Origin of the sequence: Pseudolysinimonas kribbensis (genome assembly GCF_030161895.1) — a bacterium.
In the GTDB taxonomy this organism is placed as follows: Bacteria; Actinomycetota; Actinomycetes; order Actinomycetales; family Microbacteriaceae; genus Pseudolysinimonas; species Pseudolysinimonas kribbensis.
Genome location: NZ_BSVB01000001.1, coordinates 670,298 through 725,648, shown reverse-complemented (window position 1 = coordinate 725,648; position 55,351 = coordinate 670,298). Strand labels below are relative to the sequence as shown.

At 72.8% G+C, this 55,351-nt stretch carries 53 protein-coding genes and 12 pseudogenes (2 of these 65 cut by a window edge); 41 read left to right on the top strand and 24 right to left on the bottom strand.

The annotated features are described in order from the left end of the window. The 6 genes and pseudogenes from murA to QQK35_RS04045 form a co-directional block, all read left to right on the top strand. Positions 1-155 (top strand): annotated as a pseudogene (gene murA, locus QQK35_RS04060) (UDP-N-acetylglucosamine 1-carboxyvinyltransferase); it begins 1,170 nt to the left of the window's first position. After that, a pseudogene (locus tag QQK35_RS19615) lies at positions 156-344 on the top strand (1-acyl-sn-glycerol-3-phosphate acyltransferase); the annotation flags it as partial. Then, complete coding sequence (locus QQK35_RS19610) at positions 310-723, top strand: lysophospholipid acyltransferase family protein (protein WP_348534992.1); 414 nt, start codon at positions 310-312, stop codon at positions 721-723. The pseudogene QQK35_RS19615 and the gene QQK35_RS19610, both read left to right, overlap by 35 nt. Next, positions 618-914, top strand: a complete 297-nt coding sequence (locus QQK35_RS19605) for a hypothetical protein (protein WP_348535026.1) — start codon at positions 618-620, stop codon at positions 912-914. The genes QQK35_RS19610 and QQK35_RS19605 overlap by 106 nt, the downstream gene beginning before the upstream one ends. 42 nt (positions 915-956) lie before the next feature. Beyond that, positions 957-1,988: an NAD(P)H-dependent glycerol-3-phosphate dehydrogenase gene (locus QQK35_RS04050; RefSeq protein ID WP_284255597.1), complete on the top strand. Its 1,032-nt coding sequence runs from the start codon at positions 957-959 to the stop codon at positions 1,986-1,988. 8 nt (positions 1,989-1,996) lie between these two features. After that, positions 1,997-3,090, top strand: a pseudogene (locus QQK35_RS04045) (D-alanine--D-alanine ligase family protein). A gap of 6 nt (positions 3,091-3,096) precedes the next feature. On the opposite strand, the gene QQK35_RS04040 reads toward QQK35_RS04045, so the two are convergent. Next, positions 3,097-3,639 carry a DUF3515 family protein gene (locus QQK35_RS04040; protein ID WP_284253043.1) on the bottom strand — a complete coding sequence of 181 codons (543 nt, stop codon included), beginning with the start codon at positions 3,637-3,639 and terminating at the stop codon, positions 3,097-3,099. Between the two features lie 25 nt (positions 3,640-3,664). Between QQK35_RS04040 and QQK35_RS04035 the strand changes: the two genes are divergently transcribed. Together QQK35_RS04035 and QQK35_RS04030 are read left to right on the top strand one after the other, a co-directional pair. Then, a complete protein-coding gene (locus tag QQK35_RS04035; RefSeq protein ID WP_284253042.1) occupies positions 3,665-3,907 on the top strand; it encodes a hypothetical protein in 243 nt (80 codons plus the stop codon). After that, a complete protein-coding gene (locus QQK35_RS04030; RefSeq protein WP_284255596.1) occupies positions 3,907-4,923 on the top strand; it encodes a thiamine-phosphate kinase in 1,017 nt (338 codons plus the stop codon). The genes QQK35_RS04035 and QQK35_RS04030 overlap by 1 nt, the downstream gene beginning before the upstream one ends. Here QQK35_RS04030 and rsmD read toward each other — a convergent pair. Beyond that, positions 4,893-5,494, bottom strand: a pseudogene (rsmD, locus tag QQK35_RS04025) (16S rRNA (guanine(966)-N(2))-methyltransferase RsmD). The gene QQK35_RS04030 and the pseudogene rsmD overlap by 31 nt on opposite strands. Before the next feature lie 113 nt (positions 5,495-5,607). Between rsmD and QQK35_RS04020 the strand changes: the two are divergent. The 8 genes and pseudogenes from QQK35_RS04020 (at position 5,608) to coaD (ending at position 12,498) form a co-directional block, all read left to right on the top strand. Next, positions 5,608-6,666, top strand: a complete 1,059-nt coding sequence (locus QQK35_RS04020; RefSeq protein WP_284255595.1) for a magnesium and cobalt transport protein CorA — start codon at positions 5,608-5,610, stop codon at positions 6,664-6,666. Then, entirely contained in the window at positions 6,657-8,849 is a 2,193-nt protein-coding gene (locus QQK35_RS04015) for an ATP-dependent DNA helicase RecG (protein ID WP_425564980.1), read from the top strand. Before QQK35_RS04020 ends, QQK35_RS04015 begins: the two co-directional genes overlap by 10 nt. A gap of 64 nt (positions 8,850-8,913) precedes the next feature. After that, complete coding sequence (gene hisD, locus QQK35_RS04010; protein ID WP_284253041.1) at positions 8,914-10,242, top strand: histidinol dehydrogenase; 1,329 nt, start codon at positions 8,914-8,916, stop codon at positions 10,240-10,242. Next, a pseudogene (locus QQK35_RS20230) lies at positions 10,239-10,667 on the top strand (LacI family DNA-binding transcriptional regulator); the annotation flags it as partial. The gene hisD and the pseudogene QQK35_RS20230, both read left to right, overlap by 4 nt. A 113-nt stretch (positions 10,668-10,780) precedes the next feature. Next, positions 10,781-11,239: a substrate-binding domain-containing protein gene (locus QQK35_RS04000; RefSeq protein ID WP_284253039.1), complete on the top strand. Its 459-nt coding sequence runs from the start codon at positions 10,781-10,783 to the stop codon at positions 11,237-11,239. After that, entirely contained in the window at positions 11,236-11,514 is a 279-nt protein-coding gene (locus QQK35_RS03995; protein WP_284253038.1) for an SDR family NAD(P)-dependent oxidoreductase, read from the top strand. The genes QQK35_RS04000 and QQK35_RS03995 overlap by 4 nt, the downstream gene beginning before the upstream one ends. Beyond that, on the top strand, positions 11,511-11,987 hold the full coding sequence (locus QQK35_RS03990; RefSeq protein WP_284253037.1) for an SDR family NAD(P)-dependent oxidoreductase: 477 nt from the start codon (positions 11,511-11,513) through the stop codon (positions 11,985-11,987). Before QQK35_RS03995 ends, QQK35_RS03990 begins: the two co-directional genes overlap by 4 nt. Positions 11,988-12,009: 22 nt before the next feature. Then, the gene (coaD, locus tag QQK35_RS03985; protein WP_284253036.1) at positions 12,010-12,498 is read left to right on the top strand and encodes a pantetheine-phosphate adenylyltransferase; all 489 of its coding nucleotides are present in this window, start codon (positions 12,010-12,012) and stop codon (positions 12,496-12,498) included. Here the strand turns inward: coaD and QQK35_RS03980 are convergent. Continuing rightward, positions 12,474-13,232 carry an HpcH/HpaI aldolase family protein gene (locus QQK35_RS03980; protein WP_284253035.1) on the bottom strand — a complete coding sequence of 253 codons (759 nt, stop codon included), beginning with the start codon at positions 13,230-13,232 and terminating at the stop codon, positions 12,474-12,476. The genes coaD and QQK35_RS03980 overlap by 25 nt on opposite strands. 41 nt (positions 13,233-13,273) lie before the next feature. On the opposite strand from QQK35_RS03980, the gene QQK35_RS03975 reads away from it, so the two are divergent. Both QQK35_RS03975 and QQK35_RS03970 read left to right on the top strand, forming a co-directional pair. Beyond that, positions 13,274-13,477, top strand: coding sequence for a hypothetical protein (locus QQK35_RS03975; RefSeq protein ID WP_284253034.1), 204 nt, complete (start codon positions 13,274-13,276; stop codon positions 13,475-13,477). Positions 13,478-13,520: 43 nt separating this feature from the next. Then, entirely contained in the window at positions 13,521-14,525 is a 1,005-nt protein-coding gene (locus tag QQK35_RS03970) for a TIGR03557 family F420-dependent LLM class oxidoreductase (protein ID WP_284253032.1), read from the top strand. A gap of 51 nt (positions 14,526-14,576) precedes the next feature. On the opposite strand, the gene QQK35_RS03965 is transcribed toward QQK35_RS03970, so the two are convergent. Then, entirely contained in the window at positions 14,577-16,181 is a 1,605-nt protein-coding gene (locus QQK35_RS03965; RefSeq protein WP_284253031.1) for an ABC-F family ATP-binding cassette domain-containing protein, read from the bottom strand. Positions 16,182-16,314: 133 nt separating this feature from the next. Here QQK35_RS03965 and cofE point away from each other — a divergent pair, with 133 nt between their 5' ends. The 5 genes from cofE to QQK35_RS03940 all read left to right on the top strand — a co-directional run bounded on the left by cofE (position 16,315) and on the right by QQK35_RS03940 (position 21,922). Further along, positions 16,315-17,088: a coenzyme F420-0:L-glutamate ligase gene (cofE, locus tag QQK35_RS03960; protein WP_284253030.1), complete on the top strand. Its 774-nt coding sequence runs from the start codon at positions 16,315-16,317 to the stop codon at positions 17,086-17,088. Positions 17,089-17,237: 149 nt separating this feature from the next. After that, positions 17,238-18,272: an AAA family ATPase gene (locus QQK35_RS03955; RefSeq protein ID WP_425564983.1), complete on the top strand. Its 1,035-nt coding sequence runs from the start codon at positions 17,238-17,240 to the stop codon at positions 18,270-18,272. A 321-nt stretch (positions 18,273-18,593) separates the two neighbouring features. Next, positions 18,594-19,676 (top strand): DUF58 domain-containing protein, encoded by a 1,083-nt coding sequence (locus QQK35_RS03950; RefSeq protein WP_284253029.1) that lies wholly within the window; start codon positions 18,594-18,596, stop codon positions 19,674-19,676. 87 nt (positions 19,677-19,763) lie between these two features. Continuing rightward, a complete protein-coding gene (locus QQK35_RS03945; protein ID WP_284253028.1) occupies positions 19,764-20,258 on the top strand; it encodes a hypothetical protein in 495 nt (164 codons plus the stop codon). Next, positions 20,207-21,922, top strand: coding sequence for a transglutaminase TgpA family protein (locus tag QQK35_RS03940; protein WP_284253027.1), 1,716 nt, complete (start codon positions 20,207-20,209; stop codon positions 21,920-21,922). Before QQK35_RS03945 ends, QQK35_RS03940 begins: the two co-directional genes overlap by 52 nt. Before the next feature lie 13 nt (positions 21,923-21,935). Here QQK35_RS03940 and QQK35_RS03935 read toward each other — a convergent pair whose 3' ends face one another. From QQK35_RS03935 to QQK35_RS03925, 3 genes are read right to left on the bottom strand one after another with little or no spacing between them, the layout of a single operon-like run. Continuing rightward, the gene (locus tag QQK35_RS03935) at positions 21,936-22,751 is read right to left on the bottom strand and encodes an ABC transporter ATP-binding protein (protein WP_284253026.1); all 816 of its coding nucleotides are present in this window, start codon (positions 22,749-22,751) and stop codon (positions 21,936-21,938) included. Continuing rightward, positions 22,748-23,755, bottom strand: a complete 1,008-nt coding sequence (locus QQK35_RS03930; RefSeq protein ID WP_284253025.1) for a putative F420-0 ABC transporter permease subunit — start codon at positions 23,753-23,755, stop codon at positions 22,748-22,750. Before QQK35_RS03930 ends, QQK35_RS03935 begins: the two co-directional genes overlap by 4 nt. Next, entirely contained in the window at positions 23,752-24,732 is a 981-nt protein-coding gene (locus tag QQK35_RS03925; protein ID WP_284253024.1) for a putative F420-0 ABC transporter substrate-binding protein, read from the bottom strand. The genes QQK35_RS03930 and QQK35_RS03925 overlap by 4 nt, the downstream gene beginning before the upstream one ends. 131 nt (positions 24,733-24,863) lie before the next feature. Here QQK35_RS03925 and QQK35_RS03920 point away from each other — a divergent pair, with 131 nt between their 5' ends. Further along, positions 24,864-25,490 (top strand): NTP transferase domain-containing protein, encoded by a 627-nt coding sequence (locus QQK35_RS03920; protein WP_284253023.1) that lies wholly within the window; start codon positions 24,864-24,866, stop codon positions 25,488-25,490. A gap of 29 nt (positions 25,491-25,519) precedes the next feature. Here the strand turns inward: QQK35_RS03920 and QQK35_RS03915 are convergent, their stop codons facing one another. Both QQK35_RS03915 and QQK35_RS19600 read right to left on the bottom strand, forming a co-directional pair. After that, entirely contained in the window at positions 25,520-26,242 is a 723-nt protein-coding gene (locus tag QQK35_RS03915; protein WP_348534881.1) for a 2-phospho-L-lactate transferase CofD family protein, read from the bottom strand. Continuing rightward, a pseudogene (locus QQK35_RS19600) lies at positions 26,194-26,457 on the bottom strand (2-phospho-L-lactate transferase CofD family protein); the annotation flags it as partial. The pseudogene QQK35_RS19600 and the gene QQK35_RS03915, both read right to left, overlap by 49 nt. Before the next feature lie 186 nt (positions 26,458-26,643). On the opposite strand from QQK35_RS19600, the gene QQK35_RS03910 reads away from it, so the two are divergent. From QQK35_RS03910 to mutM, 4 genes and pseudogenes are all read left to right on the top strand, one after another. Beyond that, positions 26,644-27,105 (top strand): YceD family protein, encoded by a 462-nt coding sequence (locus QQK35_RS03910; RefSeq protein ID WP_284253022.1) that lies wholly within the window; start codon positions 26,644-26,646, stop codon positions 27,103-27,105. Positions 27,106-27,136: 31 nt separating this feature from the next. Next, the gene (gene rpmF, locus QQK35_RS03905) at positions 27,137-27,340 is read left to right on the top strand and encodes a 50S ribosomal protein L32 (protein ID WP_284253021.1); all 204 of its coding nucleotides are present in this window, start codon (positions 27,137-27,139) and stop codon (positions 27,338-27,340) included. Positions 27,341-27,362: 22 nt separating this feature from the next. Next, the gene (gene rnc, locus QQK35_RS03900) at positions 27,363-28,052 is read left to right on the top strand and encodes a ribonuclease III (RefSeq protein ID WP_284255591.1); all 690 of its coding nucleotides are present in this window, start codon (positions 27,363-27,365) and stop codon (positions 28,050-28,052) included. A gap of 12 nt (positions 28,053-28,064) precedes the next feature. Continuing rightward, positions 28,065-28,959: pseudogene (gene mutM, locus QQK35_RS03895) on the top strand (bifunctional DNA-formamidopyrimidine glycosylase/DNA-(apurinic or apyrimidinic site) lyase). A 70-nt stretch (positions 28,960-29,029) separates the two neighbouring features. Here the strand turns inward: mutM and QQK35_RS03890 are convergent. The 8 genes and pseudogenes from QQK35_RS03890 to QQK35_RS03855 form a co-directional block, all read right to left on the bottom strand. Then, a complete protein-coding gene (locus QQK35_RS03890) occupies positions 29,030-29,803 on the bottom strand; it encodes a class I SAM-dependent methyltransferase (protein ID WP_284253020.1) in 774 nt (257 codons plus the stop codon). Continuing rightward, a complete protein-coding gene (locus tag QQK35_RS03885; protein WP_284253019.1) occupies positions 29,800-30,858 on the bottom strand; it encodes a GNAT family N-acetyltransferase in 1,059 nt (352 codons plus the stop codon). The genes QQK35_RS03890 and QQK35_RS03885 overlap by 4 nt, the downstream gene beginning before the upstream one ends. 51 nt (positions 30,859-30,909) lie before the next feature. Next, a pseudogene (locus tag QQK35_RS03880) lies at positions 30,910-31,523 on the bottom strand (response regulator). 222 nt (positions 31,524-31,745) lie between these two features. Continuing rightward, on the bottom strand, positions 31,746-32,174 hold the full coding sequence (locus QQK35_RS03875; protein ID WP_284253017.1) for a sensor histidine kinase: 429 nt from the start codon (positions 32,172-32,174) through the stop codon (positions 31,746-31,748). Further along, positions 32,162-32,653, bottom strand: coding sequence for a hypothetical protein (locus QQK35_RS03870; RefSeq protein ID WP_284253015.1), 492 nt, complete (start codon positions 32,651-32,653; stop codon positions 32,162-32,164). The genes QQK35_RS03875 and QQK35_RS03870 overlap by 13 nt, the downstream gene beginning before the upstream one ends. 22 nt (positions 32,654-32,675) lie before the next feature. After that, positions 32,676-33,419 (bottom strand): ABC transporter permease, encoded by a 744-nt coding sequence (locus QQK35_RS03865; RefSeq protein ID WP_284253013.1) that lies wholly within the window; start codon positions 33,417-33,419, stop codon positions 32,676-32,678. Beyond that, a complete protein-coding gene (locus QQK35_RS03860; RefSeq protein WP_284253011.1) occupies positions 33,416-34,345 on the bottom strand; it encodes an ABC transporter ATP-binding protein in 930 nt (309 codons plus the stop codon). The genes QQK35_RS03865 and QQK35_RS03860 overlap by 4 nt, the downstream gene beginning before the upstream one ends. A 77-nt stretch (positions 34,346-34,422) precedes the next feature. Further along, positions 34,423-34,923 (bottom strand): hypothetical protein, encoded by a 501-nt coding sequence (locus QQK35_RS03855; protein ID WP_284253009.1) that lies wholly within the window; start codon positions 34,921-34,923, stop codon positions 34,423-34,425. Between the two features lie 115 nt (positions 34,924-35,038). On the opposite strand from QQK35_RS03855, the gene QQK35_RS03850 reads away from it, so the two are divergent. Both QQK35_RS03850 and QQK35_RS20225 read left to right on the top strand, forming a co-directional pair. Next, positions 35,039-35,551 (top strand): hypothetical protein, encoded by a 513-nt coding sequence (locus QQK35_RS03850; protein WP_284253007.1) that lies wholly within the window; start codon positions 35,039-35,041, stop codon positions 35,549-35,551. Positions 35,552-35,628: 77 nt separating this feature from the next. Next, positions 35,629-39,336 (top strand): annotated as a pseudogene (locus QQK35_RS20225) (chromosome segregation SMC family protein). A 1-nt stretch (position 39,337) separates the two neighbouring features. Here QQK35_RS20225 and QQK35_RS03840 read toward each other — a convergent pair. Continuing rightward, positions 39,338-39,955: a histidine phosphatase family protein gene (locus QQK35_RS03840; protein WP_284253005.1), complete on the bottom strand. Its 618-nt coding sequence runs from the start codon at positions 39,953-39,955 to the stop codon at positions 39,338-39,340. A 53-nt stretch (positions 39,956-40,008) separates the two neighbouring features. After that, positions 40,009-41,684 (bottom strand): annotated as a pseudogene (locus QQK35_RS03835) (alpha-amylase family protein). A 54-nt stretch (positions 41,685-41,738) separates the two neighbouring features. Here QQK35_RS03835 and ftsY point away from each other — a divergent pair. From ftsY to QQK35_RS03810, 5 genes and pseudogenes are all read left to right on the top strand, one after another. Next, positions 41,739-42,605 carry a signal recognition particle-docking protein FtsY gene (gene ftsY / locus QQK35_RS03830; protein WP_284253004.1) on the top strand — a complete coding sequence of 289 codons (867 nt, stop codon included), beginning with the start codon at positions 41,739-41,741 and terminating at the stop codon, positions 42,603-42,605. A 166-nt stretch (positions 42,606-42,771) separates the two neighbouring features. After that, positions 42,772-42,948, top strand: coding sequence for a hypothetical protein (locus tag QQK35_RS03825; RefSeq protein ID WP_284253002.1), 177 nt, complete (start codon positions 42,772-42,774; stop codon positions 42,946-42,948). Further along, positions 42,945-45,077, top strand: a complete 2,133-nt coding sequence (locus QQK35_RS03820; protein WP_284253000.1) for a cell wall-binding repeat-containing protein — start codon at positions 42,945-42,947, stop codon at positions 45,075-45,077. The genes QQK35_RS03825 and QQK35_RS03820 overlap by 4 nt, the downstream gene beginning before the upstream one ends. 177 nt (positions 45,078-45,254) lie before the next feature. Then, a pseudogene (locus QQK35_RS03815) lies at positions 45,255-46,247 on the top strand (TIGR03617 family F420-dependent LLM class oxidoreductase); the annotation flags it as partial. After that, entirely contained in the window at positions 46,244-47,131 is an 888-nt protein-coding gene (locus QQK35_RS03810; RefSeq protein WP_348534991.1) for a VOC family protein, read from the top strand. The pseudogene QQK35_RS03815 and the gene QQK35_RS03810, both read left to right, overlap by 4 nt. An 18-nt stretch (positions 47,132-47,149) precedes the next feature. Here QQK35_RS03810 and QQK35_RS03805 read toward each other — a convergent pair whose 3' ends face one another. Together QQK35_RS03805 and QQK35_RS03800 are read right to left on the bottom strand one after the other, a co-directional pair. Next, positions 47,150-47,806, bottom strand: a complete 657-nt coding sequence (locus tag QQK35_RS03805; RefSeq protein ID WP_284252998.1) for a hypothetical protein — start codon at positions 47,804-47,806, stop codon at positions 47,150-47,152. Further along, positions 47,803-48,324 (bottom strand): gamma carbonic anhydrase family protein, encoded by a 522-nt coding sequence (locus QQK35_RS03800; protein ID WP_284252997.1) that lies wholly within the window; start codon positions 48,322-48,324, stop codon positions 47,803-47,805. The genes QQK35_RS03805 and QQK35_RS03800 overlap by 4 nt, the downstream gene beginning before the upstream one ends. A 47-nt stretch (positions 48,325-48,371) precedes the next feature. Between QQK35_RS03800 and ffh the strand changes: the two genes are divergently transcribed. Continuing rightward, on the top strand, positions 48,372-49,943 hold the full coding sequence (gene ffh, locus QQK35_RS03795) for a signal recognition particle protein (protein WP_284252995.1): 1,572 nt from the start codon (positions 48,372-48,374) through the stop codon (positions 49,941-49,943). A 2-nt stretch (positions 49,944-49,945) separates the two neighbouring features. Here the strand turns inward: ffh and QQK35_RS03790 are convergent, their stop codons facing one another. From QQK35_RS03790 to QQK35_RS03780, 3 genes are read right to left on the bottom strand one after another with little or no spacing between them, the layout of a single operon-like run. Further along, positions 49,946-50,599 (bottom strand): response regulator, encoded by a 654-nt coding sequence (locus QQK35_RS03790; RefSeq protein WP_284252993.1) that lies wholly within the window; start codon positions 50,597-50,599, stop codon positions 49,946-49,948. Then, positions 50,596-51,567 carry a sensor histidine kinase gene (locus QQK35_RS03785; protein ID WP_284252991.1) on the bottom strand — a complete coding sequence of 324 codons (972 nt, stop codon included), beginning with the start codon at positions 51,565-51,567 and terminating at the stop codon, positions 50,596-50,598. The genes QQK35_RS03790 and QQK35_RS03785 overlap by 4 nt, the downstream gene beginning before the upstream one ends. 14 nt (positions 51,568-51,581) lie before the next feature. Further along, a complete protein-coding gene (locus tag QQK35_RS03780) occupies positions 51,582-51,722 on the bottom strand; it encodes a hypothetical protein (RefSeq protein ID WP_284252989.1) in 141 nt (46 codons plus the stop codon). Positions 51,723-51,875: 153 nt separating this feature from the next. On the opposite strand from QQK35_RS03780, the gene QQK35_RS03775 reads away from it, so the two are divergent. From QQK35_RS03775 to rimM, 5 genes and pseudogenes are all read left to right on the top strand, one after another. After that, positions 51,876-52,526, top strand: a complete 651-nt coding sequence (locus tag QQK35_RS03775) for a hypothetical protein (protein ID WP_284252988.1) — start codon at positions 51,876-51,878, stop codon at positions 52,524-52,526. A 26-nt stretch (positions 52,527-52,552) separates the two neighbouring features. Beyond that, entirely contained in the window at positions 52,553-54,319 is a 1,767-nt protein-coding gene (locus tag QQK35_RS19580; protein ID WP_348534878.1) for an LLM class F420-dependent oxidoreductase, read from the top strand. 124 nt (positions 54,320-54,443) lie between these two features. Next, a pseudogene (rpsP, locus tag QQK35_RS03760) lies at positions 54,444-54,845 on the top strand (30S ribosomal protein S16); the annotation flags it as partial. A 129-nt stretch (positions 54,846-54,974) separates the two neighbouring features. Beyond that, positions 54,975-55,298 carry an RNA-binding protein gene (locus tag QQK35_RS03755; RefSeq protein WP_284255588.1) on the top strand — a complete coding sequence of 108 codons (324 nt, stop codon included), beginning with the start codon at positions 54,975-54,977 and terminating at the stop codon, positions 55,296-55,298. Next, positions 55,295-55,351, top strand: the start of a protein-coding gene (gene rimM, locus QQK35_RS03750) for a ribosome maturation factor RimM (protein WP_284252986.1). It continues 597 nt past the right edge of the window; only the first 57 of its 654 coding nucleotides appear in the window; the start codon lies at positions 55,295-55,297; its stop codon lies beyond the right edge, outside the window. The genes QQK35_RS03755 and rimM overlap by 4 nt, the downstream gene beginning before the upstream one ends.

The window sequence follows — 55,351 nt, the reverse complement described above, 5'->3', positions numbered from 1 at the left end:
TGCCGGACCTCCGCGGCGGCTTCAGCTACCTCATCGCCGCCCTCGCAGCGCAGGGGCGTTCGCGCGTGAGCAACATCGGCATCATCAGTCGCGGCTACGAGCACTTCGTCGAGAAGCTCGAGGCGCTCGGCGCGGACTTCACCCTGGAGGCGTGAGTGGCGTCGACCTCTGACCGCTGGAACATCGGATGGAGGGTGGCTCAGCTGGTCGCCGTCCCGCTCGCCCGGCTGCTGATCGGCACGCGGGTCACCGGCGCGGAGAAGATCCCATCGACCGGGCCGTTCATCGTCGTTCCGAACCACTTCTCCGATGTCGACCCGATCGTCGTCGGCGTCGCGGTCTGGAGGGGCGGCGCTTCCCGCACTTCCTCGCGAAGGAGAGCATCTTCCGGGTGCCGGTGGTGGGCTGGTTCATGCGGGCGACCCACATGGTGCCCGTGCTGCGCGGCAAGCGCGGCGGCGCCGACCCGCTCGCCGCGCGCGCGCGCTGCTCGCCGAGGACGGCGGCATCGTGCTGTACCCGGAGGGCACCCTCACCCGCGACCCCGAGCTCTGGCCGATGCGCGGCAAGACCGGCGCCGCCCGGCTGGCGCTGCAGACCGGCGCCCCCGTCATCCCGTGCTCGCACTGGGGGATCAGAAGATCGCGCCGCGCTGGCAGCACAAGCTCAGATTCTTCCCGCGCACGACCGTCGACGTGGTGTTCGGCGACCCCGTCGACCTGAGCGCGTGGCTCGGCGGCCCGCTCGTCGGCTCGGCGATCAATGCGACCACGGATGCGATCATGGCCGCGATCACGGAGCTGGCCGAGCAGCAGCGCGGCGAGACCGCACCGGCCGAGCGCTGGGATCCGGCCGCGCACGGGCAGTCGGAGTTCGGCCGCGAGAACACGACGGGCACGATCAGCCCGAGCTGAGCCTGCTCCTCGACTCGCGCGGGGCAGAATGTCCAGGTGACGATGACGCAGCCGCTGCAGCTGCCGCCGCCCGGGATGCGCCGCGTCGCCGTTCTGGGCGCCGGATCGTGGGGCACGACGTTCGCGAAGGTGCTCGCCGACGGGGGCTCGAGCGTCGCGCTCTGGGCACGTCGTCCCGAGCTCGCGCGGGAGATCCGGGAGTCGCGCCGCAACTCCGACTACCTGCCCGGGATCAACCTGCCCCGCGGCATCGTCGCGAGCCCGCGCCTCGAGGAGGTCATGTTCGGGGCCGAGCAGGTCTACCTGAGCGTGCCGAGCCAGACCCTGCGCGAGAACCTGCGTGCGGTGCGCGAGCTGATCCCCGACGGGGCGATCGTCGTCTCGCTCATGAAGGGGCTCGAGATGCAGACCCGGCACCGGATGAGCGAGGTGATCCTGCAGGAGCTGGGCGGCGATCCGGACCGCATCGCCGTCGTCTCGGGTCCGAACCTCGCCCTCGAGATCGCCAAGGAGCAGCCGACCGCCGCCGTCGTCGCGTCGCGCAGCCTCGAGACGGCCGAGGAGATCGCGCGCGCCGCCACTAACCCGTACTTCCGCAGCTTCGTCAACACCGACGTCACCGGCACCGAGTTCGGCGGCGTGCTCAAGAATCTGATCGCGGTCGCGATCGGCATCGTCGACGGCGTCGGCTACGGCGAGAACACCAAGGCCTCGATCATCACGCGGGGTCTCGTCGAGATGACGGACTTCGCGGTCGCCCACGGCGCCCTGCCGGAGACGATGACGGGTCTCGCCGGCCTCGGCGACCTCATCGCGACGTGCGAGTCGCCGCTGTCGCGCAACAACACCGCGGGCCGGCTGCTCGGCCAGGGCTACGCCTTCCGCGAGGTCATCCAGCAGATGAACCAGACCGCGGAGGGGCTCTCGTCGGTCGCACCGGTGCTCGAGCTGGCCGAGGCGCGGGGCATCGGGATGCCGATCGTCAGCCAGGTCGCGCAGGTGCTCGCCGGTACGCTGAATCCGCGCGACATCGCTCCGCACCTCACCACCGACGACACGCCGCAGGGCGAGTAGGGAGCCCCGTGCCGACCCCGCCCCGGACCCGCGTCGCGCTCTTCTTCGGGGGTCGCTCCAGCGAGCACGCCATCAGCTGCGCGACGGCCGGCGGGGTGCTCGGAGCGATGGATCCCGAGCGGTACGAGGTCGTGCCGGTCGGGATCACGCCCGACGGGGCCATGACGCTGCGCGCCGCCGACGAGGTCGCGGCGTTCTCGCTCGACGAGCTGCCGCGGCTCGCCGACAACGGCACGCGGGTGCGACTGCCCGAGTCGGCGGCCTCGCGGGAGCTGACCGTCCAGGAGGGCGGTGCGGTCCGCTCACTCGGTGAGATCGACGTCGCCTTCCCGATCCTGCACGGGCCGTTCGGCGAGGACGGCACCATCCAGGGCGCGTTCGAGCTGGTCGGGATGCCGTACGTCGGCAACGGCGTGCTCGCGTCAGCGCTGGGCATGGACAAGCACTTCACCAAGACGGTGCTCGAGGGCGCGGGGATCGAGGTCGCGCCCTGGGCCACGGTGACGCGCGCGGAGCTGGCGCGGCATCCGGAGCTGTGGCGCCGTCGCATGGAGGGGCTGGGGCTTCCGGTGTTCGTCAAGCCGGCGCGCGCCGGGTCGAGCGTCGGGGTGACCCGCGTGACCGACTGGCCGCAGCTCGACGCCGCGCTCGAGGTCGCCTTCGCCGAGGACAGCCGCGTGCTCGTCGAGCAGGCCGTCGTCGGGCGCGAGCTCGAGTGCGGGGTGCTGGAGGGGCGCGACGGATCGCCGCCGCGGGTGAGCGTCGCCGGCGAGATCGCGATCACCGGGCGGGATTTCTACGACTTCGACGCCAAGTACCGGGGCGCCGACGGCATCCGGCTCATCTGCCCCGCCGACCTGCGCGAGCAGGAGCTGGAGCGGATGCAACAGATCGCGGCGCGCGCGTTCGAGGCGATCGGGGTGCCGGGCTCGCCCGGGTGGACTTCTTCTTCACGGGCACCGGGTTCGTCGTGAACGAGATCAACACGATGCCGGGCTTCACGCCGATCTCGATGTTCCCGAGCTGCTGGCTCGCGTCGGGGCTCAGCTATCCCGAGCTCATCGACGAGCTCATCGCGCTCGGCATCGGCGCGCTCCGCTGAGGCCGGTCACCCCGTCGGGGTCGGCGAGGGCGTCGGGGTGTCGCTCGAGGTGCCGCCGCCGGTCACGGTGTCCTCGGTCGAGGAGCACACGTGGCCGGTCTTCGGCAGCGCGGCGGCGATCTGGTTGCCGAGCTGATCGAGCACGACGCCGGGCGAGAGCCTCGTCGAGATCGTGAGCTGCGCCGCGGGGTCGCGGCCGAACGTCGTGAAGGTCCAGATCTTGGTCTTCGCGTTCTTCTGCCGCAGCCAGTACACCCCGCCCGTGTCCTGCACGCAGGGCAGCGCCGACGGACCCGGTACACGAACGCCGCAGCTCAGGATCACCGACGTCGGGTCGCCCCACGCCGCCGTCGACTGCGCGTCCGTCTCGCGATGCACGAGCACGCCGTTCTGACTGTCGAGCGTGTCGGGCAGGTGCACCATGACATCGGCGCAGTGCCGATCGTTCGCGTGCGGTGGCGCCGGATGCAGCGTCACGGTCGGTGCGCACCCCGCGAGCAGCGCGGCTGCCGCGATTCCGATCGCCGCCGCGAGAGCCCGTGCCTTCATCGCCGATCAGGCTAGCGTGGGCGCCATGGAGCACCCTGAGGCGGCACTCGCGGAATCCGACCTCGCCGAGGACGGCCTCGCCGCGCTGCTGGACGGGTCGGCCCGCGACGAGACGCCCCCGCGGACCGGACAACAGGTGCTGCTCATCGTCGTCGGCTGGCTGATCGTGCTCGCGATCGCGTGCGTCGTGGTCGTGCTCACGGCGCCCGCGATCGAGACGGTGATCGTCGCCCTGGTGCGGGCGTTCGTCCACGCCGGTCAGGCGTGATGCCGCCCGCGCTCGGAGACCACGGGCAGACCCTCGGCGAGGCAGGGGAGGCCGCGACCCTCGCGCGCATCTTCCCCCGGCTGCCGGAGGCCGATGCCGCCCTCCTCGGGCCGGGCGACGACGCGGCGGTGCTGCGGGCTCCCGACGGCCGCTACGTGGTCACGACCGACACGATGGTGCACGGCCCCGACTTCCGGCGTGCGTGGTCGTCGCCGCACGACCTCGGCTGGAAGGCCGCCGCGACGAACCTCGCCGATGTCGCCGCCATGGGTGCGGTTCCGACCGCGCTCGTCGTCGCGCTGGTCGCACCGCCCGAGACGCCGGTGTCCGACCTGGAGGCGTTCGCCGACGGGCTCCGCGATGCGTGCGCCGCACTCGCGCCGGGGTGCGGCGTGGTCGGCGGCGACCTCTCCGCGTCCGGGACGCTGACGATCGCGGTGACCGCGTTCGGCGACCTGCAGAGCCGGGAGCCGGTGCTGCGCTCCGGCGCGCGCCCCGGCGACGTCGTCGCGCTCGCGGGACGCCTCGGCCTCGCGGCCACCGGTCTGCTCCTGCTGTTCGAGCGCGGCGTGGACGCCGACGGCATCCCGGATGCCGCTGCCGCGGCCCGGCTGCGCGCCGCAGCGCCGGGGCCGGTCGACGCGCAGCTCGCCCCGTCGCCTCCGATCGCAGCCGGTCCCGCGGCGGCCCGCGCCCGAGCGACCGCCATGCTCGACGTGAGCGACGGGCTGGCGATCGACGCCCGTCGCATCGCCGCGGCGTCGGGCGTCGCCCTCGACCTCGATCCGGCCGCGATCGCCGCGATCGCCGGCACCGGGATCGATCCGCGGGTCGCCCTCTCGGGCGGCGAGGACCATGCGCTGCTCGCCACGTTCCCGCCCGATGCGGTGCTGCCGCCGGGCTTCGCGCCGATCGGACGGGTCGTCGAGGGCGCCGGCCTGCTCGTCGACGGCCGCCCTTTCGACGGGCGCGGGGGATGGGACCCCTACGCCGACTGGGACGGCGCCGCCGGCTGATCCCCGGGCCCGGGAACGAGCCAGAACAGCGCGGTCTCGCCGTAGTCGCGGCGTCGTTCGAGCTCGAGGCCGCCCGGCCATTCCGGCGGCCGGTCCCGGCCGGAGCGCTCGACCACGACCACGGCATCCGGCGCCAGCTGCGCGACGAGCGCCTCGAGGTCGTGCCGCAGCTCCGCTGCGCCGAGGTCGTACGGCGGATCGAGGAAGACGACGTCCCAGGTGCCACCACCGGCACCGAGGAACGACAGCACGGGCCGGCTCGACACGACGACCTCCGGCTGCGCGTCACGCGGTGCCGCCCGGCGCACGCGGGCGGCGTTGTCGTGCAGCACGCGGCTGGCGGCGGCCGCCCGATCGACGAGCGTCACGTGCGCCGCCCCGCGCGATGCCGCCTCGAGCCCGAGGGCTCCGGAGCCCGCGTAGAGATCGAGCACGCGCGCCCCTCGAGCACGTCGCGGGCCTGGAGCGCAGAGAAGATCGCCTCCCGCACCCGATCGCTCGTCGGCCGGGTGCCGAATCGCGGCACGCTCAACCGCAGCGACCCCGCATACCCAGCGATGATCCGCGTCACCCCCACACTCTGCCCGCGAATGACCGGATTTCGCGACGCGCGCGGCGGAGGAGCTGCACAAAGTGGTCATTCGCGGGCGGGGCCCGGGGGCCGACTAGCATCGGGGCGTGACGATGGCCGACACCTCCTCGGAGCGCGCCGGAGCGCGGCGCTCGGGGGTCGTCACCAACGCGGTGTACGAGAACGGCGCGCGCATCGCGTCGCCCTCGTCGCTGCACGAGACCTTCGACATGCTCGGCGCCCATCCCACGGCGCTGGCCTGGATCGGCCTGTACCGCCCGGATGCCGCGGAGCTCGCCGAGCTGAAGTCCGCGTTCGGCCTGCACGAGCTCGCGATCGAGGACGCGGCCCAGGGTCATCAGCGCCCCAAGCTCGAGCGCTACGGCGACACGCTGTTCATGGTGCTGAAGGCCGCGCACTACGACGACGCGGCCGAGGAGGTCGTCTTCGGCGAGCTGCACGTCTTCGCGGGCACGAACTTCCTGATCACCGTGCGGCACAGCGAGAGCCCCGACCTCGCGGGGGTCCGCCGCCGGATGGAGACCTCGCCCGACACGCTCAAGGAGGGCACCGAGGCGGTGCTCTACGGCATCCTCGACGCCGTCGTGGACGGCTACGGCCCGGTCGTCGCAGGGCTCGCCAACGACATCGACGAGATCGAGACGCAGGTGTTCGACGGCGACCCCCGGGTGTCCCGTCGCATCTACGAGCTCAATCGCGAGGTGATCGAGTTCGAGCGAGCCGTCTCACCGCTCAGCGCGATCATCCAGACCCTCTCCACGGGCTTCGCGGACGGCTACGTGGGCGAGGTGCTCGAGCAGTACCTGCGCGACGTCGCCGACCACGTGACCCAGGCCAAGGAGCGCATCGAGGAGTTCCGCGTGCTGCTGCGCGACATCCTCGCGGTGAACACCTCGCTCGTCGGTCAGCGCCAGACGGAGGAGGCGCGCGCGCTCAGCGAGGCGAGCAACCAGCAGGCGATCGAGTCGCGGCGCATCGCGGGATGGGCCGCCATCCTGTTCGCCCCCTCGCTCATCGCCGGCATCTACGGCATGAACTTCCGCAACATGCCCGAACTCGGCTGGGTGTTCGGCTACCCGATGGCGCTCGGGATCATGGCACTGTTCATGCTCATCCTGTACATCGTGTTCAAACGGCGCGGATGGCTCTGAGCTCGACGCCCGGCATGCCCGCCGCGCTGGACGCGAGGCTCACCACCGTGCTGGGCGGCCGCACCGCGCAGGCGGTGCAGAAGGCGTTCGGCTACGCGACGGTGGGCGAGCTGCTGGCCCACTACCCGCGGCGCTACGCCCGGCGCGGAGAGCTGACAGCGCTGGACGAACTGACGATCGACGAGGCGGTCACGATCGTCGCCGAGGTGCGGTCGGTCTCGGAGCGGCCGATGCGCAACCGGCGCGGGTCGCTCCTGGAGGTGTCGATCAGCGACGGGCGCGGCATCCTGACTCTCACGTTCTTCAACCAGGCGTGGCGCAAGAACGATCTGCGACCGGGGGTGCGCGGCATCTTCGCGGGCAAGGTGGGCGCGTACCGCGGCGCGCGCCAGCTCGCGCATCCCGACTACGAGCTCTTCGGAGACGGGGACGGCGGCGATGCCGGCGCGGCGATCGACCGCGCCGCGGGCTGGGCGGAGACCCCCATCCCCATCTACCCCGCGATCTCGACGCTCGCGAGCTGGCAGCTCGCCAAGGCGATCGGCGTCGCCCTCGACACCCTGCCGGCGGTGCTGGACGACCCGGTGCCGCCGGATGCCTCCGAGGCGCGGGGACTCATCCCGTTCCGGCGCGCGCTCGAGCTCGTGCACCGGCCGGCGACCGACGCCGACTGGCATGCCGCCCAGGAGGCGCTGCGCTTCCAGGAGGCGTTCGTGCTGCAGGCGGCTCTGCTGCGCGATCGCGCGGAGCGGCACGCCGAGTCGACGGCCGAGCGGCGGCCCGGATCGCGCTCCGCGGAGTTCGAGGAACGCCTGCCGTTCGCGCTCACGGGCGACCAGCTCGCGGTGGGTGCCGAGATCGAGCGCGACCTCGCGTCCGGCACCCCGATGAACCGGCTCGTGCAGGGCGAGGTCGGCTCGGGCAAGACGCTCGTCGCGCTGCGCGCGATGCTCGCCGTCGCCGATTCGGGAGGTCAGTCCGCGTTCCTCGCTCCGACGGAGGTGCTCGCCGGCCAGCATCTGCGCTCGCTCGTGGGCGCCCTCGGCCCGGATCTCGCGGCGCGCCTTCGGCCGATCCTGCTCACCGGCTCGATGCCCGCGGCGGACCGCCGCCGCGCGCTGCTCGCCGCCGCGAGCGGGGGCGCCGCGATCGTCGTCGGCACGCACGCGCTGCTCGGCGACCGGGTGCAGTTCGCCGATCTCGGCCTCGTCGTCGTCGACGAGCAGCACCGGTTCGGCGTCGACCAGCGCGAGGCGCTGCGGCTCAAGGGGCAGTCGCCGCACGTGCTCGTGCTGACCGCGACGCCGATCCCGCGCACCGTGGCGATGACGGTGTTCGGCGATCTCGACGTCTCCACGATCCGCGAGCTGCCCGCGGGCCGCGCACCCATCGAGTCGTTCGTGGTGCCGTTGGCCGACCACCCGGGCTGGGAGGGGCGGATCTGGCAGCGGCTCTCGGAGGAGCTCGGCCAGGGGCGGCAGGGTTTCGTCGTCGTGCCGGCGATCGACGCGAAGGCCGTCGAGGAGGGTGACGAGGTCGCACCCGAGCCGGAGGGCGAGGCGCCTCGCCCTCCGGCGAACGTGACGTCCACGCTCGCGATGCTGCGCCGGCATCCGGAGCTCGAGGGTCGCCGCATCGAGCCGCTGCACGGCCGCATGAGCTCCGACGAGAAGGACGCCACCATGCGCGCCTTCGCCGCCGGCGACATCGACGTGCTGGTCGCGACCACGGTCATCGAGGTGGGCGTCGACGTCCCGAACGCCTCGACGATGGTCGTGCTGGATGCCGATCGTTTCGGCGTCGCGCAGCTGCACCAGCTGCGCGGGCGGGTCGGCCGCGGCGGGGTTCCCGGCCTCGCCCTGTTCGTCACCGACGCCGAGCCCGGCACCCCGGCCCGCGAGCGGGTCGACGCGGTCGCCGCCACCCTCGACGGGTTCGAGCTCGCGCAGACCGACCTCGAGCTGCGCCGCGAGGGCGACGTGCTGGGTCGCGCTCAATCGGGCGGGCGCTCGTCCCTGCAGCTGCTGCGGGTGGCGCGCGACGGCGACCTCATCGCCGATGCCCGGGATGCCGTCCAGGCGGTGCTCGAACGGGACCCCGACCTCACCGGGCACGTCGCACTGCGTGCGGCCCTCGCCCGTCGCCTCGACGAGGCCGAGCGGGCGTTCCTCGCGAAGGGGTGAGGCGCGGGCGCGAGTCGTCGCGTGTGCTGTATACGTATCCATTGGATACGTATACAGTGACGGCATGACCGTCGAGTACACGACCCTGAAGGACGCGAGCGGCAAGCTCGCCCCGAGCGACGACGAGGGGGTGCGCGACACCGTCCGCGGGATCATCGCCGACGTGCGCGAGCGCGGCGACGCGGCCGTGCGCGAGTACTCCGAGCGCTTCGACGGGTGGACGCCGGAGTCGTTCCGCCTGAGCGATGCGCGGATCGCCGAGATCGTGGCGAGCGTCCCGCAGCAGGTCGTCGACGACATCCGGTTCGTGCAGGCGCAGGTGCGCCGCTTCGCCGAGGCCCAGCGCGCGTCGCTCACCGACTTCGAGCTCGAGACGCTTCCGGGGGTGCGACTCGGGCAGAAGAGCATCCCGGTGCAGGCCGCCGGCGCCTACATCCCCGGGGGCCGGTATCCGCTCACGGCCTCGGCGCACATGACGATCGTGACCGCGAAGGTCGCCGGCGTGCCGCGCGTCGTCGCCTGCACGCCGCCGATCCGGGGCGAGATCCCCGCCGCGACGATCGCCGCGATGTCGCTCGCGGGCGCCGACGAGATCCACCTGGTCGGCGGGGTGCAGGCGGTGGCGTCGATGGCGCTCGGCACCGAGAGCATGGCGGCCGTCGACCTCATCGCGGGGCCCGGCAACGCCTACGTCGCCGAGGCGAAGAAGCAGCTCTACGGCACGGTCGGGATCGACCTGTTCGCCGGCCCGACCGAGATCCTGGTGCTCGCGGACCAGACGACGGACCCCTTCATCGCCGCCGTGGACCTGCTCTCGCAGGCCGAGCACGGTCCCGAGTCGCCGGCCGTGCTCATCTCGACCGACGAGGAGGTCGCGCGGCGAACGCTCCAGCTCGTCGAGGAGCTGCTGCCCGGGATGCCGACGCGCGACATGGCCGAACCCGCCTGGCGCGACTTCGGCCGGGTCCTCGTGGTGACGAGCCGCGACGACGCCTGGGTGCTCGCCGACGACCTCGCGTTCGAGCACGTCGAGGTGCTGATGAGCGACCCGCGTGAGGCGCTGCAGCGCATGCACCAGTACGGCGCGCTGTTCCTGGGGGAGGGCACGACCGTCTCGTACGGTGACAAGGTGATCGGCACCAATCACGTGCTCCCGACGCGCGGAGCCGCGCGCTACACGGGCGGGCTCTGGGTGGGCAAGTACCTGAAGACCGTGACCTACCAGGAGGTCACCGACCCGGAGTCGAGCGCCCTGCTCGGCGAGATCTGCGGCCGGGCGGCCCGCGTCGAGCTCTTCGAGGGACACGCCCGAGCGGGCGATGTGCGCACCGCCCGCGTGCGCGGCACGTCGCTGCGCTGGACCGACCACCAACCCGCACCGGTGCGCGCGTGAGCCCGCACCCCGTCACGAGCGTCGACGTCGCGCGCGCCACGGGGCTGTCGCAGGCCACCGTCTCGCGGGCGCTCAACGGGGGCGTCGTCTCGGCGGCCGCACGCGAGCGGGTGCTCGCGGCCTCCCGTGACCTCGGCTACCGGCCAAACGACGTCGCGCGAGGTCTCGTGACGCGCCGCACCGGGACGGTCGGAGTGGTGGTCTCCGACATCCTGAACCCCTTCTATCCCGAGTTCCTCGAGGCGCTCGGCGCCGCGCTCGGCGCGCGGGGCGGGCGGATGCTGCTGCAGAACGCGGCGAGCGGGGGCGCCGAGGGCGAGGCGACGGCGATCGAGTCGCTGCTGCGGCAGCGCGTCGACGGCATCATCGTCACCGCTGCGACGGACGACTCGTCGGCCGTGCGCGAGCTCGTGGCATCCGGGTTCCCGGTCGTGCTCGCCCATCGCACCCTGCCGATCGCGGTCGATACCGTGGAGAGCGACAACGCGGGGGAGCCGCCCTCATGGCCGAGCTGCTGCATCGCCGCGGCCATCGCACCGTGGGTGTGCTCGAGGGGGATCCCGGCACGTCGACGGCGCGGCAGCGGGGCGAGGGGTTCGCGGCGCGGGCCCGGGAGCTCGGGCTCACCGTGCAGACCACCCCGGCCGGCTTCGCCGCGTCGACCGCGCGCGTCGCCGCGGACGCGATGCTGTCGCGCGGCGAGCGACCGACGGCGATCGTCGGGCACAACGACACGATCGCGCTCGCCGCGCTCAACGCCGCACGCGAGCTCGGCCTGCGGGTGCCCCGGGATGTCGCGGTCGCGGGATTCGACGACATCGCCGCCGCCGGGTGGGCCATCGTCGGGCTGACCACCGTGCGACAGCCCACCGCGCGGATGGCCCAGCGCGCGGTGGACCTGCTGGCGGGGCGCATCGAGGACCCGTCGCTGCCGCCGCGCCGCGAGGTCCTGCCGGTCGAACTGATCGAACGGACGAGCACCGGAGGCGCGGCATGAGCGGGGAACTCGACGGACGTCATGTGCTCGTGACCGGCGGGGGTCGCGGCATCGGGGCCGGCGTCGCCGAGGAGGCGGCCGCGCGGGGCGCGCTCGTCACACTGGTCGCACGCACCCGCGGCGAGCTCGACGGCGTCGCGGCGCGCATCGTCGACGCCGGAGGTCGTGCCCGGACCCATGCCGCGGATGCGACCGACGACGCGGCCATGGAGGAGGCGATCGCCCAGGCCGACGCGGCCGAGCCGCTGTGGGGGCGGTGCTGTCGGCCGGGATGAACCGCCCGGCGCCGGCCGCCGGGTACCCGATGGACGACTTCGACGCCATCTTCGCGGTGAACGTGCGCGCCGCGTTCGTGGCATGCCGCGCACTGCATCCGGTGCTGACCGCGCACGGCGGCGGTCGCATCGTCGCGATGTCCTCGCAGCTCGGCTCGGTCGGCTTCCCGGATCGGGTGCCGTACGCCGCGAGCAAGCACGCGGTCAACGGGATGGTCCGCGGGCTCGCCGTCGAATGGGCGCCGGCGGGCATCACGGTCAACGCGGTCGCGCCCACCTTCGTCGAGACCGAATTCACCCGCGCGAACCTCGCGCGGCCGGAGTTCCGCGCCGAGGTGCTCTCGCGCATCCCCGGCGGGCGTCTGGCCACCGTCGAGGAGGTCGCGGCGGCCACCTGCTTCCTGCTCGCCCCGCGGAGCGGCTCGATCACCGGCCACGTGCTCGCGGTCGACGGAGGCTGGACGGCCTGGTGATCGCGCCGGATAGGCTCGGACCATGACGCGCATCGCGGTCGTGCCCGGCTCGTTCGACCCGGTCACGCTCGGCCACCTCGACGTCATCGCGCGTGCCGCACGGCTGTGGGACGAGATCCACGTGCTCGTCGTGCACAACCCGGGCAAGACGGCGCTGCTGCCGATCGCCAAGCGCGTGTCGCTCATCCAGGACGCGCTCGCGGAGGCGGAGGTGGCGGGTCAGATCATCGTCACCAGCTGGAGCGTCGGCCTGCTCGTGGACTACGCGACGGATGTCGGCGCGACCGCGCTCGTGAAGGGCATCCGGTCGCAGGTCGACGTCGCCTACGAGACGCCCATGGCGATCGTCAACCGCAACCTCGCGGGGGTCGAGACCGTCTTCATGCTGCCGGATCCCGCCCACGCCCACGTCTCGAGCTCGCTCGTGCGGCAGGTGGCCTCGCTCGGCGGCGACGTGGCGCCCTACGTGCCGCGTGCCGTCGCCGACTACCTCGCCTCGGCGCGCGACTGAGCCAGCAGCCCCCGCACCCCCGTGGCGAGAGCGGCGGCATCCGTGCCGACGATGACGTACCCGTAGCCCTGCGCGAGCAGGCGCGCACCGCGCTCGGGGGTGCCGCCGAACGCGGCGGCGACGATCCCGGCGCGCGTCGCGGCCGCGAGGATGCGCTGCACGGGAGCCTCCGGACGCGTGTCGGCGAGCATGGCATCCTGATCGAGGCCGAGCGACAGCGCGAGGTCGTTGGGGCCCACGAGCACCCCGCTCACGCCCGGCACCGCGAACAGCTCGTCGAGAGCGTCGAGGCCCTCGGCGGTCTCGATCATGATCCACAGCCGGCCCGCCGCGTTCGCGGCCGCCGGGTCGGGCGCCGGTCGGTCCCACACCGGTGTGAGCGGACCCCAGCTGCGCCGGCCGAGCGGCGGGTAGTAGGCGGCGGCCACGGCTCGGCGCACCTGCTCCACCGTCTCGACGAGGGGCACGATCACCCAGTCCGCGCCGGCGTCGAGCGCATACCCGATCTCCGCCGCATCGACGGCGGTCGTGCGGATCGCGACGGGCGCCCAGTCGTCGTCGCGCGCCGCGAGCGTCGCGGCGATCGCGGCGCGATCGAACAGCCCGTGCTGGGCGTCGAGGCAGACCCACGCGGCGCCCGAACGGGCGGCGATGCGCGTCGCGACGGCATCCCCGAGCTGGCACCAGATCCCGGGGCGGACATCGCGGGAGGGCAGGGGCGCGGCGGTGGTCATCGCCCCACGGTAGCGAGCGCAGAATGGGTGCGGAGGTGCGGATGGCCGCGAACCACGACGATGATCCGGATGCGCTCATCGAGCAGTCGACCCGGCGGGCGCCCGACGTCGAGCCGCCCCCCATGGCGCGACCCATCGTGTCGCCGCCCTACGGCGTGCCGATCCCCTTCGGCGCACCGCCGGCCGAGCCGATCCAGCTCGCGCCGGACGAGATCCCGTGGGAGCTGCGCGAGGACGAGGCGTGACCCCACGGGGCGGATGGCGCCTCGTGCGCGGCAGGATGGCGGGATGACCGCCTCCCGCGCCGCGTCGATCGGGTACGCCGCGATGCTGGAGCAGTTCCATCCGACCGAGGCGATCGAGCTCGCCCAGCACGCCGAGGCGCACGGATTCTCCGGCGTCATGGCGGCCGACCACTTCCAGCCCTGGACACCGCAGCAGGGGCAGGCGTCGTTCGTGTGGAACGTGCTCTCGGCGCTAGGGCAGGTGACCGCGGGAGACCTCGGGACCGGGGTCACCGCGCCCACGTTCCGATGGCATCCGGCCGTCGTCGCGCAGGCGTCGGCGACGCTCGCGGCCATGTACCCGGGCCGGCACTGGCTGGGCATCGGCAGCGGTGAGGCGCTCAACGAGCACGTGGTCGGGCAGTACTGGCCCGAGGCGCCCGAGCGGATCAACCGCATGTTCGAAGCCGTCGACGTCATCAAGAAGCTGTTCGCCGGCTCGCTCGCGGGCAAGGACGTCAAGCACGAGGGCGCGTTCTTCCGGCTCGAGGCGACCCGGCTCTGGACGATGCCCGAGCGTGCACCGGAGATCCTGATCGGCACGGCGGGGCCGGTTACCGCACGCCGGGCCGGGCGCACCGTCGACGGGATCGTGACGGAGGAGGCGCCGCGCGAACGGCTCGCGACCCTCCTGCAGCGCTTCGACGACGGGCGCCGGGATGCCGGCCGCAGCGGCGGCACGAAGGTGCTGCGGCTGCACCTGAGCTGGGCGGCGACTGACGAGGAGGCCGCCCGCAACGCGATGACGGAGTGGCCGCTCGCCGCGATGCCGTTCGGCAAGTCCGACGTGCGGTCGCCGTTCGAGTTCGAGCAGCTCGCGCGCATGGTGCGCCCGGAGGACTTCGCGGGCAAGCTCCTGATCTCGGCGGATCCCGACGCGCACCGCGCCCACATCCAGTCCTTCCTCGATCTCGGCTTCGATCGCGTCTACCTCCACAACGTCGGCCGGAATCAGCGCGAGTTCCTCGAGACCTTCGGCCGCGAGGTCGTCCCCGCGCTCACGGCCTAGCCCCGTAGCCAAAAACGCCCAGTGCGTGACCGCGCGCACTGGGCTTTTTGGCTAATCGACGAGGGTGAGGCGGCCGGCGGCGTCGAGCGCGAGGGTCGCGTCGAGTCCGAGCCGGGACAGGAACGCGTCGTCGTGCGAGACGACGAGCACGGCGCCGCGGTAGCCGCGCAGGGCCGACACGAGCTGGTCGACGCTCGGCAGGTCGAGGTTGTTCGTCGGCTCGTCGAGCACGAGCAGCTGCGGCGGCGGATCGGCCAGCAGCAGCCGCGCGAGCGCGACCCGGAACCGCTCGCCGCCGGACAGTGTCGCGATCCGGCGCCCGACGGCATCCCCGCGCAGCAGGAAGCGCGCGAGCCGGTTGCGGATCTCGCCCGGCGGCACGCTCGGCGCGGCCGCCCGCACCGACTCGAGCACGGTCGCGCTCTCGTCGAGGCCGTCCAGCCGCTGCGCGAGGTAGGCGACGCGATCCGTGTGCAGGATGCCGCGGGCGCCCCCGACCGTGCGCTCGGCCCCGGCGATGCCCAGCATCCCCTCGAGCAGCGTGGTCTTGCCGATCCCGTTCGGCCCGATCAGCGCGACCCGCTCGGGACCCTGGATCACGTACGAGCGATCCGTGCCGACGAGCTCCGCGATCCGCCGTCCGCGCGCCACGCCGGGGTCGCGCAGGTCGACCCGGATGCCGTCGTCGTCGCGCACCCGCTCCTCGGCCGCGTCGAGCGCGAGCCGGGCGGCGTGCTCGATCGACTCCATCTCCCCGCGCAGGCGGCCGGCCGAGACCTGCGCCTGCATCCGCCGGCCGTGCGCGACGATCTTCGGCACCCGCTTCTCGCGCTCCGCCTTGTTCGCGGTCCGCTCGCGCTGGGCGAGCTTGAGCTGCGACTCGATCCGCTGGCGGCGCTCCACGCGGAAGGTCTGCTCCGCCGCGCGCACGGCCTGCGCCGCGGCCGCCTGCTCCTGGTCGAGCGCCGCGCGCCAGGCGCTGTACGGGCCGCCGAACGTCGTCAGCGCGTTGCGGTACAGCTCGGCGGTGTCGTCCATGAGCTCGAGCAGCGCGACGTCGTGACTCACGACGACGAGCGCACCCGACCAGCCGCGCACGAGGTCCGCGACCCGCGAGCGGGCGTCGCGGTCGAGGTTGTTGGTCGGCTCGTCGAGCAGGGTGATCGGCGCGCGACGCAGGCGCAGCCCTGCGATCGCCACGAGCATCGCCTCGCCGCCGGAGATCTCGGCGACGCGGCGCTCGAGTGCGGACGCGGGGAGGCCGACCTCGGTCAGCACGGCGCTCGCCCGTGCCTCGGCATCCCAGTCGTCGCCGATCGCCTCGAAGTGCCGCACGTCGACGTCGCCGGACTCGATGGCGCGCACGGCCGCGAGCTGCCGCGCGATGCCGAGCAGCTCGGCGACAGTCGTGCCGGTGCGCAGGGTGAGGGTCTGCGGCAGCGCCGCGACATCGCCGACGGTCGTGACGGCGCCGGAGGTCGGGGTCAGCTCGCCCGCGATGAGGCGCAGCAGGGTCGACTTGCCGGCCCCGTTCGCGCCGACCAGTCCGGTGCGGCCGGCGCCGAACGCCCCGGAGACGTCGTCGAGGGCGACCGTGCCGTCGGGCCAGGTGAGGCCGACGTGCGACAGGGTGATGACGGGCTGGATGGACGGCATGCGGTTCTCCCGGGTCTCGAAGCGGAACGCTGAGACGGGATGCCGCCTCCCGGAGGAGTGGCCAGGGTGAATCGGCTCAGCGCGAGGGCGAACCGGAGAACTTCACCTGTGCAGGCTACGCCAGACTGGACCCGTGCTCAACGTCATCGGCGTCGAAGGCCTGCCCGAGGTCGTGCCGGGCGACGATCTCGCGGCCCTCATCGCGGATGCCGTGGACGGCGCGCTCGAGGACGGCGACATCCTCGCCGTCACCAGCAAGGTCGTCAGCAAGGCCGAGGGCCGGCTCGTCGCGGCGCGGGATCGTGAGGACGCGATCACGAGCCAGACGGTGCGGGTCGTCGCCTCGCGCACGACGCCGGACGGCCGCATCACCCGCATCGTGGAGAACCCGCTCGGTCTCGTCATGGCGGCCGCCGGGGTCGACGGCAGCAACGTGCCCGACGGATACGTGCTGCTGCTGCCCGAGGACCCCGACGCCTCCGCGCAGGCGATCGCCGTGAGGGTCCGTGAGCGGACCGGGCTGCGGATCGGGGTGGTGATCAGCGACACGTTCGGCAGGCCCTGGCGCGACGGGCAGACCGACCTCGCGATCGGGGCGGCGGGCATCCACGTGCTCGACGACCTGCGCGGCGGTGTCGACGACAACGGCCGGGCTCTGCAGGTGACCGCGGCCGCGATCGCCGACGAGATCGCCTCGGCCGCCGACCTGGTCAAGGGCAAGACGAGCCGGATGCCGCTGGCGATCGTCCGCGGCCTCGCCCACCTGGTCGGCGGTCTCGACCTGCCCGGCGCCCGCGCGATCGTCCGGCTCGGCGCCGCGGACATGTTCCGCGTCGGCTCGGAGGAGGCGTGGCGCGAGGGCTACGAGGCCGGCGTCCGCGCCGCTCGTGACGAGCGCGGCGACTAGCGCCGGAGCGCCTTCGCGAGACCCCGGGCACGACGGACGCGAGGTCTGGAACACCCCCGTGGTGCCGTCATCCACCTGAACCGTCCGGTCCGCCGTTCCGTGTTCCTCTCATGATCCCAGCCGACCGGCGCGCGCCCGTGGCAGACTCCATGGGGATGGACGCTACGGAAGCCCCGGACCGCTCGGCGACGAAGCCGGAGGTCGAATCCCTGCCCGCCGCGGAGTTCCTCATGGACGCCCGCGCCGTCATGGCCGCGATCGAGACGGTGATCGACGGCAAGCGCGAGGCGATCGAGATCGCGACGACCGTGCTGCTCGCCGAGGGGCACCTGCTCGTCGAGGACGTGCCCGGCGTCGGCAAGACGATGCTGGCCAGGGCTCTGGCCCGCAGCGTCGACTGCACGGTCTCCCGCATCCAGTTCACCCCGGATCTGCTCCCGGCCGACATCACGGGCGTCAGCGTGTACAACCAGGCCGAGCGCGCCTTCGAGTTCAAGCCGGGCCCGGTGTTCGCCAACATCGTCATCGGCGACGAGATCAACCGCGCCTCGCCCAAGACCCAGTCCGCCCTCCTCGAGTCGATGGAGGAGCGCCAGGTCTCGGTCGACGGACGCAGTTACGACCTGCCCGACCCCTTCACGGTCATCGCGACGCAGAACCCGGTCGAGATGGAGGGCACGTACGCGCTCCCGGAGGCGCAGCGCGACCGCTTCATGGCCCGGATCTCGATGGGCTACCCGGATCCGGCGAACGAGGTCGCGATGCTGCGCACCCGCGAGAGCGGAAGCCCGATCGACCGCCTGCGCCCGGTCGTGACCAATGAGCGGCTGCGGCAGATGATGCAGACCGTGCGGCAGGTCTTCGTGAGCCCGGCGGTCGAGCAGTACGCCGTCGCCATCGCCGCGGCGACCCGGGCCGACCGCGAGCTGCGGCTCGGCGCCAGTCCGCGCGCGACCCTGCAGCTCGTGCGCGCCGCCAAGGCGCGCGCAGCCCTCGACGGCCGAGACTTCGTGCTGCCGGACGACATCGACGCCCTCGCGGTGGCGGTGCTCGCCCACCGGCTCATGCCGGCTCGCGCCACGGTCGGCGGGGGCGGATCCTTCGGTGCCGGAGCCACGCCCGACATCACCGCGCGCATCGTGGCCGCGACCCCGGTGCCGCTCGGAGCCGCCGGAACGGCCTAGTGCGGTGACCGACCTCGAGGACCGCGCTGCGGCCACCGTCTCGACCGAGGAGTGGCTGGCCCGTCGCCGTGCGGCGGAGAGCAGTGGCCCGGAGACCGAGCGGACGGCGCGCAACCTGCGTCGGAAGGCGCAGCTGCGCCCGACCGTACGCGGGGCGGTCACGCTCCTGATCGGGGTCGTCGCGCTCCTGCTGGCCTACTGGGGCGGCCGGCGGGAGCTGCTGGTCCTCGCCGGAGCGGCGTTCCTGCTGCCCGCGATCGGGCTCGTCGTCGTGCGCCTGCGCCGGCCCCGGCTCGACGTGCTCCGCACCTTCGCACCCCCGTGGTCGCCGCCGGCGATCCGGTCGACGTGCGGATGCGGATCCGCAACACCGGGAGCGCACCGAGCCCGTCGGTGGTGTGGAACGACGCGATCCCGTGGCAGGAGGACGATCCGGCGCCCCGGCAGCTCGCCCCGATCCCGGCCGGAACCACGGAGCAGCGGGTGCGCATCGCGGACTACCGGCTGCACCCGGCGCGACGCGGGGTCTACGCGATCGGGCCGCTGGTCGTCGAGCAGCGCGACGCCTTCGGGATGGTGGCACGGGTCGCCGCGGTCGGCGAGCAGGACCGGCTGGTCGTGATCCCGACCGTGGACCGGCTGCCGGACGGCGGGCCGGCCCCCGCCGACGGGGAGGGCACCGCACGCCTGATCCAGCGCCGGGTGGCGGGCAACGACGACGACCTCACGACGCGCGAGTACCGTGCGGGCGACGCGCTGCGCCGGGTGCACTGGCGCGCGTCCGCCCGGCACGGCGAGCTCATGGTGCGTCAGGAGGAGCACCGCAGCCGCCCGGACGCGCACATCGTCGTCGACACCCGCATCGGCGGCTATCCGGACGGGCATCCGGATGCCGGTCGCGCCTGGACCGAGACCCTCGAGTCCGACGCCTTCGAGTGGGTCGTGCGCATGACGGCGTCGCTCGGCATCCACCTCGAGGAGGCCGGATTCCGCGTCGAGATCGAGGAGACGGCCAGGGCACAGCTCGAGCAGATCGGCGAGCGCTGGGAGGGCGGCCGGCGGATCGACGGCTTCCTGACGAGCCTCGCGGGCGTCCGGCTGCTCGCCCCGCCCCCGGGCGAGCTCTCCGCCCCGGGCGGACCGTCCGGCCCGTTGTTCGCGGTCATCGCGGACGCCGAGGACGTCACCGCCGACTGGCTCGTGCGACGTCGGCGCGGCGCCGACGTCGCGATCGCCTTCGCGGTCGGTCCCCGGCCGGAGCTCGCCGAGCGCCTGACGGAGGCCGGCTGGACCTGCGTGCCGGTCGCCGCGCACGACCGGCCGGCCGACATCTGGCGCGACCTCGCGGTGCAGGGGTTGTTCGCCTCAGCCGCCTTCCGGGGAGCGGTCGATGGCGCTCACTGACCTGCGCCGCCCGGCACCACCGGGGCCGCCGCCTCGCCGGGCCGCCGACGGCCATCCGGCGGGCCGCGGCGTCCACGCGGCGAGGGTGTGTCGGCCGGGCTGACCGGTCTCGCGCTGCTGCTCGCGTACGCGGGGCTCCGCCCGACGTTGCAGGGACTCTCGTGGTACCTCGTCGGAGCACTGTTCATCGTGCTCGTGCTCGTCGCGGCGAACGTCACGCGGCGGCTCTCGCGCCGGCCGTGGCTGCCCACCGTCGTCGCGGCGCTCGCGAGTCTGCTCGCCCTCACCCTCGGGTACGCGGCCGACAAGGCGCTGCTCGGCGTCATCCCGACCCCCGATGTCCTCACGCGATTCAGCCGTCTCGGCGAGCAGGCCTGGCTCTCGATCGCGGAGCAGGCGCTGCCCGCCACCCCCGAGCTCGGGATCGTCTTCCTCCTCGCGCTGCTGACCTCCGGCTGCGCCCTGTTCGCCGACATCGTCGTGCGCCGGGCGCCCGCGCTGACGGCGGCGCCCTGCTCGCGCTGCTCGGCGTGCCCGTCGCGATCCGCTCCGGCGTCGCGGAGCCGGTCTGGTTCGTGCTGACGGCGATCGTGTTCCTCGTGCTGCTGCGCCGCGGCCAGCGTCGTGCGACCCCCGCCGCGGTGCTCGTGACGGGCGCGATCGTCGTCGCGGGCTCGCTCCTGCTGCCCTTCGTGCTGCCGCCCGTCGCCGACGATCCGGGCACCGGCGGTCCCGGCATCGATGGAGCGGTCAATCCGCTCATCAACCTGGGCGACGACCTGCGCCAGGGCGGTGACGTGCCGGCCCTGACGTATACGACGAGCAGCACGCAGGGGGTCTACCTGCGCCTGGCGACGCTCGACAAGTTCGACGGCCGGCAGTGGGAGCCCGCCGACATCGATCCCGCACGCACGCACGACGTCGCCAAGTTCCCCGCGCCGACCGGGCTGACCTCCGCGGTCAAGCGCCGCACGCTGAAGGCGTCGGTGCAGGTGGACGACATCAGCGGACGCTGGCTGCCGGTGCCGTATCCGGCCTCCAGGATCACCGGGGTCGACGACGACTGGAAGTGGGTCGCGGGCGGGCTCACCGTGCGCAGCAGGTCGACGAGCGCGAGCGGGCAGCACTACACCGCCAGCTTCCTCGACCTGAAGCCGGACCTCGCGCAGCTGCGCGCCGCGACGCCCAGCCCCGTCGGCATGCCGCTCGACGTCTCGGTGCCGACCGGGATGCCGGCGATCATCGCGCAGACCGCGCTACGAGTGACCGCGAACGCGACCACCGAGTACGACAAGGCGGTGGCGCTGCAGGACTACTTCCAGAGCGACGGCGGGTTCACCTACTCGGAGACCGCGCCGGTCGACCAGCACTACGACGGCTCCGGTGCCGACATCATCGCCCAGTTCCTGCAGAAGAAGGCGGGGTACTGCGTGCACTTCTCGTCGGCGATGGCGATCATGGCGCGCACGCTCGGCATCCCCGCCAGGGTCGTCGTGGGATTCCAGCCCGGCACGCCGGCGTCGGTGAACGACAAGCGGGTGTTCCAGGTGAGCTCGCACGACCTGCACGCCTGGCCGGAGCTGTACTTCGCCGGCATCGGCTGGCTGCGGTTCGAGCCGACGCCGGGCCGGGGCGTGCTGCCCACCTACTCCGACCCGCAGGCCGTCGACGACGCCATCAATCAGGGCGGCGGCACCGCGTCACCGGGAGCGACGGCGAGCGCCGGCCCGTCGAGCTCGGCGTCGGACCCCGGCGGGGCGTCCGCGGCCCCGTCGGCCTCGGCCGGCGCCGCGACCGCGACCGACCGGGCCGACGCCACCCCGTGGATCGTGCTGATCGTGCTCCTCGTGGCCATCGCGCTGCTGTTCACCCCGGCCGCGATCCGGGCGGCGCAACGGGCGCGGCGGATGCGGGCGGTGGCGCGCGGACGGGATCCCGCCGGCAACGCGTGGGCCGAACTGCGCGACACGGCGCGCGACAACGGGTGGGCGGCGCCGGACACCCAGACGCCCCGGGAGTTCGCGGAGCGGCTCACGGTCACGCTCGCCTCGAGCGCCGCCCGGATCGACGGTCTCCGGCGCGGTGTGGAGACGACGGCGTACGCGCGCGCCCCGGGGCCCATCCGAGTCGAGGATCTGCGCAGCGTCGTCAAGGCCATCGGCGCGAGCACGAGCGGGCGCGACCGCGTCCGCGCGGTGCTGCTGCCGCCGTCGCTCGTCGCGCGCGTCCGCGGCGACGAGGAGTGACCCGAGGCGCGTCTCAGGCCGCGGGATGCCCCAGGGCGAGCATCGGTCGTCCCGTGACCGGGTTCTCGGTCCAGCTCGCGGTCACGCCGTAGACGTCGCGGATGAGCTCCGGGGTGAGGGTCGTGCGAGCCGGGCCGCTCGCGACGACGCGTCCATCGGCGATGACGACCACGGCATCCGCCTGATCGGCCGCGAGCGACAGGTCGTGCAGCGCCGTCACGATGGTCATGCCGCGCGAGGTATGTTCGCGCAGCAGCACGAGCAGCTCGAGCTGCGCCGCGACGTCGAGGTGGTTCGTCGGCTCGTCCAGCAGCAGCAGACGCGGCTCCTGCGCCAGCGCCCGCGCGAGCATCACGCGCTGCCGCTCGCCGCCGGAGAGCGAGGCGAACCGGCGCTCGGCGAACCCTTCCGCGCGGGCGGCGACCAGGGCGGCGTCGATCGCGGTGGGCGCGCCGAGGTCGCGCCCACCCCAACGCGGCTCGTACGGGGTGCGGCCGAGCGCGACGACGTCGCGCACATCGATGGGCAGGTCGGTCGCGACGTCCTGCTCGACGAACGCCACGCGCCGAGCGCGCTCCCGTCTCCGCAGGCCGAGCAGGTCCTCGCCGCCGAAGGCGAGCGCGCCGGCGGCGGGACTCTCGACCCCCGCGATGGCGCGCAGGATCGTCGACTTGCCGGCTCCGTTGGGTCCGAGAAGCGCCGTGATGGCGCCCGGGGGCGCGGTGAACGCGGCGCCGTGGACGAGCTCCTTGCGTCCGACGCGCACGATCAGGCCGCGGACGTCGAGTCCGGCGCCCCCGGACGCGTCGGCATCGCGCATCCAGCTCATGCGCCACCCCGGCGCCGGGCCAGCAGGAGGGCGAACACCGGAGCCCCGACGAGCGCCGTGACGATGCCGACCGGCAGTTCGCGCGGCGCGAGCAGCGTGCGCGCGGCGGTGTCGGCCCAGACGAGATAGATCGCGCCGACGAGCGCCACGAGCGGCAGCAGCCGGCCGTGCCGCGGCCCGGCGATGAGGCGCACCGCGTGCGGGAGCACGAGGCCGACGAAGCCGATCGACCCGCTCACGCTCACCAGAATCCCGGTGAGCACCGCCGATGCGCCGAGCAGCGTCCAGCGCACGGCCGTGACGTTCACCCCCAGGGAGGCCGCCATCCGGTCGCCGAACGCGAACGCGTCGAGCACCCGGCCGTTCGCGATGAGCGGGATGCCGAGCACGACGAAGCCGCCGACGGCGACCGCGACCTGCGGCCAGCGCGCCCCCGCGACCGAGCCGAGCAGCCAGTTGAGCACGTCCTGGTACGCGTCGCCGCGCGCGGTCCAGAAGATGACGAAACTCGTGAGCGCCGTGCCGAGCGCCGACACCGCGACGCCGGCGAGCACCGTGCGGCTCGGCGTGATGCGTCCGAGCGCGCCCGCGAGCGCGAGCGTGATGGCCAGCGCCGCGATCGCGCCGAGGAACGCGGCGAGCGGCAGCAGCAGCGAGACCCCGAGCAGCAGCACGCTCACCGCCCCGAGCGAGGCTCCGGAGGACAGGCCGAGCAGGTACGGATCGGCGAGCTGGTTGGCTGTGAGGGCCTGCATGATGGCGCCGACCAGGGCCAGGCCCGCTCCCACGGCCGCCGCGGTCAGCACGCGCGGCAGGCGCAGCTCCCACACGATGCCGTCGTCGATCGGGCCGAGCGGGTTCGTGCCGATGCCGAGGTGGGCGAGCACCGCGCGCGCGACGTCGCCGACCGCGAGCCCCGACGATCCGATCGCGGTGGCCGCGGCCAGCGACGCGAGCAGCAGGGCGCTCAGCACCACCGCCGCGACGACCGCCCGCGCGCTCACCCGACGTGCAGGTGCGCCAGCTGCGCCGCGACCGAGCGCGCCGCGTCGATGCTGCGCACGCCGGCCTCGCTCTCGGCGAAGGGGATGGTGATGAAGCGGTGGTTCTGCACCGCGCTCAGCCGTGCGGTCGCGGGGTCGCTCTCGAGCCGGTGGATCTTCGCGGCGGCGGTGTTCCAGTCGGCATCGATCAGGATGATCACGTCGGGGTCGTCCGCGACGATCGACTCCCAGCCGAGCGTCGTCCACGTCTGCGGCACGTCTCCCGCGATGTTCCTCAGCCCCGCGGTCTTCATCACGAGCTCGGGGGCGCCGGTGCCGGCGCCGACGTACGGCGAGGCGTCGCCGGAGGAGTACCAGAGCGCGGTGAGACCGCGGGGGTCGCGGTGGATGCCGGCGAGCTGCTCCTGCTGCGTCGCCACCACCTGCTTCGCGCGGGCTTCGACCCCGAAGATGCGCCCGGCCTGATCGATCTCGCGGAACACCTCGGCGAAGGTCAGCTTCGCGACCGGCGTCGAGCGGCATGCGGCCGGCTGCACGTAGCTCGCGACGCCGAGCGACGCGAGCTCGCCCCGGGTGCCGGCCTGGTCGGCCGAGAACGCCGACTCCCAGCCCGAATAGACCAGGTCGGGCTTCTTCGCGAGCACGGCCTCCTCGCTGGGCATGAAGTCCGACAGCGACGGCACGCCGCGCATGGTGGCCGCCCATCTCGCGGGCACCGGGCCGTCCTGGTAGGCGGTGCCGACGATCCGGTCGCCGACGCCGAGGGCGAGCATCATCTCGGTCGACGTCGACTTGATCGAGATCACCCGCTTCGGCGGGTGATCGAAGGTGACGCTCGTGTCGCAGTTCTGCACCGTGACGGCGGCGGCGGCCGACGAGGCGGTCGGCACCGGTGCGGCGGCGGCGCCCTGGGCGCAGCCGGAGAGGAGGGCGCCGCCGGCGAGGACGGCGACGAGGGCGAGGGGGCGCACGTGCATGGGGTCTCCGAAGGGATGCGGGCGAACGCGCAGAGGACCTGCGAGGAGCCGGGCCGGCCGAGATGCGGCCGGCGCATCCGGCGAGACCCGCCGGAGGACCATCGCCAGCTTAGCGAGTAGCGTCCCCCTTCATGTGGACCGTCATCGTGCCGGTGAAGCCCGCGTCCGTCGGCAAGTCGCGGCTCGGCGCCGATCCCGGCCTGGTGCGCGCGATCGCGCTCGACACGATCGACGCGGCGCTTGCCGCCCGCCGCGTGGACCGGGTGCTCGTCGTCACCTCCGATCTCTCGCTCGAGACGGCGGCGGATCTCGTGGCCGAGCCGGCGCCCGCGGGTCTCGCCGCCGCGATCGCGACCGGCCTGCGGGCCGCCGATCCGGACGCACCGCGCGCGGTGCTGCTCGGCGACCTGCCGTCGCTGCGCTCCGGGGACCTCGACGACGCCCTGCACCGCGCGGAGGCCGTGCCGACCGGCTTCGTCGCGGATCGCGAGCGCACCGGCACGACCCTCGTCACGGCGCGCGCCGGGGTCGAGCTGCGGCACGCCTTCGGGGCCGACTCCGCGCGACGCCATCGCGAGCTCGGGGTCGCCGAGATCGTCCCGGCCGCCGGCAGCACCCTGCCGCTCGACATCGACACCGCCGAGCACCTGGCCGCGACTCCCGGTCTGGGCCGCCGCACGTCCGCCGCCCTGGCGGGCCCGGGCGACCTCGTCGACGATGACGCCGGGATCGGTCGCTCACGCCGCTCCGGGCGCTGAGACACCGATCGCGAGGTCGTTCTCGACGCTTAGCGGCCGCCGAGCGCCAGCTCCATCGCGGCGTGGGCGATCGCCGCGGACGTCGCCTCGTCGCGCATCCGCAGCGGCAGCGCCCGGGTCGGGATGCCGTCGGCCGTGAGCGGTCCGACCGAGGCGGCGTCGGCGTCGTCCACGAGCCAGCCGTCCAGCAGCCCGCCCGCCCCCGCACCGTCCACGCGTCGCGCGCCGTAGTGCCGGGCGACGGCCGCGGCATCCGTCTCGACCCCGATCGCGGTCAGGCACGCGTCGGCCATGCCGCGCACGACGGCACCGCCGATGATCGGCGAGACGCCCACGACGGGCGCCCGGGTCGCGGCCACCGCGTCGCGGATGCCCGGGATGCCGAGGATCGTGCCGATCGACACGACCGGGTTCGAGGGCGCGAGCAGCACCACGTCCGCGGTGCCGATCGCCTCGAGCACGCCGGGCGCCGGGGACGCCGCCCCGACCCCCGTCTGCACGAACGCGCGCGCCGGCACGGCGGCCCGCAGCCGCGTCCACCACTCCTCGAAGTGCAGCTCGCCGTCGTCGGTGATGACGTGCGTCTCGACCTCCTCGTCGGTGGCCGGCAGCAGCTCGACCTCGACCGGGCCGGCGCCGAGCCCCAGCGCGCCGTGATCCGCCGCGTCGCCTCGCTCAGCGGCAGGCCCTCGCGCAGGAACGCGGTGCGCGCGATGTGGGTGCCGAGGTCGAGGTCGCCGAGCGTGAACCACGGCCAGCCGACGCCGAACGCCGCCAGCTCGTCGGCGACCCGCGAGCTCTCGCCGACCCGGCCCCAGCCGCGCTCCTCGTCGTTCACGCCGGCCAGGGCGTAGGTGATCGTGTCGAGGTCCGGGGCGATGCGCAGGCCGGCCAGCCACATGTCGTCGCCGGTGTTCACGACGGCGGTGATGCGGGCATCCGGCACCCCGCGCAGCGCCCCGCGCACGCCGCGCAGGAAGCGCGATCCGCCGACTCCGCCCGCGAGCACCGTGATATTGGTCACTCGGGGCACCCTACTGGTCGTTCGATTCCGGCAATCGAGCGCGTGGGAAGGGACGCGGGTACCCTCGTCTGGTGCCCGCCCCGACCCCTTCGACCTCGCCGTCCACGACCTCGTGCACCGGCCGGGGAGATGCGCGAGCGCACTCTCGCCTTCCCCGCGCCCGAGCAGCTGGGCGAGGGCATCGCCCACGTGAGCGCCGGCACATCGGTCGAGATCGACGTGCGGCTCGAGGGTCTGCACGAGGGGATCCTCGTCACGGGCGAGGTCACCACGACCGCGAGCGGCGAGTGCGTGCGGTGCCTCGACGCCCTCACCCTGCCCGTCCAGGTCGAATTCCAGGAGCTTTTCGCGTATTCTCCAGACGAAGCCTTCGACTTCGCGGTTCGAGACGACCACGTGGATCTCGAACCCGTCGTGCGGGATGCGGTGGTGCTGTCGCTGCCGTTCCAGCCGGTCTGCCGGCCGGACTGCCCGGGTCTCGACCCCGTCACAGGGGAGAAGCGCTCGGGCCTGCCGGACGAGCAGCAGGGTGCGACGGACCCGCGCTGGGCCGCGCTCGAGGGCTTCCGCACGGACCGGTCCGGCGAGTAAACCGGACTTCAGAAGCAGAGAAGAGAGATCCATGGCCGTTCCCAAGCGCAAGCAGTCGCGCTCCAACACGCGCTCGCGCCGGTCGCAGTGGAAGGCCGAGGCGCCGAAGCTGGTCAAGACCGTCGAGAACGGCAAGACCGTCTACAGCCTCCCGCACCGCGCGAAGGTCGTGGAGGACTCGGCAGGCACCCCGCTGTACCTCGAGTACAAGGGCCGCAAGGTCGCCGACGTCTGAGCCGGGGTTCCCGGAGGCCAGCATCGACGACCTCCGACGAGAGCTGCAGATCGAGATCTCTCCCGACCTGCTCGAGCTGGCGCTCACGCACCGCTCGTTCGCGTACGAGCACGGGCGGGTCGCCCACAACGAGCGCCTCGAGTTCCTGGGCGACGCGATCCTCGGCCAGGCGGTGACGGTCAAGCTCTACCTCGACAATCCGGAGCTCGACGAGGGCGACCTCGCCAAGCGTCGCGCCTCGCTCGTCTCGAGCGTCGCGCTCGCCGACATCGCACGGCGGATCGGCCTCGGCGCCCACATCCGCCTCGGCCGCGGCGAGGAGATGACGGGCGGACGGCAGAAGGCGTCGATCCTCGCCGACGCGCTCGAAGCCGTCATCGGCGCCGCCTACCTCTCCGTCGGGGACGCCGCTGCGACCGACTTCGTGCTCCGGCTGGTCGAACCCCTGCTCCACGAGCCGGAGCGCTTCGGCGCCGCCATGGACCCCAAGACGAGCCTGCAGGAACTCGCCGCCCGGCTCGGCCGCGGACTCCCCGTGTACACCGTGACCGACTCCGGCCCGGACCACTCCAAGCGCTTCCGCGCCGAGGTCGCCCTCGGCACCGGCCCGGCCATCGCGTCCGGCGAGGGGACGAGCAAGAAGACCGCCGAGGTGCAGGCGGCGTTCGCGGCGTTCGAGTCGCTGCAGGCGCCCGCGCCCGAGCAGTCCTAGGGGCGACGCCGAGTGCCGGAGCTCCCCGAGGTCGAGGTCGTGCGCGCGGGCCTCGAGCCGGCGGTCACGGGCGCGACGGTGCGCCGTGTCGAGGTTCTCGACGAGCGGTCGCTGCGCCGGCATCCGGGGCCCGTCGAGGACTTCGTCGAACGCGCGACGGGCGCGCGACTGCGGGCGCCGCAGCGTCGCGGAAAGTTCCTCTGGGTCCCGCTGGAGGGCGCCCCGGAGGCTCTGACCATCCATCTCGGGATGTCGGGCCAGGTCCTCCTGCGCTCGCCCGACCACGAACGCGACCGTCTCACCCGCGTCGTGCTCGACCTGGACTCCCCGCTCGGGGAGGGCGCCGGGCATCCCGGAGCGCTCCGCGTGGACTTCGTCGACCAGCGGATCTTCGGGTCGATGGCGCTCGACGAGCTCGTGCCGGCCCGCGATCATCCGGAGCAGCTGGTGCCGTCGCACGTGCGGCACATCGCGCGCGACCCCTCGACCCGCTGTTCGACGACCGGGCGTTCCTCGCGGCGCTCCGGCGCAAGCAGACGACGATCAAGCGCGCGCTGCTCGACCAGACGCTGATCAGCGGCATCGGCAATATCTACGCCGACGAGGCGCTCTGGGCGGCGCGTGTGCACTACGAGCAGCCGACGGCGACCCTCTCCCGGCCGCGCGCGACGACGCTGCTCGCCGAGGTGCGTCTCGTGCTCGGAAAGGCGCTCGCCGAGGGGGCACGAGCTTCGACGCGCAATACGTCAACGTCAACGGCGCCTCGGGCTACTTCTCGCACTCGCTCAACGCGTACGGACGGCAGGGGCTGCCGTGCCCGCGCTGCGGCACGCCGATCGTGCGGGAGAGCTTCATGAACCGCGGATCGCACTTCTGCCCGCGGTGCCAGCGCGTTCGCGGACGTTAGCGCTTGCGAGCGGCGATCGTGAACGTGAGCGGCAACCGCTCCGGATGCTCGCGCAGCCGCCACTCGCCGCTCACCTCGTCCGGCTCCATGAGCTCGGACAGAGCGGGCCACGGCACGGTGCGGTGCTCCACGAGTGCCGTGAGCTCCATGCCGTGCTGGAGCAGCGCCGTGACCAGCTCGCCGATCCCGTGGTTCCACTGGTACGACACCGTCGCCTCCAGCGGGCGCTCGGTCGGAACGTAGCTGAGTTGCTCGTCCCACACGTCGGGTTGGGGGTCTCGAAGTACGGCAGGCCGATCTCGAGGCGCTCGGGGTGCTCCTCGCCGATCGACAGGAGCACCGGATGCGCGTCCCGGAGCAGCAGCCGGCCTCCGGCGCGCAGCAGGCCCGCCACGGTCGCCGCCCAGCGATCGATCGACGGCAGCCAGCAGAGCGCGCCGATGCCGGTGTAGACGAGGTCGAACGAGCCGGTGCCGAGCACGTCGAGCGCGTCGTACACGTTCGACTCCAGGTACCGGATGTCGGCTCCCGCGTCCGCTGCGAGCCGCCGCGCGATCCCGAGAGAGGCCGGAGAGAGGTCGAGCCCCGTCATCCGGGCGCCGAGCCGTGCCAGCGAGAGCGTGTCGGTGCCGATGTGGCACTGCAGGTGCACGGCCTCGATCCCGGCGATCTCGCCGAGGAGGGGCCGGTCGAATTCCACGACCCCGGAGAGCAGCGTCGGGTCGTCGACGAAGCGCTGGAGGTCGTACCCGCCCGCCCAGTCATGCGCGCGGGCGCGGTCGTCCCAGTTGGCGCGGTTGACCTCGACGTAGTCGGCGCCGTCACGGCCGTCGTCGATCCTCACGGCAGGTCCTTCCGCCAGGCGCCGTCGTAGCCCATCGGCACGAAGCCGATGGCCTCGTTGACGCGCAGCATGTGGTGGTTCTCCTCCGCGTTCCACGTCACGACCGACGGGCGACCCGGAAACCGCTCGTCGAGCGCCTCCAGGTTGGCGACCTTCAGCAGCAACCCGAGGCGATGACCCCGGTCCTCTCCGCGGACGACGGTGGTGCCCTGCTGGCCGGCGCCCGCGCCGTGCGGCAGCCAGATCCGGGTCACGCCCGCCAGCCGTCCGGTCGCGATGTGCTCCGCCGCACTGACGAGGAGGGCGTGCTCCGCCGTCTGCCGCGTCTCGTACTCGAGCACGCGCTCCGCATCCCAGGTCTCCGGCGGCTCCTCGAGCCCCGCCGTCGGGATGTCGGTCGACATCCGCTCGTTGAGCTCGGCCATCGCCGCGCGAAGCGCCGCGGGGGTGACGCCCACCCAGGTCAGCACGCGGTAGCCGACGGCGTGCCGCTCGGCGTCCGCACGCAGCGCGCTCAGGCGATCACCGTCCGCGGGCAGCGGGAGCCGGCTGCCGCGCTCGACCTGCTCGAGCCGCCAGCCCCGCGCGAGCAGGAAGCGCGTGCCGCGGTCCTGCCGCGACACCGAACCCGCGCCCGTGGGCGCGACGAGTCGCCCGGCGTCCGGGCCCGGGGCGCTCGGGACATACGTGATGAGCTTGGCGAGCCCGAGCTCGGCGGCGAGCCCGTCGAGCCGGTCCGCGAGGGCGGTGCCGACGCCCCGGTGCTGTTTCCCGGGACGCACCTGGAGCTCCACGAAGCCGGCCTCGGGCGCCTCGTGGGTGCGGGTCACGGCGATCCGGCCGACGACCTCGTCGCCGTCCCGTGCCGCGATGAACAGCACCTCCTGCTCCGGGTCGCGGAACTGCGGCAGCCAGCGTTCGGCCGTGATCGCGACGTCGGCCGTGCCGTAGACCGCGACCTGGGTCGCGTTCTCGATCTCGGTGAACGCGACGAACTCGTCCCATCCCGGGGCGCCGGGGCCCTCGGGCACCGGCACGTCGACCAGTTCGACCATGGCGCGCATCCTCACGCCGCCCGGCGGGCAGCCCGCCAGACTACACAGGCGTCAGCCCAGCAGCCAGCCGTTCTCGGCCGCGATCCGCACGGCTTCCCCGCGTTGCGCGCACCGGTCTTGCCGATCGCCGATGAGAGGTGGTTGCGCACGGTCCCCTCCGACAGGTGCAGGCGCCGGGCCACCGCTCCCGCGGTGCCGTCGTCGCGCAGCGCCAGCAGCACGTCGGTCTCGCGGCGGCTGAGCGGCGACGGCCCGGAGGCCAGCGACTCGGCGGCGAGCGCCGGGTCGACCACGCGGAACCCGGCCGCGACCCGGCGCACCGCGGCGGCGAGTGCGTCGGACGGGGTGTCCTTCACGACGAATCCGTACGCCCCCGCCTCGAGCGCGAGCCGCAGGTACCCGGGCCGGCCGAAGGTCGTCACGATGAGCGCGCGGCACGCCGGATAGGCCGCGACGAGAGCGCGCGCGGCGGCGATGCCGTCGAGGCCGGGCATCTCCACGTCGAGGAGGGCGACCTCGGCGCGATGGGCCCGCGCGGCATCCACCACCTCGTCGCCACGGCCCACTTCGGCGACCACCTCGATGTCGTCCTCGAGTGCGAGCAGCGAGGCGAGGGCCCCGCGCACCAGCGCCTGGTCGTCGGCGACCAGCACCCGGATGCTCACGCCGCCACCTCGAGCGCGTAACCCCCGTCGGGCGCCGGCCCGCTCATGAGCCTCGCCCCGGCAGCCTCGGCGCGTTCGCGCAGATTGCGCAGGCCGTTGCCCGGACCGGATGGCGGGACCGCGATGTCGCGGGGGCGCCCGCGCCGTCGTCGCGCACCACGACCCTCCGTGCCGCGAGCTCGATCCAGCACGCCGTCGCCGCCGAGTGCCGGATGACGTTGGTCACCCCTCGCGCACGACCCACCCGAAGAGCGCGCGCAGTTCGGGGCGCACGACGGCGGCGTCGTCGGGGAGGTGGGCCGTGATCCCCGCGGCGGCCAGCGCCGTGCGTGCCGAGGCCAGCTCGGCCTCGAGGTCGACGTCGCGGTAGCCGGCGACCGCGGCGCGCAGATCGGCGAGCCCCTCCCGGGCGAGCCGCTCGATGTCGGCGATCTCGGCCTCGGCACGGACCGGGTCGCGGCTCACCAGCTTGCGCGCGAGCTCCGACTTGACGGCGACAACGGTCAGCGAATGCCCCAGCGAGTCGTGCAGATCGCGCGCGAGCCGGGCCCGTTCCTCGCTCACGGCGAGGCGGGCGACCTCGTGCTGCGCCTGGCGCAGGAGGGCGTTGCGCTGGATCAGCTGCCCGAAGAAGATCATCACCACGCCCACCGAGAGCGTGATGTAGGGGTGTAGAGCAGGCCGTTGATCCAGTCGACCGACCACCCCACGAGCAGCTGCGCGCCGACCACGGCCAGCAGCATCAGGAGTGAGCCGATCCGCGGGATCCACGTGAATCCGACCACGACGACGATGAGGGTCCAGGTCCAGATCGTGTACGGGCCGATGACCGGGAACAGCACGCACGTGAGCGCCCAGTACCCGACGACCGCCGCGATGCGCACCCTCGTCCGCTCCGGCCAGAGCAGCGGCGGCAGCACGAGATAGAGCGCGTAGACCACGAAGAGCAGGACGGTGGCGAGCGCGCGCATGCCGACGGAGCCGGACCCCGCGGTCCACACGGTCGTGACCTCGATGGCCTGGTAGAGCAGGCCGAAGCTCGCCCCGAAGTACCAGCGCCGGGCGCCAGGGGCCCGCAGACGCGCGACCGCCCCTGGCCGCGCGGCGGGCGCGGCGGGGGTGGTCGTCATGGTGCCCAAGGGTAGAGCGCTCCTACGCGCGGGCGGCGTCGCGGCGGTAGCGCCACACGATGAGGGCGCCGAGCGCGATCGTCCAGACCATCAGCACGACGGCCGGGGCGAGGGCGTCGCCGGAGCCGAGGGCGCCCATCTGGCCCAGGCGGTTGAGCCAGTAGGAGGGCACGATCTGGGCGACGTTCGACACCCAGTCCGGCATGATCGACAGCGGCACCCACAGGCCGCCGAAGATCGCGAGCCCGAAGAACGTGACCATGAACAGCGGCTGCGCGAACTCCGGCTTGGCGAACTGCCCGATCAGGATCGCGATGAGCGCGAACGGCACCACGCCCAGCCAGAGGCCGAGGCCCGCCATCAGCCAGCCGCCCACCCCCAGCGGCGTGTGGAACACGATGAGCGAGACGCCGAAGGTCAGCACGATCGACATCGCGGCGACCGCGAGCGAGGCGGCGACCTTGGTGGTGAGGTAGCCGGCGCCGCTCAGCGGCGTGATGCGCAGCTGACGGTTCCAGCCGAGCGAGCGCTCGTTCACGATGGTGAACGCCTGCGCGAGCGCCGACATCATGGCGCCGTAGCCGCCCATCTGGATCGTCGTGACGGCGAGCCACGGCAGGTGCGTGCTGTCGTCGACCTGACCGCCCGAGCCGTACACGCTGCCGAAGATCAGCAGCATCACGACGGGCAGGGCGAACGTGAAGACGAGGTTGCGGGTGTTCTTGAGCTGGCGCAGCACCTCGAGCGCCAGGTAGCGGATTCTCATCGGAGGGCCTCCTGCAGCGCCGGCTCGGCGGCATCGTGGGTCAGGGCGAGGAACGCGTCGTCCATCGTGCGCGAGATGACCTCGACGTCGTGGGCGGCGGGATAGTCGGCGAGCACGGCGCGCAGCGTCGCGTCGGAGTCGGCGGTCTGGATGCTGATCCGTTCGCCGCGGCGCTCGACGTCGCGCACGCCGGGGAGCGTCGCGAGCCGATCGTGCAGGCCGGCGGGGGCGGCATCCAGCGCGAAGCTGACGACGCGGCCGCTCACGACCGCCTTGACTTCGGCGGGGGTGCCGTCGGCGACCAGGCGACCGCGGTTCAGGATGACGATGCGGTCGGCGAAGGAGTCCGCCTCGTCGAGGTAATGGGTCGCGAACACGACCGTGCGACCCTCCTCGGTGAACGCGCGCATCGACTCCCAGAACACGTGCCGGGCCTCGACGTCCATCGCGGCGGTCGGCTCGTCGAGGATCAGCAGGTCGGGGTTCGACACGACGGCGACCGCGAACCGCGCCCGCTGCATCTGCCCACCCGAGAGCTTGGCGACCCGCTGCCGGGCGATGTCGGTGACCTTCGCCCGCTCCATCGCCTCGTCGACCGGCAGCGGGTGCCGGTGCGCGGCGGCGACGAGCTCGATGCTCTGCCGCACGGTGAGGGTCGGCAGCAGCGCCCCGCCCTGCAGCATGGCGCCCACGCGGCCGGCGACGATCGCCTGCCGCGGGGTGCCGCCGAAGAGCCGGGCGTCGCCCTCGTCGGGGTTCGACAGGCCGAGGGCGAGGTCGATCGTGGTGGACTTGCCGGCGCCGTTCGGCCCGAGAAGCGCCACGACCTCGCCGCGGCCGATCTCGAGCGTCACGCCGTCGACGGCGGTGAGCTGGCCGAAGCGCTTGCGCAACCCGTGCAGCGCGATGGCGGGGGAGTCGTTCATGACCTCAACGATCCCCGTCGCGGGCCTCCGGCCGGTAGGGCCGCCGTCACGATCCGGGCATGACGAATGTCACGGCGTCACTCGTTCCCGCGCACCACCTCGATGAGCAGCAGCCAGGCGTTGAGCATCGACACGGCGACCAGCAGGATGACGCCCCCGGCGACCGCGAACAGCCCGGTCGGGAGGTCGGCGAACAGCATCCCGCAGGCGATGAGGAACGGCGCGTACTGCACGACGCTGAGCGCGATGACCATCGCGAGGATCGGGCCCGTCATGCCGTCGCGACGGCGGTAGGCGCCCACGTCGATGGCGATGGCGCGCACGTAGAACGCGGCGGCGATCAGCGTCGAGACGAGCAGCTCGGTCGCGAGCGCGGCACGGCTCTGCTCCGGGATCAGCACGAGCAGCGACGCGACGACACCCTGCACGAGCGAGGCGATCGTGCCCGCGGCGCCGGCGACGAGCGGCTTGGAGGCCGCGATCCGCGTCACGTTGACCGAGATCGCGACGATCACGAGCCCCGCGAGCGCACCGGTCGCGCCGGCCGCGGCGACGGCGAACTCTCCCCACCCCTCCATGGCATCCACCGTATCCGGCTCGCCTCCACCGCCCGCGATTCGCGATGCCGGGCGGTTTACGCGGCCCGAACACGGGCCCGACGCGGTCGATACGCCGGTCGCGCAGCATGGCGGCATGAGAAAAGCACTCGTCCTCGCCGCCGCCTCGATCTCCACGGCCGCCGCGCTCGTGCTCGGCGGAGCCGCCGCTGCGAACGCCGCGACGCCCCCGCCCGCGCCGACGCCGACCTCGTCCGGGTCGTGCTCGTTCGCTCAGCACCTCGTGCACGACTGGTTGACGCTGCCGAAGGCGCTGCGCACCGACCTGAAGGCGGCCAAGGCGGCCGATTCGAAGGCCGAGAGGCTCAAGGACCTGAAGGCCATCCGCAGCCGCGCGCTCGCCGGCGACTACGGCAAGGCCGTCGAGTCCCGCGCCGAGCACCTGCGGGGCCTGCGCCCGCTCCCGGATGCCCTGAAGGCCGATCTGACGACGCTCCGGGGCGAATCGACCCGCGCCCAGAAGGTGCAGGAGGCGGGTGAGATCGCGTCGAAGGCGCTCGCCGGCGACTACGGCGACGCGATCCAGAGCCTCGCGAAGCACGTGCAGTCCTCTCCGCGCTGGCAGTCCTGCACTCCGAAGGGCTCCTAGAGCGGGTCCGGAGCCGCGGGGCGCGCCTGCTCGACCCGTGCGCGCGGGTACCCTGAGTCACCGACGACGGGAGCCGCGTGTACCTGAAGAGCCTGACCCTGAAGGGGTTCAAGTCCTTCGCGCAGCCCACCACGTTCGCGTTCGAGCCGGGCGTGACCTGCGTCGTCGGGCCGAACGGCTCCGGCAAGTCGAACGTCGTCGACGCCCTCGCCTGGGTCATGGGCGAGCAGGGGGCCAAGACCCTGCGCGGCGGCAAGATGGAGGACGTCATCTTCGCCGGCACCGCGACGCGCGGTCCGCTCGGCCGTGCCGAGGTGATCCTCACGATCGACAACGCCGACGGGGCGCTGCCGATCGAGTACAGCGAGGTCACGATCTCGCGCACGCTGTTCCGCAACGGAGGCAGCGAATACGCCATCAACGGCGAGCAGGTGCGCCTGCTCGACGTGCAGGAGCTCCTCTCCGACTCCGGCCTCGGGCGCGAGATGCACGTGATCGTCGGCCAGGGCCAGCTCGATCAGGTGCTGCACGCGACCCCCGAGGAGCGCCGGGGGTTCATCGAGGAGGCCGCCGGCATCCTGAAGCACCGCCGCCGCAAGGAGCGCACCCTGCGCAAGCTCGAGGCGATGCAGGCCAACCTCACGCGGCTCAGCGATCTCGCGGGGAGATCCGGCGCCAGCTGAAGCCGCTCGGGCACCAGGCGGAGATCGCCCGCGAGGCGCAGACCATCGCGGCGATCGTGCGCGACGCCCGCGCGCGTCTGCTGGCCGATGAGGTCGTCGAGCTGCGGGCCGCGATCACCGATGTGAGCCGCAGCGAGTCGGAGCGCAAGACCGAGCGGCTCGTGCTGCAGGAGCAGCTCGACCAGTCGCGGCTGCGGCAGGAGCGCCTCGAGGCCTCCATGACGGGCGATGCCGTCGACGGCGCCCGGCGCGTCGCGTTCGGGCTCGAGCAGGTGCAGGATCACCTCCGATCGCTCTACACGCTCGCCCAGCAGCGACTCTCGCTGCTCGCGCAGCAGGCGGAGCTGCCCGGCATGTCGGCGACCGTCTCGCCCCGGATGATCGAGGACGCCCGGGAGGAGGCCGCGCGCCTGCAGGCCGGGGTCGCCGAGTCGGAGACCGCGCTCGGCACCGCGAGCGCCGCGACCGCGACCGTGCGGGCCGCGCTCGACGCCCTCGACGAGGAGATCAGCGCGCAGAGCGCGCTCGTCTCGCAGCACGACCTCGAGCAGGGGCGCCTGAAGGGCGCGGTCGACGCGGCGGAGTCGCGCGCCGCCGCCACCCGCGGCGAGCTCGACCGCCAGCGCGCGGCGCTCGAGGCGTCGGAGGCGCGACGCGAGCAGGCGCGGATCGAGCTCATGGAGGTCGAGGACGACGGCAGCGCGGTCGACCGCGACATCGACCTGAACGAGGCGGTGACGGCGGCGGAGTCCGCGGTGACCGCGCTGCAGGCGGACGTCGAGTCGCTGCGCGACGAGCTGCACACCGCCGAGCGCGAGCGGGACGCGCTCGCCGCCCGCACCGGCGCGCTCTCGCTCGCCCTCGACCAGAAGGACGGGTCGGCGTCGATCGCGGGCGCCACCGGCATCCGGGGTCTCGTGGCGGAGCACCTCACGATCCGGCCGGGGTACGAGGCGGCGATCGCTGCGGCGCTCGGCTCGCTCGCCGACGCCGTGCTCGCCGACTCGCTCGACGCGGGCGTCGCCGCGCTGCGGCAGGCGCGCTCCAGCGACGCCGGGCGGGTCGAGATCGTCATCGCGGATGCCCCGGATGCCGCGGCATCCGGCTCCTCCCCGCGGGCGTCGAGGCCGCGGCCGACCTCGTGCAGGCGCCGAGCGGGATCCGCGGGCTGCTGGCCGGGATCGTCGTCGCGGACGATCTCGACGCGGCGCGCGCGGCGTGGCCGGCCCTGGCATCCGGATCGACGGTCATCACGCGCGAGGGCGACGTGCTCACCGAGCACGTGCTGCGCGGCGGCTCGGGCGCCGGGCGCAGCAAGGTCGAACTCGTCGCCGAACGGGATGCCGCCCAGGCCCGCCTCGTCGAGGTCACGACCTCGATCGAGCGGCAGCGATTCGCCCTGACCGGGAAGCGCGAGGCGCTCGACCTCGCGCAGATCGATCAGGCGCAGGCGGCGGCCGCGCTCAAGGAGTTCGACGTCCGGCTCGCGCAGCGCAGCGAGGCGCTCGGCCGTTCGCGCGTCGCGTTCGAGGCCGCGACGGCCGAGGGCGAGCGTCTGGCGCAGGCCGTGCGCGTGCTGGAGGAGGCGGTCGCCGAGGCCGATCAGGGCGTCGCGCACGCCGTGTCGGAGCGCGACGGGCACGCCGCGACGCCCCGCCCGATGCTCGACGTGAGCGCCCGCGACGGCATGCTCGCCGAGCTCGAGGCCGCCCGGTCGTCCGAGGTACAGGCTCGGGTCCAGCTCGAGACCGCGCGCGAGCGCGTGCGGGCACAGCTGGCGCAGGTCGAGGCGCTGCGTCGCCAGCTGGAGGCGGAGCGCGCCGCCGCCGAGGAGGCGGCCCGGCTCGCCGTGCTGCGCCAGCACCAGGTGGCGGCCGCCGAGGAGGTCGTCGCCGCGCTGCCGGCCGTGCTCGACGTCGCCGATCGCTCGCTCGCCCAGGCGCGGGTCGAGCTCGCCGTCGCCGAGGCCGATCGCGCGAAGCAGAACGAGGAGCTCGTGGAGCTGCGCCGTACCGAGGCCGGGTTGCGCGACCGGCTCGCCGCGCTCAACGACAACGTGCACGGGCTCGAGATGCAGGCCTACGAGAAGAAGCTGCACCTCTCGACCCTGCTGGAGCGCGCCGCCGAGGAGCTCGGCCTCGTCGAGGACGTCCTCGTCGCCGAGTACGGCCCCGAGGTCCCGGTCCCCGTCGACGCCCCCCGTGCCCCCGCGCCCTCCGCCCTCGCGCCTAGTGCCGCCGCCGCGTCCGCCGCCGACGCTGGCGCCAACGCCGCCGCCGCCGACGCCGCCGCCGACGCTTTTCCGTCAAAAGTCGAGGAGACCGTCGGCGATTCCGTCGCAGATGGCCCGGATGCCGGCGCGTCTCCTGAAGTTTCGTCCGCGGGGAGGTCGAGCCCGACGCGGCCGACGTGCGCACGGAGCCGTTCGACCGGGCGCGGCAGCAGGCGCGGCTCGCGCGGGCCGAGCGCACGTACGCGCAGCTCGGCCGGGTCAACCCGCTCGCTCTGGAGGAGTTCGCGGCGCTCGAGCAGCGCCACAAGTTCCTCACGGAGCAGCTGGAGGACCTCTCGAAGACCCGCGCCGACCTGCTGACGATCATCGAGGAGATCGACGGCAAGATGCAGGACATCTTCGCGAGCGCCTTCGCCGACACGCGCGACGCGTTCGACCGGGTGTTCCCGATCCTGTTCCCCGGCGGCTCGGGCTCGCTCACGCTGACCGACTCCGAGAATCTGCTTGCGACGGGCATCGAGGTGAGCGTCAAGCCCGCCGGCAAGAAGATCGAACGGCTGTCGCTGCTGTCCGGCGGCGAGCGCTCGCTCGCGGCGGTGGCGCTGCTCATCGCGATCTTCGAGGCGCGGCCGAGCCCGTTCTATATCATGGACGAGGTCGAGGCGGCGCTCGACGACGCCAACCTCGGCCGGCTCCTGACCGTCATGGAGGAGCTCCGCGAGAGCTCGCAGCTCATTGTCATCACGCACCAGAAACGCACGATGGAGATCGCCGACGCGCTCTACGGCGTCTCGATGCGTCAGGACGGCGTGAGCGCCGTCGTCGGGCAGCGGGTCGCGAGCCGCGACGCCGAGCCCGCGAGCGCCTGACTCAGCCCGCCATCCCGGGCCAGTGCCGGCCCTCGTCGTCGGCCGCCTCGCACGGGTTGCCGTTGACGGTCAGCACCACCCAGCCGCCGTGGTCGTCGCGCTCGATGGTCGAGATGGTGCCGTTGCGGATCCCCTCGATCGGATGCCCCGCGAGCGACGCGAGCGTGTACCGGATCAGCGTGCCGTGCGCCACGATGACGACCTCGGCATCCCCGTAGTCGGCGTCGATCGCGTCGACCGCGCGCCGCCCGCGCCGGGCGACATCGTCGAGCGTCTCGGCGCCGGGGTAGTCGCGGTGCGGATGCTGCGCGACCGCGGCGCTCGAGGACGTGCCCTCGAGGGCGCCGTAATCGCGCTCGATGAGATCCGGATAGCTCGGGCCCAGCTCCACCCCGAGATCCGCGGCGATGATCCGGGCGGTCTCGCGCGCCCGCGACAGGGGTGAGCTGACGACCGCCGTCCACGGTCCCGACCCCGACGCACTCGATTCCGCGAGCACGCGTGCCGCCTCGTGCGCCTGGCCGCGCCCGGCCTCGTTCAAGGGGATGTCGCTCGAGCCCTGCAGCTTGTCGTCGCGATTCCAGTCGGTCTGGCCGTGGCGGATGAACGCATAGGTCACCCCTCAGTCTGCCGGAGCGCGTCTGACGGAACGCGCCCGCGGGAGCTCCCGCGTCAGCCGAGCCGCAGCGACCCGGGCTCCAGCACGCGCAGCCAGCGGTGGCCGTACCCGTCGAGGGCGATCTCGACCCCGCCGTCGGCGCCGGCATCGATGACCCGGCCGTCGACGAGCAGGTCGACGAGCCGGCATCCGTCGCCGATGTCGTCGATCGTGAAGCGCACGGTCGCGGGCTCGTCGCTGAAGTTGTGGATGGCGATCATCCGTCCCTCCTCGTCGCGCAGCGAGTGCACCATGACGCTGCGGGTCCGATGCCGAATCAGCTCGAACCGGCCCCAGCCCATCTCGGGCGAGGAGCGGTAACGCGCGATGAGCAGCCGCACGAACTGCAGTAGCGACTCGGGGTCGTGCCGTTGCGCGGAGGCGTTGACGTGCTCCGGCGCGAAGCCCCCGCGCACGACGCGGGCGACGAGGTCGCCGGCGGGGGCGGACGAGAACCCGCCGTTCTCCCCTCGGTCCACTGCATCGGCGTGCGCACCGCGGCCCGCCCGCCGGCGGCCAGGTCCTCGCCCATCCCGATCTCCTCGCCGTAGAACAGCACCGGGGTGCCGGGCAGCGAGAACAGCAGGCTGTACACCATCCGGATGCGACGCGGATCGCCCAGCAGCATCGACGGCAGCCGGCGGATGATGCCGCGGCCGTAGACCCGCATGCGCTCCTCGGGCGCGAACGCGTCGAAGACCTCCTCGCGCTCCTCGTCGCTCAGCTTGTCGAGGGTGAGCTCGTCGTGGTTGCGCACGAAGTTCGCCCACTGCGACTGCGTCGCGGTCGCCGGCCGGGAGGTCAGGGCCTTCTGCAGCGGGCGCGGATCCTTGCGGGCGAGCGAGAGGTACATGCTCTGCATCGAGATGAAGTCGAACTGCATCGTCAGCCCGTCCCCGTCCGGACCGCCGAAGTACTGCTTCTGCGCCGGGCGCGGCAGATTGGCCTCGCCGAGCATGACCGCCTCGCCCTCGCGGCGCTCCAGGAACGCGCGCAGCGACTTGAGGAAGTCCATCGGCGTCTCGAGCTCGCGCGGGTCGCCGTCGCCGCGATCCATCTCGACCAGGAACGGCACCGCGTCGACCCGGAACCCCGAGACCCCGAGCTGCAGCCAGAACCCCATGATCTTGACCACCTCGTCGCGCACCGCCGGGTTCGTGACGTTCAAGTCGGGCTGGAACCGGTAGAAGTTGTGCAGGTAGTACTGGCCCGTCTGCTCGTCGAGCTGCCACACGCTCGTCTCCACGTCCGGGAAGACGGGCTCCGGGGAGTTCCGCGGCGGGCGGTCCCGCCACACGTAATAGTCGCGGTGCGGAGAGGTGCGGTCGGCCCGCGCCGACCGGAACCACGGGTGCTCGTCGGAGGTGTGGTTCACGACGAGGTCGACGATGACCCGGATGCCGCGATCCTTGGCGAGGCGCATCACCTCGACCAGGTCGCCGAGGTCGCCCAGGCGCGGGTCGACGCCGAAGAAGTCGGAGATGTCGTACCCGTCGTCGCGGTTCGGGGTCGGGTAGAAAGGCATGAGCCACAGGCAGGTCACCCCGAGCTCGTGCAGGTAGTCCATGCGATGCGCGAGGCCGGCGAAGTCGCCGACGCCGTCGCCGTCCCAGTCCATGAACTTCTCGACGTCGAGGCAGTAGATCACGGCGCTCTTCCACCACAGGTCGCTCGTGTCGGTGATCCGCATCGCCCCATCCTGCCGAGCGCCGGATCGCCCGGAGCCGCACTCTAGGCTGAATCCATGGCTTCGTTCTCGCTCGGCGGCGCCCTGCGCGGGATGTTCGCGCGGCGCACGATCGACGACGAGACGTGGACCGACCTCGAGGACGCGCTCATCGGCGCCGACTTCGGCCCCGACGTCACCGACCAGATCGTCGAGGAGCTGCGCGGCAAGGTCGCCCGGTTCCGCACGACCGACCCGAAGGATCTGCAGCGGATGCTGCGCGAGACGATCGAGGAGCGTCTGGCCCGCCTCGACCCGACCCTCACGCTGAGTGCCCGCCCCGCGGTCGTGCTGGTCGTCGGGGTCAACGGCGTGGGCAAGACGACGACGATCGGCAAATTCGCGAAGTTCCTCACCAACTACGGCCGCACCGTCGTCGTCGGCGCCGCCGACACGTTCCGGGCGGCGGCGGTCGAGCAGCTCGCGACGTGGGCAGAGCGGGCCGGGGCGCAAGTGGTGCGACCGCAGCAGGCGGGGCAGGATCCGGCATCCGTCGCGTTCCAGACGGTCGAGAAGGCGCAGCGCGACGGCATCGAGATCGTGCTCATCGACACCGCGGGCCGGTTGCAGACCAAGAGCGGGCTCATGGACGAGCTCGGCAAGGTGCGCCGGGTCGTCGAGAAGCTCGAGCCGGTCGCCGAGGTGCTGCTCGTGCTCGACGCGACGACCGGTCAGAACGGCCTGAACCAGGCCGAGGCGTTCGTGCAGCACGCCGGCGTGACGGGCCTCGTACTGACCAAGCTCGACGGGTCGGCGAAGGGCGGGTTCGTGCTCGCCGTGCAGGAGAAGACGGGCATCCCGATCAAGCTCATCGGCCAGGGCGAGGGCATCGGCGACCTCACCGGCTTCAGCCCGTCGGCCTTCGCGCAGCAGCTGGTGGGGTGATGCCGACGCTGCCGGAGTGGGATGAAGCGGACGGCGAGCCGCCGCCCGCACGCCGTTGCTCCGTCCCGCGCCGCCCAGCGGGACGCCCCGACGTCTCCGAGAGATCCTCGCCGGCGCGTAGTATGCGGATGAACTGAGTCCGGCGGCCGTACAGCGAGGGAATCCCATGAAGCGTTGCATTGCTATTTTCGCCTCCGCCCTCGCTGCCGCCGGCATCACCATCGTGGCGCCATGGACGGCAGCAGCCGCGCCGGCTCATGACGCTCCGAAGATCGACCATCTGGGCAGCTATCGTGCTTCCGATTTCGTCGCGCAGGCTGCACTCCTCCCGGAGGAGTCGTGACCGCGGTACGTCACGACCTGTCCATGAGTCCTGCTGCGTATCTCGCAGCAGCGGCGGCCGGCGCTGATGCGGCGAAGATCGTTTCCGAGTTGAAGGCGTCCGGCGTCGATGTCCGCAATGCCCGAATGGTCGGCACCTCTCTCGTGGTCAGCCTCGGATCAGGGGCCGACGTCGCGACGGTCCGTGCGACCGGGGCCGTGGTTGATGACGGGCCTGCGCCCGACCGGCACGCCGATACCCGCCTGTTCCGCACCACGGCGGACGTGAACGACGGGTCGGGCTGGGCGTGGACGCAGGACGGCAGCCTTTACAACCTGTGCTCTGTCGGCTTCGTGGGATATCAGGTCTCGACCGGGGGACGCCAGATCCTGTCCGCAGGCCACTGTTTTGCCGACATCTCGGGCGCCACCGGTCCCATCTCCACGCTGAGCATGCCCCGGGCGGGTGACTTCGCCGACAGCCGACTCGGCGCGGCGGTCGGGACCCCGGTCGCCAACGGAAACCAGTTCGGCGGCGGCTTCGACGCCGGGCTTCTCAGCACGGATCCCGGCATCACGCAGAAGCCGGCGGCGCTCACGTGGGGAAACGGGAGCGGGGCACCGCTCGCGTCGACGCCGATCCCCGTCTTCGACGAAGCGACTCCCATCGTTGGAGCGGTCGTATGCAAGTCCGGAATCCGCACGGGCTGGACGTGCGGGCACATCGCCGCGGTTGACGAGTACGTCAACGTCTCGGGCAACCTCGTCAGCGAGATGATCTCGAACGACCTCTGCAGCAAGGAGGGCGACAGCGGCGGCGCGGTGCTCGAAGGGTTCAGCGCCATCGCGATCATGTCGGGTTCGATCGGCGAGGATTGCAGCGCGTCGGGCTACGCTTCCGCGGCGTTCGAGCTGCGAAGTCCTGGGGGTTACGAATCGGTCGCCCAACGGTTCCCGGATTGGGAGCCCGCGGTCACGGTGCCGACGCCGACCGTCACCACCCCGGCGCCGAACGGGATCGCCACCGTACTGATGACCGAATCGAACGATGGGCACGCGACGACCCCGCTGGCGGCATCGGTCTCGTTCGATGGGGGCGCTCCGACGATGGTGACGGCACCGCACAACGGTTTCCAGTTCCCGCTGTCCGGGTTGACCGCGGGGACGCACACCTACTCGATAACGACCCGATGGGGAACCTGGTCGACGTCGGCGACCGTGACCGGGTCCTTCAGGAACGTCACCGAGACCCGAGTGAGCGGAGCGGACCGTTTCGTGAATGCGGACCTCATCGCCAAATCGGCCTACCCGACCGGTGCGTCGACCGTCTACCTCACCAATGGCCTCAACTACCCGGATGCCCTCGGAGCCGGGCCATCAGCGATGCGCGACAACGCTCCGATTCTCCTGACGACGCCCACCTCGCTGCCTTCCGACGTTGCACAGACCCTGGTGAGCCTGGATCCGACGAAGGTCGTCGTGCTCGGCGGCGTCAACTCCGTCTCGCCGGCGGTCCTCAGCCGGGTGGCGTCCCTGCTGCCGTCGGCACAGATCGTTCGCCGGGACGGCGTCGATCGGTTTGCTGCGTCTCGGTCCGTCGTGACGTCGTCCTGGCCCTCCGGGGCGCCGACCGTCTTCATCACGAACGGCCTGAACTTCCCGGATGCGCTGAGTGCTGGTCCGGCGGCGCACACGGTCGACGCGCCGCTCCTCCTCGTCGACGGGCCCTCCTCCGCCCTCCCGGAGGAGACGTTGCAGATGTTCCAGAACCTCGGAACCACGAAGGTCGTGATCACAGGAGGCCCTGCGAGCGTGTCGACCGGCATCGAGGCTCAACTCGTCCGGATTCTCGGTGCAAGCAACGTCGTCCGACTGGGAGGCGCGGATCGGTACGCGGCCTCGGTGAATATCAACGCCGCCTATTTCACGTCGGCAAGTGCCGCGTTCATCGCGACCGGAGAGAACTTTCCCGATGCGCTCGCCGGTGGAGCGTGGGCGGGTTCGGTGGATGAGCCGATGTATACGGTTCACCACGATTGCATACCCGCTGGAACCTCTCAGGCGATCGCCCAGCTCGGTGTGTCCGCAGTGCATCTGCTCGGAGGCACATCGACGTTGACCGCGGGCGTCGTCGCAATGGCCCCCTGCTGAGGAGCGCGAGCGTCGCGGCCTCTCTTCGCCGGCGGCATCCGTGGTCTCGTTGCTGCCCGTCGCCGTCGCTCGCCCCGGCGTCGGCGCGGAGGTCGAGGAGCGATCTACCGGCTCGGTTAGGCTCGCGCAGGTGACGGCCCCGTTCCTGCTCGACGCCGGGGAGATCCCGGAACCGATCCCCGCACCTTCGCTGCGGGCGCCGCCGACCTCGAGGCGGTCGGCTATGACGGCATCTTCGCCGCCGAGACCCGGCACGATCCGTTCGTCTCGCTCACGGCCGCCGCGATGCGCACCGAGCGGGTCACGCTCATGACGGGCATCGCGGTCGCGTTCGCCCGCAGCCCGATGGTCGTGGCCGAGACCGCGAACGACCTGCAGCTCGTGTCGCAGGGCCGGTTCGTGCTCGGCCTCGGATCGCAGATCAAGACGCACATCGAGCGCCGCTTCTCGATGCCGTGGTCGGCCCCCGCGGCCCGGATGCGCGAGTACGTCGCGGCGCTGCGGGCGATCTGGGGTGCCTGGGCGACGGGTGAGCGCCTGCGCTTCGAGGGCGAGCACTACCGCCACACTCTCATGACCCCGTTCTTCTCGCCCGGACCCAACCCGTTCGGGCCGCCCCCGGTGTGGGTCGCCGCGGTCGGTGCCGGGATGACCGAGACGGCGGGCGCGATCGCCGACGGGCTGCTCGCCCACACCTTCACGACCGAGCGCTACCTGCGCGAGGTGACGCTGCCCGCGCTCGCGGCGGGGGCGACGTCGGCGGGCCGGGCGCTCGACGGGGCGTTGCCGGCGGGATTCGGCCTCAGCATCCCGGCCTTCATCGCCGTCGGCGAGACGACCGCCGAGCTCGACGCCGCGATCGAGGCGACGCGCCGCCAGATCGCGTTCTACGGCTCGACCCCGGAGTACCTCGCGGTCATGCGCCTGCACGGCTGGGAGGCCGTGCACGAGCGCCTGCACGCGGCGTCGCGGCGCGGGGAGTGGGCGGAGATGGCCGGCGCGGTCGACGACGACATGCTCGCCGCGTTCGCCGCGGTCGGCTCGCCGGCGGAGGTCGCGAGCACCCTGCGTGAGCGCTTCGGCGGCGTCGCGACCCGGCTCTCGTTCAGCGCCGGCTACCCGATCCGCCCGGAGGTCGCGGGCGCTCTGCTCGCCGCGCTGCGCGCCTGATCCGCGCCGATCGTTCCCACTCGCGTCGGGGGTCCGGCCTAGCGTCGACACATGGCCGAGGGAACCCCGACAACCCGCACACCTACCCGCAGGGCGTCCCGAGCTGGATCGAATACCAGGCGACCGACGTCGATGCGGCCGTCCGCTTCTACGGCGGTCTGCTCGGCTGGGCGTTCGAGGACCGGCTGCCCCCGGGCGCTCCCGCACGCTTCCTGCTCGCCTCCCTCGGCGGCAAGGACACCGGCTCGATCGCGACGGCCGACGGCGCGCCGCGCTGGCTCACCTACATCGCGGTCGACGACGCGGACGTCGTGGCGGGCGCGGCGTCGGACGCGGGCGGCACGGTTCTCCACCCGCCCCAGGATGCCGGGCCCGCCGGACGCTGGGCATCGGTACGCGATCCCCAGGGTGCCGAGTTCGGGCTGTGGCAGGCCGGCATGCGACGCGGGTCGCAGGTCAACAACGCGGCGAACTCGTGGAACTTCAGTGACCTCCAAACGACCGATCTCGATGCTGGGCTCGCCTACTACGGCTGTGTGTTCGGGTGGGAGGTCGCGGACATGGGTCCCGATGCGCACCACGTGCTGCGGCTCCCCGGCTACGGCGACCACCTCGAGGCGACCGTCGACCCCGGCATCCGGGAGCGTCAGGCGGACGCGCCCGAGGGCTTCGCCGACGCGGTCGCCGGCGCCGTCGAGGCCGAGGCGGACGAGGGCCCGCACTGGCACGTGAGCTTCTCCGTCGACGACCGGGACGCCGCCGCCGAGACGGCGGAGGGGCTCGGCGACGAGGTGCTGGGCCGCTACGACGGCATGTGGGTGCGCTCGGCGCGGATCCGCGACCCGTGGGGAGCCGAGTTCACGCTGAGCGAGTTCACGAGCTGAGGGCGGCGCCCGGATCGTTCAGCCGGCAGAGCCCGGAAAGAATCCGGGCGACCCCGGTCCGATGGCGAAGTAGCCGATCACGAAGATGAGCACGACGAACAACAGCGCGATCGGCAGCGAGTACGCCATCGGGTGCAGCTCGGCCCACCGCAGCGAGCGGGGATGCCGCTTCTCGAGCGCGGCGTCGTCGAGTCGCTGGGCGATGTCATCCACCTCGGCTGCGGGAAGCGCCGCGGCGATCTGCTCGAGCTGCGCCATCGACCATCCGCTCCCCATCAGGCGAAAGAGTCGGCGGCCGTCCGCGCCGAAGACGAAGAGGTTGCGGCCGTATCCGCGGTCGATCGCATCGGGGCGCGCGGCCCGGCTGCCCCAATCCGCGACAAGGTCGGCGACGAGGGCGGCGGACGTGGCGTTCTTCAGCGGCCACGACCGGGTCACGCCGACGATCGACCGGTATCTCAACGTCTCGTCGGCGATGGTCACCCGTGGGATGAGCAGGTACATCGCCAGGTAGACGACCGCGGCGAGCACGATGAGGATCTCGAACGCGGCGAGCACCGGGCTGGCCCAGATCCAGGTCGCCACGACGGTGACGGTCAGGCTCAGGATGGCGCCCACCCCGAACGGGTGGAAGAGCAGTCGGTCGTACTCCGACCAGAGGGGCTTCCAGCTCATGCCTGCAGCGCCCCGTGTCGCGCCGCGAGTTCGCGATACGCGCCGGCGTTGCGGTCGACCCGCTCCCGGACCCCGGGGTCGCTGATCTCCCCGCGCACCTTCGCGGGCACGCCGGCCGCGATCGCGTTGGGCGGGATCTCCTGCCCCTCCAGCACCACGGCGCCCGCGGCGATGAGCGCCCCCGCACCCGTGACCGAGCCGTTCAGCAGCCGGGCGCCCATGCCGACGAGCGCGCCGTCGTGCACGGTGGCGCCGTGGATGATCGCGGCGTGCCCGATGCCCACGTCGCGGCCGATGCGGGTCGGCACGCCGGCATCCACGTGGATCACCGAGTTGTCCTGCAGGTTGCTGCCCTCGCCGAGCTCGACCTCGTCGAGGTCGGCGCGGATCACCGCGCCGTACCAGACGCTCGCACGGGCCGCGATGCGAACCCGTCCGATGATCGTGGCGTTCGGGGCGATGAACGCGGACTCGTGGATGTCGGGCCAGACGCCCTCGAACGGCAGGATCAGCGGCACGCGCCCACAGTACCCATCGAGCCCTCCGCGGTTAGGCTGGAATCCTCATGGCCACCTTCGGATCGCTCTCGGATCGCCTCACCGCGACCTTCCGCAACCTCCGCACCAAGGGCAAGCTCAGCCCCGCCGACGTCGACGGCACGGTGCGCGAGATCCGCCGCGCGCTGCTCGACGCGGACGTCGCCCTCGAGGTCGTCAAGGACTTCACCGGGCGGGTGCGCGAGCGCGCGCTGAGCGACGAGGTCAGCAAGGCGCTGAACCCGGCCCAGCAGGTCGTTCAGATCGTCAATGAGGAGCTCATCGGCATCCTGGGCGGTCAGCAGCGCCGGCTCGAGTTCGCCAAGAAGCCGCCGACCGTCATCATGCTCGCGGGCCTGCAGGGCGCGGGAAAGACGACGCTCGCCGGCAAGCTCGCGAAGTGGCTCAAGAAGGAGGGCCACACCCCGATGCTCATCGCGGCGGACCTCCAGCGCCCGAACGCGGTGACGCAGCTCCAGGTCGTCGGCGAGCAGGCGGGCGTGCCGGTGTGGGCTCCGGAGCCCGGCAACGGCGTGGGCAACCCGGTGAAGGTCGCCAAGGACGGCGTCAAGGAGGCCGAGCGCAGCCAGCACGACACCGTCATCGTCGACACGGCCGGCCGGCTCGGCATCGACGCCGAACTCATGAAGCAGGCGTCCGACATCCGCAAGGCCGTCGATCCCGACGAGGTTCTCTTCGTCATCGACGCGATGATCGGTCAGGACGCGGTGCAGACCGCCCGGGCGTTCCAGGAGGGCGTGGAATTCACCGGCGTCGTGCTCTCCAAGCTCGACGGCGACGCGCGCGGCGGTGCCGCCCTCTCGGTCGCCTCGGTCACCGGCCGGCCGATCATGTTCGCGTCCACCGGCGAGGGGCTCGACGACTTCGAACCGTTCTATCCGGATCGCATGGCGAGCCGAATTCTCGATCTCGGCGACATCCTGACCCTGATCGAGCAGGCGCAGTCCGCGTTCGACGAGGACGAGGCGCGGCGGACCGCCGAGAAGTTCGCGACCGACTCGTTCACGCTCGACGACTTCCTGCAGCAGATGCAGCAGCTCAAGAACATGGGCTCCATCAAGGGGATGCTGGGCATGCTGCCCGGGGCGCGCGGCATGCGGGAGCAGCTCGAGAACTTTGACGAGCGCGAGATCACCCGCACCGAGGCGATCATCCGCTCGATGACGAAGGCCGAGCGGACGAACACGAAGCTGCTCAACGGATCGCGCCGGCTGCGGATCGCGAAGGGCTCCGGCATGACGGTGACCGACGTGAACGCCCTCGTCACCCGCTTCGAGCAGGCGGCCAAGATGATGAAGACGGTCGCGAAGGGCGGCGTGCCGCAGGTGCCCGGCATGGGCCCGATCCCGGGGGCGTCATACGCGGGCAAGCGCAAGCAGCAGGCGGCGAAGAAGTCGAAGTCGGGCAATCCGGCCAAGCGCGCGGCGGAGAACGCGGCGCTCGCGGCCGGGGGCAAGGCGCCGGGCGCATCGGCATCCGGCGGGTCGGGCTTCGGTCTCGGCGGCACGAAGACGCCCGCGGGCGGCGCGCCCTCCGAGGAGGAGCTGGCCGCACTGCAGAAGATGCTCGGCCGGCGCTGAGTTCAGCGCGAGCCGACCCTCAGGAACCCGCTCTCGTACGCGAGAACGACCGCCTGGACCCGGTCGCGCACGCCGAGCTTGGCGAGGATCCGCGCGACGTGGGTCTTGACGGTCGCGTCGCTGACGATCAGACGCCGGGCGATCTCGTGATTGGTCAGGCCGTCCGCGATCGCGCGCAGCACGTCCCTCTCCCGAGCGGTCAGCGCGGCGATCGGGCCGGTGGCCTCCCGGTCGGCTCGCGCCACGAATCGCTCGATCAGCCGGGTCGTCACGCTCGGTGACAGCAAGGCCTCGCCGCGGGCCACGGTGTGCACGGCGTCGATCAGCTGCCCGCGCGGGGTGTCCTTCAACAGGAAGCCGCTCGCGCCGGCCCGCAGCGCGGCGAACACGTACTCGTCGAGGTCGAACGTGGTCATGATGAGCACCCGCGTCGACGATCCGGCCGCCGCGATGCGGCGCGTCGCCTCGATGCCGTCGAGACCGGGCATCCGGATGTCCATGAGCACGACGTCCGGATGCGTCGCCGCGACGCGGCGGAGGACCTCCTCGCCGTCGGCGGCCTCCCCGACCACCTCGACGTCGGGCTCGAGATCGAGGATGAGGCGGAAGCCGGTGCGGATGAGCTCCTGGTCGTCGGCGATGACCACGCGCGTCATGCGGGCTCCTCGTTCGTGAGCGGGAACCGCACACGGACCCGGAACCCGCCCTGGTAGGGCGCCGCCTCGAGGGTGCCGCGCAGCGCGTCGGCGCGCTCGCGGATGCCCGCCAGCCCGGCGCCGTCCCGCGACGCGGGCGCGGGCCGGCCGAGCCCGTTGACGACCTCGACGACCAGTTCGTCGGGTCCGCGTTCGAGGCGCACCCGCACGGCGGAGCCGGGAGCGTGCTTGACGGCGTTGGCCATGGCCTCCTGCACGATGCGATAGGCGGCACGCTGCACCACCGACGGCACGCCCTCGGCGTCCACGGTGTCGAGCGCGACGTCGACGCCGGCCCGCTCGGCGTCCGCGACGAGCGTCCGGATGCCGTCGATCCCCGAGGTGACCGTGTCGAGACCGTCGTCGCGGACCAGGTGGAGCACATCCCGGATCTCGTGCAGCGACCGGCGGGCGTTCTCGGCGATCGCGCGCACGGGCTCCCGTGCCCGGGAGGGATCGCGATCGAGCGCGGCGTCGGCGGCCTCCGCCTGCACCGTGATCATGCCGAGGGTGTGGCCGAGGATGTCGTGCAGCTCGCGCGCGATCCGCACCCGCTCCTCCGCCGCCGCGAGCGCCGCCAGGTGCTCCCGCTCCCGCTCGGCCCGGGTCACGCGCCCCCGCCAGAGCCGGCTGGCGCGCCCGAGCAGCCAGGTGCCCCCGAACACGACGGCGATGAACAGGTAGTCCGGGCCGTTGTCGATCCGCTCCTCGATGAGCAGGACGCCGATGAAGCCGAGCCCGATCAGCGCGGCGGTCCCCTCGCGGTAGCCGGCGGCGATGGAGTACATCGCGAGGATCAGCGCGATGAGCGACCAGATCGATCCGGACGGGTGTGCGAGCAGACCCTGCACGAGGTCCGCGCCGAGCAGGAGCCCCGCGGTGAGCACCGGCAGGCGCGTGCGCCACAGCAGCCCGACCGTCGTCGCCACGGCCACCGGGAGCGTCAGCGCCAGGGGTCCTCGTCGACCTCGCCGGTCAGGATCCCGACGACGGCCGTGATCGTGAGCACGGCGGAGACGACCACGTCGACGAGCGGCAGACCGGCGATCCGCACTCGTGCCCATCGGCCCAGCCGCGAGCGCATGGCGTCACTCTAGTGACGGCCATGGCCGTCCGGCGTCGCCCGATCGGGCGACCTCCGCGCCCGGGATTCGCCCGGTCGGACGACGCGGCCGCATCCCGCCGCTCGCCACCCTGAGGAGCCGGCGGTCGTCGGCTCGTATCGAAAGGGAACCCCATGACCTCGCAGCTCACCTGGCGGCGGCTCGCCGCCGTCGGCATCCTCCTCGGCCTGGCCAGCCTCATCGCGACGACGCTCCTGCAGTGGATGCTGCAGGCGGGCGCCTCCTCGCCCACCTCGGCCGCGCACGACGAGCCATCGCTCTGGCTGCTGTGCGGCCTGCTGGCGGTGTTCGGGCCGCTGGCGTGGGCGGCGGGTGTCGCGGTCCTCACGATGCAGGTGCGGGAGCGCGGCTGGGTGCTCACGACGATCGGCGGCGCCGTGACCGCGCTCGGGTTCGGCATCGGTGCGGCACACCTCTCGCTCTTCTTCGGCCTCTTCGCGGACCTCGCGGGGCCGGGCGTTGGGGATGGCGCCGCCACGGCGGTCATGCGCGCCGACGACGGCGACCCGCTCACCGCGATCCTGCTCATCGGATTCCTCGTCGGCTTCTCACTCGGGCCGATCATCCTGATGATCGGATTGCGCCGGGCGCACCGGGTCGCGATCTGGGTGCCCGTGGCCGCCCTGATCGCCGCGGTCGCCAACTTCGTGGGCGGCCCGATCGCGGGGGCGGTGCAGCTCGCCGCGCTGCTGGCCACGTTCCTGCCCGCCGTGCTGATGCTGCTCCGGCGGGAGGACCGGGCCGTGCCGACCGCCAGCGTGTGAGGCCGCCGCCTCCGTAGGCTCGACAGGTGCCATCCGACAACATCCGCATCGCCGTCCAGGTCACCAATCAGCACTCCACCTACGCGGGCATCCGCGAGACGGTGCAGCGTCTCGAGGACCTCGGCGTCGACATCGTCCTCAACTGGGACCACTTCTTTCCGCTGAGCGGCGACCCCGACGGGCTGCACTTCGAGGCATGGACGATGCTGGCCGCGATCGCGGAGCAGACCTCCCGCGTCGAACTCGGGCCGCTCGTGAACTGCAACCTGTACCGCAACCCCGACCTGCAGGCCGACATGGCCCGCACGATCGACCACATCAGCGACGGCCGGTTCATCTTCGGCACCGGGTCGGGCTGGTTCGAGCGCGACTTCGCCGAGTACGGCTACGAATTCGGCACGGTGGGGTCGCGTCTGGACGCGCTCGCCGCCGACCTTCCGCGCATCCGGGCGCGCTGGCAGAAGCTCAACCCGGCGCCGGTGCGCCGTATCCCGATCCTCATCGGCGGGGGAGGCGAGAAGAAGACGCTCCGGATCGTCGCGGAGCATGCCGACATCTGGCACAGCTTCTCGAACCCGGAGACCCTCGAGCGCAAGCTCGGCATCCTGCGCGAGCACTGCGCCGCGGTCGGACGCGACATGGACGAGATCGAGCTCTCGACCGGCGTCATGACCCGGACCGGCGGACACGTGGATACCGCGGTGCTCGAGCGTCAGTACGAGCTGGGCGTGCGGCTGTTCCAGACCGACGCCGACGGCCCGGACCACGACCTCGAGGCGGCACGGCAGCTGCTCGCCTGGCGCAGGAGCTTCCGGGGAGTGACCCGCGCGTTCGTGTCGCACGCGAGCCCTAGGGTCGAACGCGTGTCCCGCGAACGCGTGTTGACCCTCGTCGCCGTCGGCGTGACGCTGCTCGCCTGGGCGAGCGCGTTCGTCGTCATCCGCGGAGTCGCGCCGCATCTCGGCGGGGGAGCGCTCGCCCTCGGCCGCCTCGCGGTCGGCACGCTCGCGCTCGGCATCGTCGCGCTCGTGCAGCGGCGCTGGACGCGCCCCACCGCCCGCGAATGGGTGCAGATCGTCGTGTACGGGGTCGCGTGGTTCGGGGCGTACAACGTCGCGCTCAACATCTCCGAGCACACCCTCGACGCCGGCACGTCGGCGATGCTCGTGGGCATCGGCCCCATCCTCATCGCGCTCGGCGGCGGCGCGTTCCTCGGCGAGGGCGTGCCCCGATGGTTGCTGATCGGCACGGGCGTCGCGTTCTGCGGCGTCGTGCTCATCGGGCTGGGCACCTCGCTCTCGGCACGGGCCGGCCATCCCGTCGACGTCGTGGGAGTGCTGTGGGCGCTCGTGGCGGCCGTCACGTACGCGATCGGGGTGCTGGTGCAGAAGCCCGCGATCCGACGGCTCCCCGCCGGGCAGGTCACGTTCCTCGGATGCGCGATCGGCCTGGTCGCGTGCCTGCCCTTCGCGGGTCAGCTCGCGCATGAGCTGTCCCGCGCTTCCGTGGCGGCCGACCTCGGCATCCTGTACCTGGGCATCGTGCCGACCGGGATCGGCTTCTCGACCTGGGCGTACGCCCTGCAGCGGATGCCCGCGGGGCGCCTCGGCATCTCGACGTACGTCGTGCCGGTCATCACGATCGTGCTCGCGCTCGTCGTGTTCGGCGAGCTGCCGACCTGGCTGGCGATCGCCGGGGGCGTTCTCGCGCTCGCGGGCGTCGCGCTCTCACGGCGTCGCAGCGCCGACGGACGAGTGCCGGTTCCCGCCTCCGTCGAAAATCTGCCAGAATAGCTCCTCGGTCCTACCGCTCGACCCTCTATCCGGCGCGGGAACCCATTCAGAGCTTTCTGCCGCGTGTGCCCCACGCGCACGGCTGCAGTTCGAACTCATCCAACGCCTACACATCAGGAGAACCGTGGCTGTCAAGATCCGCCTCAAGCGGCTCGGCAAGATCCGTGCGCCGTACTACCGCATCGTCGTCGCCGACTCGCGCACCAAGCGCGACGGACGCGTCATCGAGGAGATCGGCAAGTACCACCCGACCGAGGACCCGTCGTTCATCGAGGTGAACTCGGAGCGCGCCCAGTACTGGCTCAGCGTCGGCGCGCAGCCGACCGAGCAGGTCACCGCGCTGCTCAAGCTCACCGGCGACTGGGGCACCTTCAAGGGCGAGAAGGACGCGAAGTCCACCGTCCAGGGCCGCTCGGCCAAGGTCGAGTTCCAGGCCGACGAGAAGAAGAAGCCGGTGCTCAAGCCCAAGGCCGACAAGCCGGCGCCGAAGGCCGAGGAGGCGCCCGCCGCCGCCCCCGTCGCCGAGGAGGCGCCCGCGGCCGACGCGGATGCCGCCGGGGCGACCGGCGACGACGTCGCCGCCGACGAGTCGACCGCAGCCGTCGAGACCCCGGCCGAGCGGGCCGAAGCCGCGGCCGACGCGGCCGAGCCCGAGGTGACCCCGAGTCCGAGGCAGTCACCGACGCCGAAGCGGCCGTCGACGACGCCGAGGGCTCCGGCGACAAGGAGTAGCAGCGTCGTGCTGGCATCCGCCCTCGAGCACCTCGTCAAGGGGATCGTCGACCACCCGGACGACGTCCGGGTCGACTCGTCCGAGACCTCGCGCGGCGAGCTGCTCGAGGTGCGGGTGCACCCCGACGACCTCGGCCGTGTGATCGGCCGCGCGGGGCGCACCGCCAAGGCTCTGCGCACCCTCGTGACCGCGCTGGCCGATGGCCGCCGCGTGCGTGTCGACGTCGTCGACACCGACGAGGCGTGAGCGCCCGCGCCAAGGCCCCGCGGCCCGGAACGACCCAGCTGCGCGTCGCGCGC

Bases quoted from the DNA above. Each gene is read 5' to 3' on its own strand.
- QQK35_RS04050 (WP_284255597.1), top strand. From the start codon at position 957: ATGACGCAGCCGCTGCAGCTGCCGCCGCCCGGGATGCGCCGCGTCGCC.
- QQK35_RS03995 (WP_284253038.1), top strand. From the start codon at position 11,236: ATGAGCGGGGAACTCGACGGACGTCATGTGCTCGTGACCGGCGGGGGT.
- QQK35_RS03965 (WP_284253031.1), bottom strand. From the start codon at position 16,181: ATGCCGTCCATCCAGCCCGTCATCACCCTGTCGCACGTCGGCCTCACC.
- coaD (WP_284253036.1), top strand. From the start codon at position 12,010: ATGACGCGCATCGCGGTCGTGCCCGGCTCGTTCGACCCGGTCACGCTC.
- QQK35_RS03955 (WP_425564983.1), top strand. From the start codon at position 17,238: ATGGGGATGGACGCTACGGAAGCCCCGGACCGCTCGGCGACGAAGCCG.
- QQK35_RS03920 (WP_284253023.1), top strand. From the start codon at position 24,864: ATGTGGACCGTCATCGTGCCGGTGAAGCCCGCGTCCGTCGGCAAGTCG.
- QQK35_RS04020 (WP_284255595.1), top strand. From the start codon at position 5,608: ATGGCCGACACCTCCTCGGAGCGCGCCGGAGCGCGGCGCTCGGGGGTC.
- QQK35_RS19610 (WP_348534992.1), top strand. From the start codon at position 310: ATGTCGACCCGATCGTCGTCGGCGTCGCGGTCTGGAGGGGCGGCGCTT.
- QQK35_RS03850 (WP_284253007.1), top strand. From the start codon at position 35,039: ATGAGAAAAGCACTCGTCCTCGCCGCCGCCTCGATCTCCACGGCCGCC.
- QQK35_RS03925 (WP_284253024.1), bottom strand. From the start codon at position 24,732: ATGCACGTGCGCCCCCTCGCCCTCGTCGCCGTCCTCGCCGGCGGCGCC.
- ftsY (WP_284253004.1), top strand. From the start codon at position 41,739: ATGGCTTCGTTCTCGCTCGGCGGCGCCCTGCGCGGGATGTTCGCGCGG.
- QQK35_RS03910 (WP_284253022.1), top strand. From the start codon at position 26,644: ATGCGCGAGCGCACTCTCGCCTTCCCCGCGCCCGAGCAGCTGGGCGAG.
- QQK35_RS04030 (WP_284255596.1), top strand. From the start codon at position 3,907: ATGCCGCCCGCGCTCGGAGACCACGGGCAGACCCTCGGCGAGGCAGGG.
- QQK35_RS04035 (WP_284253042.1), top strand. From the start codon at position 3,665: ATGGAGCACCCTGAGGCGGCACTCGCGGAATCCGACCTCGCCGAGGAC.
- QQK35_RS03860 (WP_284253011.1), bottom strand. From the start codon at position 34,345: ATGAACGACTCCCCCGCCATCGCGCTGCACGGGTTGCGCAAGCGCTTC.
- QQK35_RS03935 (WP_284253026.1), bottom strand. From the start codon at position 22,751: ATGAGCTGGATGCGCGATGCCGACGCGTCCGGGGGCGCCGGACTCGAC.
- QQK35_RS03980 (WP_284253035.1), bottom strand. From the start codon at position 13,232: ATGACCACCGCCGCGCCCCTGCCCTCCCGCGATGTCCGCCCCGGGATC.
- QQK35_RS03885 (WP_284253019.1), bottom strand. From the start codon at position 30,858: ATGGTCGAACTGGTCGACGTGCCGGTGCCCGAGGGCCCCGGCGCCCCG.
- QQK35_RS03825 (WP_284253002.1), top strand. From the start codon at position 42,772: ATGAAGCGTTGCATTGCTATTTTCGCCTCCGCCCTCGCTGCCGCCGGC.
- QQK35_RS03790 (WP_284252993.1), bottom strand. From the start codon at position 50,599: ATGACGCGCGTGGTCATCGCCGACGACCAGGAGCTCATCCGCACCGGC.
- QQK35_RS04040 (WP_284253043.1), bottom strand. From the start codon at position 3,639: ATGAAGGCACGGGCTCTCGCGGCGGCGATCGGAATCGCGGCAGCCGCG.
- QQK35_RS03775 (WP_284252988.1), top strand. From the start codon at position 51,876: ATGACCTCGCAGCTCACCTGGCGGCGGCTCGCCGCCGTCGGCATCCTC.
- QQK35_RS03855 (WP_284253009.1), bottom strand. From the start codon at position 34,923: ATGGAGGGGTGGGGAGAGTTCGCCGTCGCCGCGGCCGGCGCGACCGGT.
- QQK35_RS03970 (WP_284253032.1), top strand. From the start codon at position 13,521: ATGACCGCCTCCCGCGCCGCGTCGATCGGGTACGCCGCGATGCTGGAG.
- rpmF (WP_284253021.1), top strand. From the start codon at position 27,137: ATGGCCGTTCCCAAGCGCAAGCAGTCGCGCTCCAACACGCGCTCGCGC.
- QQK35_RS04015 (WP_425564980.1), top strand. From the start codon at position 6,657: ATGGCTCTGAGCTCGACGCCCGGCATGCCCGCCGCGCTGGACGCGAGG.
- QQK35_RS03780 (WP_284252989.1), bottom strand. From the start codon at position 51,722: ATGCGCTCGCGGCTGGGCCGATGGGCACGAGTGCGGATCGCCGGTCTG.
- QQK35_RS03990 (WP_284253037.1), top strand. From the start codon at position 11,511: ATGAACCGCCCGGCGCCGGCCGCCGGGTACCCGATGGACGACTTCGAC.
- QQK35_RS03975 (WP_284253034.1), top strand. From the start codon at position 13,274: ATGGCCGCGAACCACGACGATGATCCGGATGCGCTCATCGAGCAGTCG.
- QQK35_RS03805 (WP_284252998.1), bottom strand. From the start codon at position 47,806: ATGAGCTGGAAGCCCCTCTGGTCGGAGTACGACCGACTGCTCTTCCAC.
- ffh (WP_284252995.1), top strand. From the start codon at position 48,372: ATGGCCACCTTCGGATCGCTCTCGGATCGCCTCACCGCGACCTTCCGC.
- QQK35_RS03865 (WP_284253013.1), bottom strand. From the start codon at position 33,419: ATGAGAATCCGCTACCTGGCGCTCGAGGTGCTGCGCCAGCTCAAGAAC.
- QQK35_RS03870 (WP_284253015.1), bottom strand. From the start codon at position 32,653: ATGACGACCACCCCCGCCGCGCCCGCCGCGCGGCCAGGGGCGGTCGCG.
- hisD (WP_284253041.1), top strand. From the start codon at position 8,914: ATGACCGTCGAGTACACGACCCTGAAGGACGCGAGCGGCAAGCTCGCC.